Raw genomic sequence first — 57,671 nt, forward strand, 5'->3', positions numbered from 1 at the left:
TCTTCATCTGAATGGTTTTTGAATGGTGGCATTGGGATGATGAAACACTAGCAGAAATATTGCCACCATTCCAAAAAGATTGCGGTGAGTTTTTGGCTTACTTTGAGCAAGTCTAACCCCAATATATTTTAAGTCTGAAACTAAAAAAGCAGCCTAAGTGGCTGCTTTTTCGTTTAATAACTTTATAGCGGTTTAGCTGGCAAGCCGTTTAGTTCGCTAACTGATTAATTAGAAAGCTTAGCCTCGACTTGCCCAAGTGCGCGTTGGTACATAAACCAAGCACATGTACCGGCAAGCACATTACCCACCATGGCACCCCAGAACAGGCCTTCAATACCAGCAAGCTGCGAACCAATCCACAAGCAAGGCAAGAAGAAGGCGAACAGGCGCAGTGCTGATATCGTTAAGGCAGTATAAGACTTACCAAGCGCATTCGAGATAGAAACCATCAGCATACAGATACCCAACGGCCCTAAACTGATAGGAACGATAAGTAAGTGGTAGTTCAAAATGGTCGAGACTTCGTCTTCGCTGGTCATGAGATTTGCCAACCCGCCAGAGAACATCCAAGTTACCAGTGCGATCACCAATTGGAATCCTAATACAAACATCACGGCAATCTTCACAAGACTACGTATGTTCCCTAGGTTCTTTTCTCCCAACATTCGGCCAATCATAGGTGGCATCGACATAGTCAGAGCAAGCACTGCAACAATCGAAAAGAACTCAAAACGTGAACCTAGCGCCCAAGCTGCAACGGCTGCTGTGCCGTAGCCTGCAAGCAGTTTGGTGGCGAGCATCGAAGAGACTGGTGGCAGTAGCTGACTGATCATCGCAGGCCCCATGATGTTTCCTATAGAACGAATACTCTTGCCGATATCAAGATCGTGCCAGTCGAATGTCATCCAATGCTTCTTAGTTACCTTAGGAGCAACGATAAAGATACCCGCACCGAACGCCAAGATGGTCGCAATCGCGGCTCCGTTGATGCCCATGTCGAGCGTGAATATGAAAATCGGGTCCAATATCAAGTTGATGATGCTGGTCGCGATCATCATCGAACCGGGCAGCATGGTATTACCATTGGCACGACACACACTGTAGAAAAAGTAGAGCAGTGCGCCTGTCCAAGAGCTTACCAGCCAATAGATCCAGTAATAATCAATGATCGGCAGTACCGTCGGTGGTGCATCGAGGAGTTGTAAAATAGGACCACGCAACAGATAGATGATGACCGAGAACAGCGCGACACTCACACTGCCCATCGCAACGACTAATCCGCCGAGCTGTTTGGCATAGCGTATCTCGTTAGCCCCAATAGCTCTCGCGATCACAGCCGTTGTCGCGATGCCTAGTCCGACTTGAATCCCGATAATGATCATCTGAATTGGTAGCGTGAAGCCTTGAACCGCGAGCGGCAGTACGCCTAACTGGCCAATAAAAGCACTGTCTACAAGTTGGAAGCTCATCAGGGAGAGCACCCCAAACAGCATTGGCCATGTCATTGTATAGAGTTGTCGGCCAAGAGAAGGCGAGGGAGTTGCGGTCGTAGAATTCATAACACTCTTATCAGTCTTGAAGGTAGGTTTGTCGTAGTGACAATCCATTCAATGAAGAATTGCGTAAAGGATAACGTAACGTTAGCTCGATACCAATAAATGTCATTAAATCTATCGATATTACCTTTGCACAGTTTCATCGGTATGTGAGCATTGTGCAATGCAACTTTATGCGTTCGCTTATTGAAATTTAAGGTGTCGTATCTTGTTTCTGAGTTTTATATTAGCGGATTGGGTCTAAAGGTTTTCCATTCGACTATTTCTAATGTTTCGCTTTATCCCGATAACTTGGTGGCGTGACTCCAACCCAACCTTTGAATGCACGATTGAAATTACTCAAGTCGCTGTAACCCACTTGCCAACTGATGTCTTGAACAGAAAGGTTGGTCTCTTCAAGTAGCTGTTTTGCTTTAGCTTCCCGAACTTGTTCTTTGGCTTGTTTAAAGAGAATGTTTTTGCTCTTCAGGTTTCTCTGCAGCGTTCGTTTTGTCATGCCGAGCATGGTCGCAAACCACTCAATATTGAACCAAGGTAGAGTCGCATAGGTGTCTATTAATATCTCGACAGCGTGATGCCAATCTTGGGTACTATTTCGTTCTGAAATGGCACGATAATCATCGGGCAGCGGAATCGAGAACGCACCGTATTGCTCTTCAAACTGAATATCAGAATCAAAGAAATGCTTAGGTAATTTACGTGCGCTGTTGTTCTTAGAGACCAACTTGGCGTGTGATGGTTGCCAGCGACTGTCAATGAACTTACGGCATAGGCTAATCACGGTCAGGGCGCGAAACCATTCTGCTTGTTCAAAACCTGAGGTCGATGGGTCATAGCAACTTCGATGACACAGCCACCACAATCCATCGCTTTTTTCCGTCCATATGGTGACGTGATTACTTAAGGTCGATATTTCAGTAATCAAGCAGCGTACCGCTTGCTCGAGAGAAGTGCATTGTTCAATTTTTCGGTCTAGCTCAGGTGACAATTGCTCTAGAGAGGCCTTACGTCCAACCTCAATCCCTATCGAATAGCCAAACTTACGCTCAAGGCCATGAATGAAGCGAATCACGTCTTGTGTAGGAAGCCATTGATTGGATTGTGTCAGTTCAATGGGTAGACCGCACGCAACGGCGACGGTGCGCCAATCCAGTCTATGTTTGTCACAATACTGAATATATGGAGCAATGTTACTGGTCGAAGTGAGCAGTATGCTGGTGGTGTTCGATGATGCTTTCATTGTTTTGTGCCTACCATTAAATGTCATCAAGTGACCTAATTAAGTGTAGCGCATCTCCCTATACTTTTCCTAACCCAAACAGGAGAACAATTATGAAACTTAAACACATTGCCGTTCTAGTATCGTTAGCGACCCCATCATCATTTGCTCTTGCAGCAAACCCAGTTGAAGAAGCTCTGAAAGTTGAAGGTGCTCAAGTTACCTTGACCGTGAAAGAGGCGAGCACAGCATTTACCCCAAGTTTTACTGACTCAGCTCGTGAGTTATTCAATAACTTTCATTGGCAGATGGGCGGCGACCACAGCGTTTACTACAACATGCACATGAGTGAGTTTCTACCAACGGCACTGGCGGCTCCAAACGAAGAGTACAAGCCTTTAGTCAAAAATATCGACCCACGACTCGCTGCACTGAAAGTTGATACTGAAAGCAAAGGTCAGTTGACAATGGATGAGTACTTGGCGGATGAACAGTTCCGTACCCAAGGCTTTATGTTGATTCACAAAGGGGAGATCGTTTACGAAGCTTACCCAGGTATGAAGCCGACAGATACGCACGTTTGGGCATCTACAGCAAAAACGACGGTTGGCACAGTGATCGCAATGTTAGTGGAAGAGGGCAAAGTCGACCCTGAAAAAGAGATCGCTGAGTATGTTTCTGAATTGAAAGGAACGAACTGGGATGGCATCACAGTACACCAAGTTCTGAACATGTCGACCGCGCTAGACAATGAAGAGACATTAGAGTCTATCTTGAACCCAGACTCTGATGTGGTGCGTTTCTTTGCGGCATCGTTTAACTCACCTCGTGCAAAAACGGGTGAAATGGAAACTTGGATGGAAGTGGCTCAAGGTGCACAGAAACTGGAAGGTGAAAAAGCCGGTGACCATTTCCGTTACGCATCTATCAACACCATGGTGCTGACTAAGTTAGTTGAAAACGTTGAGAACAAAACTTGGACTCAAGTATTCGAAGATCGTGTTTGGTCAAAAGTGCACGCACGTCAACCAATGCAATTCAACTTGACGCCAGATGGCATGGCGATCGCGGTTGGTTTGGTTTCATCAACGGTAGAAGATATGGCTCGCTGGGGAACACTATTTACACCTAGCTGGAAAGCGGTGGCTGATGAGCCAGTGGTGTCACAAGCTGTGATTGATCGTATCCGCAACGGCGGTGATCCAAAAGCATTCGTAGGTACTAGCAAAGAGAGCAGTTCACTGCACGCATACAACGAAAAAGCAGACTACAACGCATACCAATTTGATTTCATTTTCAATGACGGTGCAATGTCGAAAAGTGGCAACCTAGGCCAATTTATTTACATCGATCCTGCACGTGACTTTGTGGGTGTGATGTTCTCAACCAACCCATACCACTCAGGTTTTGGTGAGAATAAAGGCCCTGCACTAATGCGTTCGGCAGCAAAACTACTTGCTGACAAGTAATCTATTTATTACCTAACAGGATGTTCCAGGCTTCAAGGAGGAAGCAAACGACTTTCGAGAGATATAATGAAAAAGTTTGCTCTATTAATCCCGTTGAGTTTAGGTCTAGCCCTTCCTGCACATGCCGATTCAGATTCCGAACGTGTTATCGATCCTGCTGATGTCACTAAAGTGTATACTCAAGCTGCATTGATGCTGAATGGTAGTTCAGATATCCAATTTCAAGGGCAAGTTTCTGGCGGTTTAGAAAACGGTCAGCAGTTTGCCCTACTGGCCGAAGGGACGTTTGTCGATGAAAGCAACACAGCGCTTCGCGATCCAGACAAATTCGGTACAGAGTACAGCAACTCTAGAATTCAGTACTTCCACGTCTTTGAAACAGGGACGAAAGCTACGCCTAAAGTGGGTCTTTCATTAGATTATATTAATACGCGCAACAGTATTAAAAATGACTTATTGTCGGTTGGCGGTGTTGTTGCGATTAATCCAGCTTATACCGGTGGATTCCTGGTATTTCCAAGAGCAGGACTGATGACTGGTAGTATGGAGATCCCTGGCGTCACTTCATCTAAAGATGATTTAACGGGATACTCGCTTGGTTTGATTACCGCGAAGCATCTCGGTGACTCTGGCGCTTATGTGTCTTTGGTTCCTGAGTGGCAAGATCTTTCTGGTGATGATATCGACATGCAAAACTTCTCATTTAAAACATCGTTAAATGTGCCGATGAACACTGCAAGAACTTGGTGGTTGAATACGCGCTATGACATTACCAAAGCGGATGTTGATGTGAAAGGTGTGCCAATGCCGAATGGTTGGCAAACCGAGGCTTGGGTTGGTGTGAGATACTACTTCTAGCGCTCTAGCCAGCTAATTTGCAAAGAACCTAGAAAAGCCAGTCAACGTGACTGGCTTTTGTCGTTAAGGTACCGCGTGAAGCGTTACTTATTTACTTATTTACTTATTTATTAACAACGTTACCTAGCTTCAACCACGTATCGATAACCGTATCCGGGTTTAGTGAAACAGAGCTGATGCCTTGCTCCATTAACCACTCTGCTAGGTCGTCATGGTCAGATGGGCCTTGGCCACAAATACCCACGTATTTACCCGCTTTGGTTGCCGCATCGATCGCCATTTTCAGCATTGCTTTCACGGCTGGGTTACGCTCATCGAAGAGGTGTGCCACATCGCCTGAATCTCGGTCGAGGCCAAGTGTCAGTTGCGTCATGTCGTTTGAGCCGATAGAGAAGCCATCGAAGTACTTCAAGAACTCATCAGCCAAGATTGCGTTCGATGGTAGCTCACACATCATGATCACTTTCAGACCTTGGTCGCCACGGCGAAGGTCGAATTTAGCCAGAATGTCGATAACCGATGCCGCTTCGCTTGGCGTGCGAACGAATGGGATCATGATTTCAACGTTCTTAAGGCCCATTTCGTTGCGAACGCGTTTGATCGCTTGAGTTTCTAGCTCGAAACAGTCTTCGAATACTGGTGAGATGTAACGAGATGCACCACGGAAGCCCAGCATTGGGTTCTCTTCATGCGGTTCAAACGTTTTACCGCCGACTAGGTTGCTGTACTCGTTCGACTTAAAGTCAGACATACGTACGATCACACGCTTAGGCCAGAATGCAGAAGCGATAGTCGCGATGCCTTCTGTTAATTTGCTTACGTAGAAATCGATAGGATCTTTGTAGCCACGAATACGTTCGTTGATTTCCGCTTTTAGCTCATCCGTTTGTGCATCGAAGTTAAGCAGCGCTTTAGGGTGAATACCGATCATCTTGTTGATGATGAATTCTAGACGAGCAAGGCCAACACCTTCGTTCGGGATTTGTGCAAAGTCGAAGGCACGATCTGGGTTACCCACGTTCATCATTACTTTGGTTGGTAGCATTGGTAGCTCATCAACCTCAGAACGTTTGATTTCAAAATCGAGTTCGCCGTTGTAAACGTAGCCTGTTTCGCCTTCTGAACATGACACTGTCACGGTATCGCCATCGTTTAGGCTGCTTGTTGCGCTACCACAACCAACAATCGCTGGGATACCAAGCTCGCGAGCAATGATCGCAGCGTGACAAGTACGGCCACCACGGTTAGTCACAATCGCAGACGCTTTCTTCATCACAGGTTCCCAGTCTGGGTCTGTCATGTCAGTTACCAGCACGTCGCCTTCTTGAACCAGTGACATTTGGTCTAGAGAATCAACCAAGCGAACAGGGCCAGAGCCGATACGCTGACCGATAGCGCGGCCTTCAACCAAGACATCCGCCTTATTGTTTAGCTCGTAACGCTCGATAACGTTTTGGTCGCTTTGAGAACATACGGTTTCTGGGCGAGCCTGAACGATGTAAAGCTTGCCGTCGATGCCATCTTTCGCCCACTCAATGTCCATTGGACGTTGGTAGTGCTTCTCGATGATCATCGCTTGTTTTGCTAGCTCTTTGATCTCTTCATCGTTGAGTGAGAACTCGTTACGCTCTTGAGTGTCGGTGTCGATGATATCGACTTGCTTACCGATCTCTTGATTGGTCGAGTAGATCATCTTGATCAACTTAGAACCAAACGTCTTTTTAACGATTGGGTAGTGACCCGCTTCTAACATTGGCTTGTGAACGTAGAACTCGTCTGGGTTCACAGCACCTTGTACAACCATTTCACCCAAGCCCCAAGAAGAGGTGATGAATACCACTTGGTCGAAGCCAGACTCAGTATCAAGCGTGAACATCACACCTGAAGAGGCTTTGTCTGAGCGAACCATGCGCTGGATACCCGCAGACAATGAAATGCCACGGTGGTCAAAGCCTTGGTGTACACGGTAAGAGATAGCGCGGTCGTTAAAGAGTGACGCGTAAACGTGCTTGGTTGCTTCGAGTACAGCATCGATGCCTTTCACGTTAAGGAAGGTCTCTTGCTGGCCTGCGAAAGAAGCATCTGGAAGATCTTCTGCGGTTGCCGATGAACGAACCGCTACAGACAATTCTTCGTTGTCTTCAATTAGCTCACGGTAGTTCTCACGGATGTCTTGCTCTAGTGATTCTGGGAAGGGTGCATCTAGAACCCATTGTCGAATCGTTGCACCTGTCTTACGCAGTGCGTCAACGTCTTCAACATCAAGTTCATCAAGTAGTTGGTGAATGCGCTCATCAAGACCTTTGTAATCAAGAAAGTCGTTAAACGCATAAGAGGTGGTAGCAAAACCATTAGGTACAGAAACACCAGCATTGGACAGGTTAGAAACCATCTCGCCCAGTGAGGCGTTCTTACCGCCGACTTTGTCGACATCTTCCATGGATAGGCCATTGAACCATAGGGTATTATTTTGCATTTATTTCTCCAGAAACATAGCAAGCATTGTAGGGATTTAAAGGCAAACGATTACGTATCAGTTTAAAAAAATGTAAATTATTTTTTAAAGCTGTGGGGGACGTAATAGTCAGCAGGGTTTCGTTATATATATTATGGTTCCCATCCTACTCAAAATAATTTTAAACATTAAATAAAAAATGCAAATTGATATCCAAAGTCGTGATGTATTCTATGTTTCTGATGGAACGGCCATAACATGTGAGACTTTAGGGCATGTTGTTCTAGGTCAATTCCCTTTTAAAGCCAATGAAAAAACCTTTCCGTTTGTGGAAAGTGAGGACAAACTTTCTGATTTATTAAAAGAGATTGAAATTTCGTATCGTGATACCGGATTAGAACCGCTAGTGTTCTTTTCGATTGTGATACCTGATATCAAAACCAAATTGCTAGAAGCGCCCGCGCACTGTTATGACGTGTTAGAGAGCATCGTGCAGAAAGTACAGGATGACATTCAGATGGCGCCTGTTCCTAAGTTGCAGCGCTCACGCAGTGTAAACAAGGACTCGGTGAAGTATTTCGACCGTATTGCTGCGATTGAGTACACGCTCGCGCATGATGATGGCATCACGCTAAAAGGGCTGGAAGAAGCCGACATCATCTTGTTGGGTGTTTCTCGAAGTGGCAAAACACCAACAAGTTTGTATATGGCGATGCAGTTTGGCTTACGCGTAGCAAACTACCCATTTATCCACGATGACTTGGCACGCTTAAAGCTGTTGCCAGAGTTTGAGATCTACCGACATAAGCTGTTTGGTTTGACCATTGATGCAGAAAGGCTCACTGAAATTCGTGAGAACCGCTTAGCAGGCAGCGAATACGCCAGTGACTCACAATGTGTGTATGAATTGCAAACGGTAGAGGCGATGTTCCGTCGAGAAGCGATACCTTACATCAACACCTCTTCACTATCGGTTGAAGAAATTTCGACACGAATCTTGGAGCGAACAGGTTTGAGAAGGCGTCTGCTGTAAGACAAAGCCTTAGAGAAATAGAATGGCCAGATAAAAGAAAATCGAAGCTCGCAGTTTACACCTGAGAGCTTCGATTTTTTGTTTGTGCTCGTTGTAGTCGCTTGCGAGTCAGAGCTTGTTTTCTTAATCAGAGCTTGCTTTCTTAATCGAGATAGCTTTCTAGCGAAGTAAAGACAGCTTTAGCGTTTCACTTTTCTTTTCTAACCAGCGTTCAAGTGCTGGTGGCCATGTGATGCTTGGTTCTACGCAAAAGCCACGAAGCATCGAGAAATACACCGCTTGATCGACTAGAGGCAGTGATGACTCACCATTCTCTAGATCCAGTAAGAGTTCGGCATCTTTCAGTAATGGGTTAATCAGTTGAACGAACTGAGGCGTCTTTTCTAACAGTTCTTCAAAGTTAAAACCTTCGGTCTCTTTACTGGCACGCCAAGCTTCTTTGGCTCCAGCAGAGCGATATTCAGCCAAGTCGAGGTTCCACCAACGTGGGCGTCCAATCTGTTGAGTAAGAGGGAATGCGCGAGTTTGGAACACAGTCACTTGCTCAGATGGCACACGCTGCTCATCGCTTGATTTCAAGTCCATGAAGTACGCGATGATATCTAGGCTCTCTGCCATGATAGAGCCATCGTCTTTTTGTAAGACGGGTACCATCTTTTTACCGATCAGATCGATAAGGGTTTGGGCATCATCATAATCGACAGAAACAAGCTCAATGTTCAAGCCTAGCGATTGAGCAATGTAGGAGACTCTTGCACAGAAAGGGCAGTGATCGTAAATGTAAAGCTTCATAGCTTCCCTCATTCGGGTCTTTCTTAGTATAAGATGATGCTAATGTACCAGAAACTTTCGCAGACAATAAGCCTTTGTTAACAAGAACTATTCACTGCGATTAAGTGCACGGGAATATCAAGAGAACGATGAGAATAAGCACCTAGTGTAGAAACTCGTTGCCTAATTCTATTGTCAGTTGAGTGCGGTTTTATTGTAACGAGTAAGCTAATGAGAAAGCTGGTGGGTAAATGACGGGCATAAAAAAGGCTCTGGCTGCTTACTCTAATGCAGAAGAGTGAAGTCAGCCAAAGCCTCAATTTTGTTACCTTTAGTAGAGTGACTACTAAAAGGGCAGAGTGGTTAAACTATGCTTTTTTAAGATCTTGCGCTGGGTAAGTAAGCGTCATTGCGCCTTCTACCGTTGTAACGTGAACGTAGCCGCCACCAGCACTTAGGCCAGTTACTACCATTTCACCTAGTTCAACACCTTTTGTTGCTACAACGCGATCATCAACTGAAAACACTTTACACACCTTCAATAAATTAAATAAATACGATAGATATCGAACGCGGATTTAAACAGATGGGACCTCAATCAACTAATCCGGTTATTTGTCGTAAAGATTAAATTCAGTTATGTATAAATAATTATGTATTAAAAATCAGTTTGTTAACTTACGCTGTGACGTTATTTATCCGCTGGATACACTACACCAACTTGTTGGCGCATCTCTGTAATTAACTTCGCAACCGTTAAAGCGCGCAGTTGGGCCTGCGCTTGTGTTGCGTTGTCGCCAGCAATGCAGCTAGCAAAGGCCTGCGCTTCGTAACTCATGGAGTTTTCGCTTTGTGCTTGAGTAAGGTTTTCTACCGTGCCATCGCGGTAGCGGATCTTAACGTCAGTACATTCAGCGATGTGATCGATGATGATCGCCCCTAATTCACCTTGGATCTCGCTTGGCGCATAAGAGTCGCTGACTTTGGAGTGCGCAAGGGTCACATCAAACTCAGGGTATTGGAAGATCGCACAGCCATGAGCATCGACACCTGAATCAAGTAGCTTTGCAGAAGCCTGTGCGTTTTCAGGTTTGCCAAATAGCGCGACTGTCGCGGCAACACAGTAAAAGCCAATATCGACCAATGAGCCGTTAGAAAAAGCTGGGTTGAAGGTATTTGGGTTCTCGCCGTTTAGGTATTTTTGGTAGCGCGATGAATACTGGCAGTAGTTGATGTGTGCTTTATGTACCTTGCCAATCTTTTCTAACCCAAGTTGAACTTGCTTAAAGTTCGGTAGGAATTGAGATTTATACGCCTCAAACAGCACCACACCGTTTTTCTCAGCGACTTCGAACATGCGTGTTGCTTCATCAATATTTGATGCAACCGGCTTTTCACAGATAACATGCTTGCCGTGTTCCATCATGAAGATAGATTGCTCGCAATGCAGTGAGTTAGGGGAAGCGATGTACACGGCTTCTACAGTGTTGTCATTGGCCAATGCGTCGAGTGAGTCATACGTGGTTTCAACGTCAAATTCTTGGGCGAACTGTGCCGCGCTGTCTAGATTTCGAGAGTAAACCGCAGCAAGTTGCATCGATTGAGATTCGTGCGCAGCTTGAACAAACTTTTGTGTAATCCAATTGGTTCCAATTACAGCAAACTTAATCATATAGGTATCCAGTCGTTAGTCGTCGTTAGTATATTGATTCTGCAGAGATAGTAGCACTCAACGGCTGGCAATGTGCCTGAGATTTACGGAACAATTTCCCTAAACATAGTGCCTAATATTAATGTTCAGCCTTCACAGAGCGTCTGAGTTGACCAGTGTAACGGTGCACAACTAAGCCATTTTTGCTAAGGTGTTATTGAATTCAAACAAGGTGATGATATGCAAATCCGGACGGCCAAGGTAACTGATATTAACGCGATCTTAGCGCTCTCTGAGCAGATAAACCGTCAACATCATCTTGGTGCGCCTATGGTATTTGCACCAGCGTCACAAGGCTTGGCCGACAGTGAAGAGTATTGGTTAGGTTTGATGCTTGACCCACTTGGCGCTTTCTTGGTTGCAGTAGACGACAAGCAAGTCGTTGGCTTTTTAGCGGGTAAGGTAACGCAGAACAAAGGCGTCAGTTTTATTCAGCCGCACAAGGTGGCAAGGGTCAATACGATTGTGGTGAACGATCAGGTTCAGAGCAAAGGTGCTGGTCGAGCGTTAATGAAGTCTTTTAATCAATGGGCGCAGGCGAGAGGAGCGATAGAACTTAGGTTGGAGGTAATGGAGTTTAACCAACAAGCTCAGGGTTTCTATGAGTCGTTAGGAATGGAAACTCAGTCACGAACCATGTCCATGCGTTTTGAGGAGATCTAAAGGTGCGTCTGTTTCTGCCTTTATCACTGTGTTTACTGTTTGTGGCTTCGAACGCGAATGCTGAGCAAGTCGTGGTCGAGAAAATAGTCTCTGACGCGACCGCTATCGAAACCATCGTATTCGAGTCTGCACCGGCTCATTCTCAACGTGTCTCAACGTCTTCATCTAACTCAAACTCTTCCACGAGCTCAAACTCCGAGCATGTGATTATTGTGGATGATGTTCTTAACAGTAGCCCTGATGAAAAGGTAGCTCAGCTTTCTCAAGGGTCATCAAAACGTCCACCTCAAAGTTCCTCTCGACAGTTTTACAACGTACCGGATAGCGCATCTGAGATAGATTCGCTGTCGCAAGTGGTTACGTTAGTTAAAGTCGATAAATCGAAACGTAGGATGTATCTGCTAAAAGGTGAAGAGGTGATTCAGGAGTTTCGTATTGCGCTAGGCAAACAACCGAAAGGGCATAAACGCTTTGAAGGGGACAACCGAACGCCGGAAGGGGAATACCAGCTCGATTATGTGATGGAAGAGTCGGACTTTTATCGCTCAGTACATATTAACTATCCGCAACCTTCGGATATGCAATGGGCAGAGCAAAATGATGTAGATCCTGGAGGAAACATCAAAATCCATGGCATCAAAAACGGCGAGCGTCGTTCGCCGAGCTTTATTCAAAGCTTTGATTGGACGGATGGCTGTATCGCGTTAACCAATCAAGATATGGATGAGTTTCTCCAACTTGTAAAAATGGGTACCCCTATCCATATTGAATGGTAGTCATAGGTACCCACTTTTCTTAATCATTTTCCGTAGTCAATTAGCGCAATCAATTCGCGAAACCAATTCGTAAAAGCAACTTCCAAACTTAACCGCTAAAGCCAGTTACAGTATGACTCGACCTGCACTGAATATTGCAATCACAATCAGCAATGCAATGGTGACTGGCTTGAACTTCGCTCCACCAAATCTCTCGAACAGTTTAGAACCCACATAACCGCCAAGCATGCTGCTTGGTAGAAGCGCGAGAGTCAGCCAAACTACATCGCGGTCGACTAACCCAGCGATAGATGCCGAAACAAATGCAGTGGAATCCGCCAAGACAAAGAAGGCTATCAGTCCGGCTCTAGCAATGTGCGGAGCGACTGGGCTTGCTAATGCATGAGTGCCAATTGGAGGCCCTGACATCGAAGCCGCGCCGTTCATTACACCCGCAAGGCTTCCTAGAATATAGGGAGTAAATCTAGGTTCGCTTTTGTACTGGAAACCTTTGTAGATCATAAGTGCAGACGCAAAAATGAAGGCACTGATGATCAAGATGATCGTGTCTTGGCTAACGGATTTAAGCAGAAGTAAGCCGACTGGTGTGAAGGCAAAACAAGGGATAAATACCTTTAAAACCCAGCGCCAGTTAACATGCTTTCGAACTTTAGGCAGTAATTGAACATTGCCTAGGAGATCGATCAACATGAAGACGGGAACCAGTTCGATAACAGGCTCGAATAACGCACTTAATGGCAATGCCACTAAGGTGAAACCGAAACCTGAGAAGCCACGAACAATAGCGGCGAAAATGAAGATTGCACCCAAAATTGGGAAGGTTGGACTAAAAATGAGATCCATAAATTAAGTAACCAATGAAGCTGTCTAAATAGAGCGAGCTAATGAAACCAAGTGAGTAGCGGAATGTACTCCTACTCACTTGTGTTTGCTACCTAATTTTAAGGTTTCCCGAGAGTTAATTTTAAAGTCTCTCGGGGTTGTTTTTGCGGTATTTGTTTGGTCAATTTATAGAGGTAAATTGATTCGGAAAATCAGTGAATACGGCATCTACTTTTGAGATGAATTTGAAGTGAGACGGATCGTTTACTGTGTAGCACCAAGTTTGAATGTTTGCTTCACTCAGTGTATCAAGATCGCTCTGATTCACATGCTCGTAGTTCATGTGACAGCTGAACACTTTAACCTCGTCAATCAACATCAAGTCGGCTTGAGTCAGTTGCTCGGTGATCAGACCTACGCGGTATCTCGGCAGGTGACGAGCCATTTCAGAAACGACTTGATGGCTGAAACTTGAAAGCAGCACTCTGTCGGTGTCTAGATTTGAACGAATCAACTCGGTATGCAGCAAATCAACGACATGAGGCGCTTGATGTCGACTGTCGACTTTGATCTCTAAGTTCACGCTGAGATCATGCTGTTCAGCAAGCGCGAGCAACTCTTCCAACGTCAATATTCTTTCACCAGCGAACTGCTCAGACTTCCAACTGCCAAAATCGAGCTGACGCAGTTCTGCAAGGGTGTGTTCGTCGACACGACCCTTGCCATCGCTGCAGCGCTCAAGGGTGTGGTCGTGACAAACCACAAGTTGATCATCCTGAGTTGGCTGAATATCTACTTCAATCCATTTCAAGCCGAGTTTAGCGGCTTGTTCAATGCTTGCTTTGGTATTTTCTGGGTGAGTACCTGCTACACCCCGATGACCTACGATGATAGACGACATAATTAATCCTTCTTAAAGACGCACCGTAAAAACGCATTAAATATCAGTGTACTCGATTAAGCTAGAGCCGTCGTTAAGCTTGTCGCATCTTCGTGTGACTCCTGTGAGGTGAAGTTATTTGGGTGAATGCGTTTGCCAAGATTGTCAAAAATATGCAGGTTGGATTTATCGATGCTTAGCCCGAGAGGGACGGCTTGGCACAGCGTCGTTTCGGGTGTCACTGCAATAAAGGGTTGTTCGTTCACAAGGCCATGAACCAATTGATTTGGCCCTAAAGGCTCAACCACACTGATGCGTAATTCAAGTGGCAGCGCGTTCATGACTAAATCGGCACAAACCTCAGAGTGTTCTGGGCGAATACCAAGTGTGATGGCTGTATTTTTTACGTGGGCGTATTCGGGCAAGTACATTTGTTGGTCGCCAATCTCAAGGTAGCCGTCGTCGAGTGTTGCTGGTAAGAAATTCATCGCTGGGCTGCCAATAAAGCTTGCCACAAAGGTGCTGGCAGGCTGGTGGTAGACTTCTCTTGGTGTGCCGACTTGTTCTATTTGGCCTTTGTTGAGAACCACGATTCTATCTGCCAGTGTCATGGCTTCGACTTGGTCATGAGTCACGTAAACACTGGTTACGCCTAGCTCGCGTTGTAGCTTTTTGATTTCTAACCTCATGTGAGCGCGCAATGAGGCATCTAGGTTAGACAAAGGCTCGTCAAACAGGAACAGTTGAGGGTCGCGTACAATCGCTCGTCCCATAGCAACACGCTGGCGCTGACCACCCGAAAGCTTGGCTGGCTTGCGGTCTAGGTACTCTTCGATTTTCAGTGTCTTGGCGACTTTCTCAATCTTCTCTTCAATCACGTGTTGGCTGACACCTCGGTTCTTTAAACCATAAGCGAGGTTTTTGTATACCGTCATGTGAGGGTAGAGTGCGTAATTTTGAAAGACCATTGCGATATCTCGTTGAGCTGGCTTTTCGTTATCAACACGGCGGCCACCCAAGTGAATCTCACCGCCAGAGATGCTTTCCAACCCCGCAATTGAACGTAGGATAGAAGACTTGCCGCAGCCCGATGGGCCAACCAATACAAGAAATTCACCCTTTTCGATCTCAAGCGAGACATCTTTCACTGCACGATGACCGTTCTCATAAGTCTTTACCAAGTTTTTGATGCCTAACATGGTAGGTGCTTTGTGCGTATGGTTGTGAGTAGCTTGGGTGTGCCCTAACGTTTGTTTTAACTTTGGCATCGGGGTGTCCTCTGTATTTTTGTGGATAGCTTGGTGAGAAGGCAGGTGAGACATCTTGTACTCAGCGAGTGATTGAATGCGGTTATCGTTCATTTGATTTGTGTCGTTATTATTTTTCACTTTCTACTAGCCCTTTTACAAACCAACGCTGAAATACAACCACCACTAAAACGGGTGGCAACATAGCTAAAATCACCATGGCAAAAACATAGTCGTAGCGCGGTAAACTGGTTTCATTGATGTTGTTGAGTACTTGTTTGATGCCCATCACGATGGTGTTGTAGCCTTCGTCCGTGGTCATCATGATTGGCCACAGATATTGGTTCCAACCCACCACAAACATTATGATAAAGATTGCGGCGATCATGGTTTTAGACAGTGGCAATAAGATGTCGACAAAGAATCGAAATGGACCTGCGTTATCTAGCTGAGCGGCTTCTAACAATTCATCGGGGATGGTTTTGAAGAACTGCCTAAAAAAGAACGTCGCGGTGGCTGAGGCGATCAAAGGCAGAATTAAACCTATGTAGCTATTAAGAAGCCCAAGCCCAGCGACAACCTCATAGGAAGGGATAATGCGCACTTCTAATGGCAGCAAAAGCGTCACGAAGATCAACCAGAACCAGGCTGTAGCATAAGGCAGTCTGAAGTAGACCAAAGCATACGCAGCCATCATCGAAATGATGATCTTACCGATCGCAAAACCTAGCCCCATGGTCATCGAGTTGGCGATCATTTTGCTGGCGGTGACTTCGCCACTGAAGCCCATGCTTTTGTTCCAAGCTTCGCTATAAATGGCCGTAAAGTTATCGCCTGGTATCCATTGCAGGCCTTCGCTGACAATGGTGTTTGGGTTATGCGTCGAGCTGGCGAAGATTAGCCAGATAGGGACCAACATAAACAGCATCCCAGCAATTAAAATTAGGTGGTCAGAGACCTTATTACTTTTCATAAATAACTCCTGTCGCGTTAAAACCTAGCTGTGGTGGGCTAGTAATGAACACGCTTTTCTACAACGCGAAACTGGATAAATGTAAGAGTGAGCACCAGTAGTAAAAGCACTACTGATTGGGCAGAGCTGCCGCCTAAATCTGCGCCAACAAACCCGTCCCGATAGACCTTGTACACCAACGACGTTGTGCCGCCACCCGGGCCACCATTGGTCATGGTGTCGATCACGCCAAAGGTTTCAAAGAACGAGTAGGTGAGGTTGATGACCAGAAGAAAGAAGCCTGTAGGTGCGAGTAGCGGGAAAGTAATGGTCCAGAAACGTTTTGAGTCGCTGACGCAATCCAGCATCGCCGCTTCTTTTACGGCGTAAGAGATCGATTGAAGCCCAGCCAGAAAGTAGATGAAATTCACCGAAACCTGTTTCCACACTGAAACCAGAATCAGAGCAAACGTGGCATCTAAAGGGTCGGTTTGGAAGCTAAAGTCCCAGCCTATAACCGCAAATATCTCGGTAAACACGCCAATATGTGGGTTAAACAAGAAAGCACCGATTACGCCTGCAATCGCAGGAGCAACCGCGTAAACCCAAGTAAGAGTGACCTTGTAAGCGCCTTGTCCGTGAATGATGTTGTCGGCTTTAACCGCGAGCAGCAGCGCTAAGGCAAGCGATAAGAAAGAGACCACGATTGCGAACATTAAGGTGAAGCCAATAGAGTTTAGATACTCGCTCGATTCGAACAGCATTTGATAGTTCTCGAACCACACGAATATCGATGAGGTGCCCCAAGGGTCTTCTAGCATGAAAGACAGGTAAACCGCCTTTGCTGCTGGGTAGATAAAGAAAACCGCAATGATGAGTATCTGAGGCGCCAAAAATAGGTAAGGCAGCGGAGAGTGAAAGAATTGCTGACGTCGTTCCACAGGGTAATCCCCAAAAATTAGTGACTGTTATCACTGTTAGTTACGGTGAGCACTAGCGCTATAGCAAAGGAATGCATCCAGTTGAGTTGTAGTTTTTGGAGCAAGAAATGGCGCTAGTGAAGAATCTCCTCACTCCTTGCCATTGCGTTTTTAATAACGCAGTGACAAGTGGTGAGGAGCAATGAACGGCTTGGGCTTGTTAAGCCTTTAGCTCAGTAATCTGCTTTGGTTAAAAAGCTAAATTAGTTCATAGTACGAGCGAAGCGTTTCAGCAGTTTGCTGCTCTCATCTTCGACTTTATCTAGGCTATTCTCGACGCTAGATCGGTCAGCGAAGATATTGTCGAATTCACGATGCATCACTTCACGAATTTGAGGGTAGTAACCTAAGCGGTAGCCCTTAGTCCACTCGCCCGATTTTAGGCTTAGCTGCTTAACGCCCACTTCTGCATCTGGTTGTTCGTTGTAGTAGCCAGACTCTTTCGCTAGCTCATAGGCAGCCGTTGTTACAGGTACATAACCAGTGGTTTTGTGCCAGTAGACTTGAGTTTCAGGCTTAGTCAGGTAATCAAAGAACGCTGCTACACCTTTGTCTTGTTGTTGGTCATGGCCATTGAGTGCAAACAGAGCTGCGCCGCCAATGAAGGTTAAGCCTGCGTCTGGGTTAACCGATTTCCAGTATGGAAGGTATGTGGTGCCGAGTTCGAAAGGTACGCGGTTACGTAAGCCACCGAATGAGCCTGAAGAACCCATCCACATCGCCACTTCTTGGCGCTCGAAAGGGGTTTGGTTTGCATCCCAGTCGCTGCCGTAATACTTGTAGTAACCGAGATCTGACCACTCTTTCATCTTGCTAACGTGCATCATCATGTCTTTGGTGTTGAACATGATCTTAGTGGACAAGCCATCGTAGCCGTTGTTTTGATCTGCGACCGGTAGATTGTGGCGAGACTTAAAGTTCTCGAACATGATCCACGGTGTCAGAGATTGAGAAAACGCGATGTGTCCTTCTGCCTTCAGCTTCTTAGCGACCACTTCTAGTTCTTCATAAGTTTTAGGCGCGTCTGCACCCACTTCCGCGAGAAGATCTTTGTTGTAGTAAAGAACCGGTGTCGAACTGTTGAAAGGCATACCAACCATCTTGCCTTGGTTGTCGGCATAGAAGTTACGAACGCCCGCTAGGTAGTCGTTTGAATTAAAGTTGTAGCCCGACTCAACCAGAATATCCTGTACCGGTTTCGCGACGCCTTTCGCGTTCATGATGGTTGCTGCGCCTGCATCGAAGACTTGCAGAATATTGGGTGCTTCACCTGCTCGGTATGCCGCGATACCGGCTGTTAAGGTCTCTGTATATGACCCCTTGTAGATTGGCGTGATCTGGTAATCATCTTGTGATGCATTAAAGTCGGTCGCAATTTTGTTTACTGTTTCTCCAAGCTGGCCGCCCATTGCGTGCCACCAAGTGACTTGAGTCGTTGCGAACGCTGGCATTGCCGCTGTCGCAGAAAGAACGCCTGCCAAAATTAGCTTATTCATCTTCGTTTCCTTTTGGATGAAATCGATGTCGAGGTATTGGATTAGAGTGTTAACGAGACGGTAGGGGTGTCGTTTGAAGCTATCTTGAACAGGGCGTATTTCACTTAAGTGGCTAAACCGTTTCACTGATATGAAAGATTCATTTCGATTTCATTTAAGAGAAAAGTTATTGATGGTTTTGATATTTACTACGTACGGTTTTTGAGAGGTTTGTTGACCGATATTTGATCGGCATTTGTTCAATAAAAAAGCCTCTCGAAGGAGAGGCTTTGAATAAGCTAGAGCTTGTAACAATCGGCTTTGTTTTAGTGTGCGATATCGAGTTGGTTGTCTTTCACGCCGTTAATGCGGAACCAACCTGCAATACTGAATCGCTCTGTGTTGGTCGGCAGTACCTCGTGTGGGAACTGTTCAGACAAGAACACAAATAAGCGGCCTGACTTTGGTGGAATGGTCGCGATGTGGTTGTCTTTTAGATCGTAAACCACAAGCTCACCTGCGTCGTCTTCTGTCCACTCGTCGTTCATGTAGAACACGGTAGTCAGACGGCGGTTCTCATTGCCCTTGAAACAGTCTAAGTGCTTCTGGTAGAAGTCGCCTTTCTCGTATTTAGCAAAGTGCGCTTCGTATTCGAACAGGCCCAAAAAGAACGCTTGGTTTGCCGCTAAACGAATTTGTTCCATCTTGTCTAGAAACAGAGATGCTGGCTGACCCATATCGCGGCGCACCCATTGAATCTTGTCGCTACGGATGGTCGACTCTCGCGTTACTTCATCGTTACGGCCAATCCTAGCCTTTTTCCAGTTCTCTGGAATGCAATCCCTCAATGCCACCACTTCTTCTTGAGTTAAGAAGTCATCCCAAACGAAATAACCTTGGGTAGAAAGAGCATCGATTAATTGGTTCATGTATAGCACTCAGACAATAAATTAGAGGCGCATATATAGTCCTAATAACTTAGGTCAACAAATCACATGTTTTGTCGTTACGACAAATGGTGTTAGCAGTTAGAATCGCAAGGCCTATAGAGCAAGGTTTACGGCAATGCAGGCATTCGATAATGCTGAAAAATATCGGATGAAATGGATGGCTATCTTTGGAATCTGTTCCCGTTGCATTGAGTTGAATTGGATTTGAGTAACATTGAATTTGAGTGATTTAGTGGATTCCAATAGAAATCTTGATTCGAGTTCTCGATCCGTTTTTAGATTGTTGTTTTTAACAAAATGATCACAATTTAAGTCGAATTTGCTATTGTGTAGGTCTGACCAGTTGTTTTATCACAAGGAGCGGTTTTGCAACTCCATACCATCAAAGGCTATATCCAAGACATGTATCTCGTAGAGTATCCCGATAGGTTGCTGTTACTTGATGGTGCGTGCCGTGCGGATATACCCCATCTTAGGGCTTTCATTGAAGATGAGCTTGGCCGTGAATTTAGCGACCTACATACTGTGGTTGTGACGCACATGCATCCGGACCACGCAGGGGCAGCACATACGCTCAGAAAGCTCACTAATTGTCATTTGGTGGCAGCAAACCGAGACAAGGATTGGTATCACGGCATTGATGGCATTTTGATGCACCTGACCGACTTAGCGCTTGCTAGGTGGATGGCGAACCGTTTGGGAAAACCGAAAGCGAACTTGTGGTATTCAAGGAAATTAAAACCTGATTTTAAACTGTCTGATGGGGATAGCATTCCGGGATTTGATGATTGGTTGGTTCTAGAAACCCCGGGCCATACCGACAGAGATCTTTCTGTTTATTGCCCATCACACAGCGTGGCTTATGTGGCCGACTTGATGGTCGAGGTTAAGAAAAAACTGATTCCGCCGTTTCCTATCTTTCACCCTAATAAGTATCGAGCGTCTGTATCGCGCATTTATGACATGCAGCTCGATACCTTGCTGGTGGCACATGGCGGGCAAGTCGATTTCAGTCAGAAAGCTTTTGAACATCTGTTGATGAGTGCGCCAAGAAGACCTGTGACACATTGGCGGGTAACCAAAATCAAAACCAAGAAATTACTGTTATCGATTTGGCTATTTGGTTTTCAATCTCATAGTAAATCGAAGAAATAGATCAGAAGTCTGAATGCAAAGTCGTGTATTCAGAGCTGAAAGTAGAAATTGAAAAATAGATAGCAATAAGGCCAGTCATGAGACTGGCCTTATTTAGTTATAACCTGTGGAGCGGTTACGATGACTCTGATTAGTGAGTCAGCAGGAATTCACCCGCTGGATCAACAATCACTTTGTCACTCATGCCTTGACGACCAAGCAGCATCATATAAGTCATATCTTGACGGTTGCTTAGCGTGATATCGATAGGCCATTCCTGACCGCCGATTTTTAGCATGGTTTCAATCACACAACGGTGTTCAACTTCGCCGTTCGATGATTTGATTCTTTTACTTGTTTTCAGCTTCGCTTTGCAGCGTACTGTCTCTTCTAGGTGGTAAACGTCTGGGTGAAGATCGAATTCAACGAAGTTCTCACCGTCTGTTTTTACACATAGTAGATTGTCTACGTGTAGAGAAGAGGTTTTAGCCCCTGTATCAACACGTGTATGTAGTCCAGTTATCCCTAACTCTGGTAAGCAAAGTGCTTCTGTATTCCCTATGATCATTTTATTGTTCATGTCATTTCCAATCATGAGTTAACGGCGTTAAATCAGCCTTTGCCACGAGTACGGTTAGCGTTTGGTTTTGCATTTTTTTCGATGAATTCGAAAATCATGTCTGCTACATCTTTACCTGTCGCTTTCTCAATACCTTCTAGGCCAGGAGAAGAGTTAACTTCCATTACAACAGGGCCATTCTTAGATTGTAGAATATCAACACCACATAGGTTTAAACCCATGATTTTCGCAGCATTGATTGCTGTAGCGCGCTCTTCTTTGGTTAGTTTAACCAGTTGAGCTGTACCGCCACGGTGCAGGTTAGAGCGGAATTCACCCTCACCAGCTTGACGCTTCATCGCTGCAATTACTTTGTTGCCAACAACAAAACAACGGATGTCTGCGCCATTTGCTTCTTCAATGAACTCTTGAACCAAGATGTTCGCTTTTAGGCCCATGAATGCTTCGATAACGCTTTCTGCTGCTTTGTTTGTTTCAGCTAGAACCACACCGATACCTTGAGTACCTTCAAGAAGCTTGATAACCAGTGGCGCGCCACCTACGTTTTTGATCAAGTCTTGAATCTTATCTGGGCGGCTAGCGAAACCTGTTTTTGGTAAGCCAATACCTTTGCGAGACAACAGTTGTAGTGAGCGCAGTTTGTCGCGAGAACGACTGATTGCAACTGACTCATTGATACAAAAAGTGCCCATCATTTCGAATTGGCGAACAACCGCAGTTCCGTAAAAGGTAATGGAAGCGCCAATACGTGGAATAACAGCATCGTATTGAGGTAGCTCTTCACCCATGTAGCGAATCTTCGGATTGTTACTCGCGATATCTATATCGCAGTGCAGCGTGTCGATAACATCGACCTGGTGACCACGTGCTTCTCCAGCCGCTTTTAAGCGAGAAGTAGAGTATAGATTTTCGTTGCGAGAAAGAATTGCGATACGCATGGCGTTTCCTTAGTTAATACCTGATTGGTAACTGCAAATAAATTAGTTGTTAGCTGAGCTTTCAGTTTTTCTGAGGCTCCTTGCTTGCTTCGGGGCGAACCTTAAGGCTTTTCGTTTAACTAAGAAAACGAATTAAATTTGTCGAGTCGACAACAGAAATTTATCGAATGCGTGAGTGATTGGTACAACTGGGTTGAGAGGGGATTTGGAATGGAAAAGCGAGTTGAGACCTAACTCATATTGGGGGTAGGAGCATATTAGGTTGTACTCAACTCGCGTTAACTCGGTGCTTAAAAGTGTACTAATAACGCCAGTTACATAGCTCTATAAGTGTTCGTAGTGCTTCTCTTTCGAGCTTGCTACAGGTGCTTTTTAGCTTATTAAGATAGTATTTTCTCATGATGATTACTTCTCTTGTATTAGGCTTTGGTGGGAACTCAAAGTTCCTTGCTGACCCATTAATTATGGTCATTTAACAGGAAGTAATAAACAGACGGTTTTTTGGTAAGTTGTTCCTGTTTTTGTCTTTTATCGTCACTTAGAGACAAATGTGTTTTATAATCGGCTTTATGAGGAAGGGTTGTTTCTAAAAGGTTCATTATTTGTCTGATCTAAACATGATGCGTTACTACACTCGGCTGGATTCGTTTGAGCCTAACATCTCACATTCGGTGACTTTGACTGAGGTGGCAGACAAGCTGTTTACCAGTTTGCGCCATGCACGAACCTTACTCGGCAAGATGCATCAAGCTGAATGGGTGGTGTGGGAGCCAAAAGTCGGCAGGAATCAACGTTCTAACCTGACATTGCGCTTTAGCAATCAACAACTGACTCAACATGTTGCCAGCAAGCTGATAGAGCAGGGTAAGTACGAAAAAGCGCTCTCTATTTTGGATAATGACCGCGCAGTGTTTGGCTCTCTTCTCCAAGAAACATCCGGTGCGACGATGCGTGAAGGGTTACTGCACGTCCAATTAACCTACAAACGTAAGTTCGAAGATCTGTTTCCGCACCATATTCACCGTAGTAGTGAACGATTTTTGATCAGGCAAGTGTTCAGTTGTTTAGTGACTTGTAATGGCAAAGGGGAGTTGAAGCCTGAGCTGGCGCATCACTGGCAATATGATGCTGAAAAGCTCGTTTGGACTTTTTATCTGCGCCCGGGACTTACTTTCCATGACGGACAGCCTGTGGATGCTAAGCAATTAGTTTCGATGTTTTCTGCGTTGCAAACTTTACCTTTCTATCAGACAGAGCTCGCCCATGTCGCTTCAGTTTACAGTGAGCAGCCATTGAGGATCAGCTTTCAACTCACCAAAGCAGATACCGGCTTTGCTGGTTTACTTGCTGGCGTTAAATATTCGATTCAACCCGCAGCGCAAGTCACCCGTGAACCGTCTCCATTAAGTTCTGTATCCCACGCTGTTATTGGAACCGGCCCATTTAAAGTGGTTGAGACCAACAATGAACGAATCAAGCTCGCCGCATTTGAGCACTATTATGGTTGTCGCTCGTTAACCGATGAGGTGACCATCTGGCAGTTTGAGGAATCAATGACGGGCACTGCTCGATTCGATGACAGCCAAATGCACGTATCGCCATATGAAGATTCTTCTTGCTTCCATCAGTTAGGGAAAAGCGATGCGGACCTTGTTTCAGCAGACACAGACGGCCTTCGTAGCCGAGTCGAAGATGGGTGTTTGTTTATCCTATTCAATCAGAACTCAGCGGCTAGCCCACTAAATAATGAACAGCGCAAATACCTTTCAGAACTGACCAACCCACAAGCGATTTTGTCTCAGCTGGAACACAACAAGGGTTTGTTTAGTGTCTCTTTAGCTCAAAATATACTGCCAAGTTGGCAGAAATTGTATCGAACGCCTTCGAAAGAGACACAACTGCCGAAAAAGATGAGCATAGCGGTTTACGACTATTATGCGTTGTATCGATGTGCGATTTGCGTATCCGACATACTCAAACGATATGGCGTGGAAGTTGAGGTGAACACCTACAGTTTTCGAGAGTTGGCGCAGCTCTCTCAGAGTGGCGAGTTAAAGGAGGATCTGGTGTTGTGTAACCTCAACCTCGATGATAATGCTCCGTCTTCGCTGTTCTCGTGGATGATGAACGATCCTGTTTTGCACTCTGCTTTGGGAGAGATGAACAGCGATTGGCTCAAGCAGCGCTTGGATAGTCATAAAGCATCCGTTGAACTGCCTAATTACTTGGCAGAGTTAGAACCTATCGCGTCCACTCTGATCTCAGATTATTGGTTAGTGCCTATGTTCCATCACTTACAGACCGTTCGTTTCCAAGGGATTCTGAAAAACGTTGCCATCACCAACTGGGGATGGCCAGATTTCAAGAATGTATGGTCTGCTGATTAACCTTTCTTACTAGTTAAATAACTAAGTTAACTCGTTGCCAAAGTTGATTTTTCCAAAATCGACTTTGGCACGCTCACGTCTATATAAATCAAAAATTACACTCATCGGTTTACTTTTTGGTTTTGGTATGTAAACTAGTCGGTGTAGTTTATGTGTTGGGTCTATCCCAACCGATGAAGAGAGACCAATGAAAAAATATCTATTACCGATTTTAGGAGTACTTGCCGTGGTCGCTATCGTAAGCACAGGTTCACAATCAAACGACAATCTAGATAAGCTTCCAAAGAAGTTTGCTAACAGTGAGTTGGAATACAAATCGGGTATGTCTGATATTTTTTCAATCTTGAAAGCATACGTGACTGTGGAAAGAAACGAGCCAGTGCCGCGCGCTGCATTGCCTTTGATTCCAATGACATCTGAGCAATTGATCGAAGAACAAGACGACGTTGCGTACCGCTTAGGTCACTCCAGTGTGATGATGAAACTGGATGGGAAGCTAGTGATGGCTGACCCTGTGTTCAGTGATCGTGCATCACCGGTGCAATGGATGGGACCAAAGCGCTTTCATCCGACACCAATCACATTGCAAGACCTACCCGATATTGATGTGGTGGTGATCAGCCACGATCACTACGACCATTTAGACAAAGGTGCCGTTAAGGTGCTCGCCGACAAAGTGGGGACGTTCTTAGTGCCATTAAGAGTGGGCGCACTGTTGGAAAAGTGGGGCGTGGATAAAGAGAAGATCATCGAATTAAATTGGTGGGAATCGGCAACGGCCTCAGACATTGAGTTCACGTTAACGCCGACACAGCATTTCTCTGGACGTGGCTTGCTTGATCGTGACCAAACACTGTGGGGTAGTTGGGTTATTAACGCTTCAGACAAGAAAGTCTTCTTTAGCGGTGATTCTGGTTACTTCAGCGGCTTTAAAGAGATTGGTGAGCGCTATGGGCCGTTTGATTTAACCATGGTTGAAACGGGCGCGTATAATTCTCTTTGGGCGGATATTCATATGTTCCCAGAACAGAGTGTTCAGGCGCACATTGATCTGCAAGGTAAGGTGATGATGCCAATCCACAACAGTACCTTCGACCTTTCTATGCATGATTGGCAAGACCCAATGGAACAAGCACTGGCGATAAGCAAAGAGCGAGATGTACAAATGGTAAGCCCGGTGATGGGTGAACGTTTGGTGATCTCAGAGCCGGTACCTGTTCAGGCATGGTGGAAACTAGCATCGAATTAGAGCTGTCATCCAAATAGACATAGCTAAACCACTAAGCTGTACAACCCAACTTATACAAAAAACGCCACCGATCTTATGATTCGGTGGCGTTTTTTCGTTTTATTTTGAAGATCAGCTTTCTAAGTTCAGCGCCATTTTCTTCGCAATTTTTCTGAATTGTTCTAACTCATCTTCGGCCATGCCTTTGGTCATTCTCTTCAGCATATCTCGATCGATATCCGAGACCTTACTCATGATCTCTTGACCCTTATCAGTCAGAACCAATAACTGGCTGCGCTTGTCTTCCGGGTTCGGAGACTTCTTCACAAGTTCCTGGTTGATCAAAGCATTAATAAGCCGAGTGACCTGTGCTTTATCACGATCTAGGAAGTGTGCGATATCGATAGCGGTACATGGAGATTTCTTAGTGATGATCTTCATGACACGAATGTTCATAGGTGCGATCTCTGAGTCTAAGCTCTCAATCTGTTCGCTCATTTGACGTTTCAAAGAGTGCACTAAACGAAAGATAGACTCTAGCGATGTGTTATCAGACATAAACGATCCTTAGAAATGTAGTTGACATTATCAACTACTGTATTTATAGTTGACATTATCAACTTAATTGTTCGTAAATTCAAGACAGGAAATAGATATGACGATTCAAGCAACTCTAACGCCAACTCTTCCTGAGCAAAAAGGCACACCGGTTTTATACAAAATTTTGGTCATGATGAGCTTAATGCTGACGATTGGCGGCAGTTTAACGGCTGTGATGACTTACATGAATGTCGGATTCGGCGAGGCATTTATTGGCAACTGGCTTTCTTCGTTAGCCCTTGTTGTCGTGATCATGATGCCAATGGGCGCGGTGATGATGGCTTTAGTCACTAAAGCCGTTGCTAGAGTGTTCACAACTTATAGCGAGAAAGTTCGCAACCTGATCGTAGGACTGATCATGGCATTCATTATGGAGTCCATGATGGCATTTGTAACAGCGGCAAATAATATTGGATTTTCGGATACATCGGCGTTTACCAGTGGATGGTTTAATGGATTTATTGCCGCACTTCCCATTGGCCTTGCGATCATGGTCGTGATGTCGATGACGGTTAAACCTAAGCTCGAACGATTCATGAAGAGCTAACCAAAACACTTTTTAAGCATTTTAGGAGGTCCAAATGAAAGCATTCACAGGCAAACACAATAACTACCGTATCACTATCGAAGAAGTGAACATCAAAGAAGATCGTGAACTTCAAACCATGCAGTTTGAAATTGAAGACAGAGAAGATATGTTCGCGATTGTTGAGAAGATCAAACATGACAGCGGCTTAGACGAGCAATCAGCAGCGCGACTAGGAGTGAGCATTCGCTTGTTAGGCCCATTGATGATGCAAGATAGAAAACACCCTCTGTTTGTTGATTTCATGCCTCACTTCAGAAACTTCATGCAGAATTTGAAGAAGACGTTGAAAGGGCAGTAAAGCCTGAACATCAGTAACACATCGAAAAGCCAGTAACGAACTTACTGGCTTTTGTTGTCTTTAAATCAAAATTATTTCAGTTGTTTGCGTCTAGAATATGCGAAAATTTATAGCTGAATTTTCGGTGTAGCACCGTTGTTGAATTGTCTATTCAAGCTTTAAAAAATCCGATATTATACTGGTCATAAAACTAAAGGTGGTATTATATGACAAATGTATTTAAGCAAGCAGCTGAAGAACTGTTGAGTCGTCGCGTTGCTGGCACCAAAGCACCAAGATTGGACGAACAGTACCGTCCGAATAACTTGGAAGATGCGCTAAAGATCCAATCTTCAATGATCGATTTGAAAAGCGATAAAGTCGGCGGTTGGAAGTGCTTACTTCCTCTGGCTGAAGACAAGTTTGTTGTTGCGCCAATCTTCTCGGGCAGCGTTCAACAAGGCGAAGTTTGTGAACTGTTTGCAGACAACGATGTAGTGCGTGTTGAGCCTGAAATTGCATTTACTCTTGCTAAGAGTCTGCCTGCAAACCAAGAAGGCTACAGCGAAGAGCAAATCAACGAAGCGATTGGTTCTTGTCACATGGCACTTGAGTTAATGCAATCTCGTTTTGCGGATGACAGCGGCGCTGAGTTCTATGAAAAGCTGGCCGATGGCCTAGTAAACCAAGGTCTGTTCATTGGCCCTGAGATTGATCGCGAAAAAGCGTTCACTTCTGCAGAGATCAGCATTGAAGTGACTCAAGGCGAGCAAGTTCAAGCATTCGACGGTAAGCACCCGAATACACTGCCACCAAGCCCAATTTACTGGTTGATTAACTACATGACGCGTCGTGGTGTTGATTTCCAAGCGGGTGAAGCCATTATCACGGGCTCTTACTGCGGTATCGTGGAAATGGAATTCGATAAGCCAACGACCTTCCACTACGAAGGCATTGGCGAATACCAAGTGACGTTCAAGCAGAAACGCTAACCTCAAGCGACGCACTATCTGTTATCGAAAGGCTGTTTACTGATGAGTAAATAGCCTTTTTTATTACGTGATGCTCAATAGGGTTCTTATTACTTTGCATTAAATTAGGCGTTTAGACGTCTAGACGTTGACAAGTTCTAAGTGTGACATTAGTCTGCTCACCTTCCTGTTCTATTGTGTTGTCGTTCCATGTCCAATTCAAAAAATTCTAACGCGGTAATTGCCCCTTCTGCAGTGGCGCTTATCCCTCTGATCGTTTTCCTTGCGCTGTTTATTGGCGTGGGTACATACCTGTCGCTACAAGGCGTCGATTTTGCTTTCTATCAACTTCCAGCTCCGATTGCGGCTCTGCCTGCTGTGATGTTAGCGTTGCTATTGAGCAAAGATAAATTGAACCGTGCGATTGAGCAGTTCTTAGGTGGCGTGGGTCACAAAGACATTATCGCAATGTGTATGATCTACCTATTGGCGGGTGCTTTTGCTGCTGTGGCTAAAGCTTCTGGTGGCGTGGACGCGACGGTAAACCTTGGTCTATCGGCTATCCCAACGAGCATGATCCTACCGGGCATCTTCCTTATTTCGGCGTTCATTGCGACAGCAATGGGCACCTCTATGGGTACTATCGCTGCGGTTGCTCCTGTTGCACTAGGCATTGCTGACTCAGCTGGTATGAGTATTCCTCTAACCGCTGGCGTAGTGCTAAGTGGCGCTATGTTTGGTGACAACCTTTCTATCATCTCAGATACCACGATTGCCGCGACTCGCTCGCAAGGCTGTGAGATGAGAGACAAGTTTAAAGAGAACATCCGTATAGCACTTCCTGCTGCACTTATCGCGATTGTTATCTTTGCTTTCAACAGCACAGCAACTCAAGTTTCTGAAACAGGCCCAATTGAATGGCTGAAAGTCCTTCCGTACATCACTATCCTAATCCTTGCGGTATCGGGCATGAATGTGTTCGTTGTGTTGACGATTGGTATCTTGCTAGCGGGTGGAGTGAGCCTAGGTTCTATTGAGAACTACGGTATGACGGATTACGCTCAAGATATCTACGCAGGCTTTGGCAACATGCAAGAGATCTTCTTACTGTCGATGCTGATTGGTGGTTTGAGTGAGCTGATGCGTCGCCAAGGTGGATTAGCATTTCTGACTAACTTAGTGAGCGGTTTGATTCGTGCATTTGGTTCTTCTCACTCTAAGCAAGCGAATGGCCGCGCAAGTGAGCTAGGCATTGCAGGCTTGGTATCAATGGTGAACCTATGTACGGCAAACAACACCGTAGCAATCATTGTTTCTGGTAGTGTGGCTCGCCAATTAGCTGAAGAGAACGATGTATCTCCACGCCGCTCTGCAAGCTTGTTGGATATATTCTCTTGTGTGATTCAAGGCGTGTTGCCTTACGGTGCGCAGGTATTGCTGTTAGGTTCGGTATTTAACCTATCGCCTTTGGATATTGTAGCTAACTCTTACTACTGTTTTGCTCTTGCAATCGTGGCTGTGGTTGCTGTGTTTATTAAACACCCAGCACGTCAAGTGGCTCAAGCTTAGTAACAATTGACCAAACTGAGTGCTCACTGGCTCTGATAAGAAGGCTCCTTAATAGGAGCTTTTTTGTGCGTGAAACTCATGGCTTGAAAATTCAATGTACGTCTTCAAATACAAGAAAACCGCCTATGTAGACGGTTTCTAATTTCGTTATAGCGGTTTTCAAGTTTATTGTAGTGTGAATGACAATTAGGCTTGAGAGCTTTAATTCAGCTTATTAGTCACGAACTCTTTGTTTCTGACCATTAGCCACATCAGGCCGCCTAGCGTACCGATGGATAATTGGATAAAGCCTAGGTTTTCAATCAGTGACTCTGGGCGGATTGAAACTAATACCATGCCAAGCGAGCCACAAATCATGCTGAAGAACTGTATCAGTGCGACGGCAGAGCCCGTGTTATGATCTTGTTGATTCAACATCAAGTTGGTCCCCGGTACTCGCATGATGATCGCCATTAATGTCGCTGGTGCAGCGATGAACATGAAGAACCAAGGGGACAGGTCGCCAATGGTTAGGGTGAAGATTCCCGCAAGCGCTAATAAAGCAAAACATCCTGAGATGACCTTTTGAACCGGCATTCGGTAGGACAACTTCATGTAAATTGTTGGACCAAATGAGGCGCACAGTGCATTGAATGCGAACGCGTAACTAAACTGTTGTTCGGTCAATCCAAAGTGATCGATGTAGATATAAGAACCCGCCGCAAGAAAGCCCATCAACGCCATCGGTATGATAGAGAAAATGACCAGCAGCTTGACGAACGAGCGGTTTTTCATGACCACGCCCATTCTTCCCCATGATCGGAATATAGAACCTTGGTATTTGTTTTCGAGTGTTTCTCGGTAGCAGCAAGCTAATACTGACGCAAATGCACCAAAAATGGCGAGCGTGACAAACATCATTCGCCAAGAAGCAATTTTCAGTAGAAAGGCACCAAATACAGGCGCAACCATTGGCGCGATGATCACCAGTGACATGATAGTCGCCATGATCTTTTCACGTTCTCGGCCGTCATAAAGATCTTTGACAATGGCGGTAGCGATAACGGTGATAGCACTGCCAGCAAAGGCTTGGAATACACGAGCACTAATCAACTGTTCGATGCTATTGGTCATCGCGCACAATATGCTCGCGACCATATAGCTCGCTAATCCAATTAATAGGATCGGCTTACGACCAAATTTTTCGCTGAGCGGCCCCCAGAACAAAAGACCGATGGCGTAAGTAACGAAGTAGCTGCTCAGGGTTAGGTTGACCATTGATCGGTCAGTATTAAACACCTCGACCATCTGCGGAAGCGCAGGTAAGTAAAGGTCGATGGTCAATGGAGGGAAAGCACTTATTATGACGAGAAAAAATAGCATACCGGTCTTTCCCAGTACTGGTTGTGGTCTCTTCAAGGTGGCTCCCGTTGTCCAAAATAGGTTTTTAATTGGTGTGATAGTATCTTTAGGTTTTGTATGATTAGTTATCTCAAAGCTCTAAAATCAGCAAGGATTTGTGACCTCTAAATGTTTAATATCGAGTTGAAAGGTTCAAGCCAGCAAGTACCTATGCTGGCTTGAGGGTATACTTAGAACTTAAATTTAGCAATCTGAGTGGAGAGGACAGTAGTTTGCGTCAAGATATCATTGGATACGTTTGCCAAATCGTCATTCACGTTAACTAGTTCTTTTGCACTACTATCAAGAGACTGCATGTCATTTGCGACTTTTGAACTAACGTTTGACTGCTCTTCGCAGGCGGATGCAACAGAATCTACCATGCCATTGATGGACGTTACGGAAGAGATAATGCTCGATAGTGCTTGCTGTATTTCATCTGCGCTGGTTTTTGTTTGCTCCACTAAAGCTTTCGAGCTCTGTGTTGCAACAAATGACTCGTTTGCTTCTTTTTGTAGGCGTTCAATAATAGATTCAATTTCATTGGTTGAATCATGGGTTTTAGACGCTAATGAGCGCACTTCATCCGCAACAACCGCAAAACCACGGCCAGACTCACCGGCCCGTGCCGCTTCAATAGCTGCATTCAATGCCAATAAATTAGTTTGTTCCGCAATCGCTTTGATGACTACAATCACTCGACCTATATCATCACTGCTTACTTTTAGTGAATTCGCACATTCCGCTGCACTTTCCAGACTTACGACCAAGTCATCAATATTACGTTCATTGATATCGATTGTGTGACCACTTTGCTGACAAAGCTCGAGTGCATCATTTGATTGATACAGCGTATTTTCCGTATGAACAGCAATTTCTTTGGTTGCTAAATCAAATTGCTCAATGCTGTGCAAACTTTCTTGAGTTAACAAAGATTGTCGTTGGCTTTGTTGGTTCATTTCATCACGTAGTTGCGATATACCGTGGCCACTCTTATCCAACAGTTTGGTCGTGTTCGATGTTTCGAGAATGATAGATTGAATAGTAGCAACGAATTGGTTGAATGCTTTCGCAAGTGATGTGACTTCATCATTGCCTACTTCCGCAACACGTGAAGTGAGGTCTCCTCCACCAGAAGCAATTTCATTCATTGAATCAGCCATGTTTTTGATGGGCCTGACGACTTTTCTATCGAGGACTATGGAAATCAGAATCAGGCTAGCAATAAATATGCAAAGCAAAATACTAATCGCAAGTTGCATAGAGTTCATTAAATTAGCATTCGTCACATCATGGTTAAAACCAACATTAACTTTACCGATAGGCAATGAATCCCATGAAATAGCCATCGATGAGGATTCATCAATGTCACGTGGATTAACACTACCTAATATGTTGTTATTTTGATCGAGCACTTGAATGTTTGCGATTACGTCATTATTTGAATACGCTTCAATGATATTAAGTATCAGTGTCTTATCGTATGCATAAACAGGTTCTTGCAATATCACACTTAATTCAGAGGTTATACGCTGGATTTCTTGTGAAGATTTATCAGTAACGTTTGATTGGTTAATCATAAATTGGATTGGCAAAGCGATAGCAGCAACAATAAGCATCACTGCAGCGATCAGTAAAACCATTTTTTTTGTTATTTGGTTCATAAAAATGTACTCAGTTGGCAAGCGGATCAAAGAAATATTTTTCTGGGATAGAGCGGGTGTCTTCGGTCAGATATGGATTTTCAAGATCGATAATAGTTCGCTCTGAAAGGTTGGCCCGTGAGAGCGCCATTCTTACTTCGGAGTCTTCGAAAAAGAGTTTCTCATAGGTGCCATCAGCGAAAATTTCTTCAACCACTTCTGTGATGTGTTGCTGAAGTTTTGTGTTTTCTTTTTGGACAAAGAGCATATATGGCATGCGATAGCGGAGCATGACATGACTATCAACAGCTAAAGGTAGTTCTGGGTATGATTGCATTTCTGCAAATGGTTCCATGACACCACGAGCAAACAAGTGGCACCGATTACCAGCAAGCATCATCTCAAAAATATTTGGATATTTAAGCGATTTAGCGGTTTTTATACCATTGGCATCAAGAATGAATGTGTCTGGCCATGTTTTCCCTGAACAAACTTTAAAGCGCGTGAAATCCGCTTTAGATCTTACGTTTGCGAGTAATTGTTTATCTTTTTCATGAATTAATCCGATTCGCATACCAAGCATTCCTCGATATATAGGGAACAATATTGGAGCAAAGCGTTTTTCCATGTCGAGACTGGTCGCTGACCAATAAAGGTCAATCTCTCCCGACTCTAAATCCGCCATAACTCTTGATTGAGCAGGTTCCCCTGTTGCTTGATAGACAAACTCGATTTCATCGAATCGGCTCGAGCGATTAACAATTTCTTGAACCAAAGTAAGGTGCAGTTTTTTGTCATTCGGTTTACCTGGCAATCTTAAAGGTTCAGCGTAAGTTATTTGGCAAGTACTAAAAATAAGTATCAAAAAAGTAAAAATGGAGCGAAACATTCTTGGTTCTATAGGCGTGTGATTAAGTGGCGGTAATATCGGTTACCGTGTGCTATTTTGATACGAAATTAACGCCACATTGTGACTTTTCTCTCGTTTTGTATGGGTAATTTAATGCAAGGTCGGATCTGAAATATAAGCATGTAAATATAGGTTTCCAGCCCAATCAGGGTAGCTTGTAATCGCCAGCGACACATTGTAATGATTATCGACTTGGCTTGTTATCTTTTCTTTGGGCGTTTTTCGACTAAACCGTTACGCTCTAAACCACGTCGAACGCTGCTGCATAGTTTACCAAAGCGGCGCAGTTCTTCGAAGTTAGGGCCTTGGCCAATGGAAATACTGTGCTCCCAATACATTAACTCGCTGTCGACCATCTCAAGTAGTTTCTTAGAGCAACCCGAGCAATTTCCTTTTGGACCACAGATAAACGTCTCTGACTCGTAAAGTGGGAGTTCGTTTTTAACTTCTTCAATTAAGTTAAGCATTGCCGAGTTTAAGTCTGGCTTTTTGGATGTAATTGGCTTCAAGCTTGGTGCTTGAGTTGCAATTAATGGGGAAGTCAGTTTGTTAGGTTGTAAATTCAAAGCAGCTGATGACATATCAAAGGCCTCAAGGAGAGAAGAAGGTGGGCATGCTACTCTTCACAACAAAGTGAATCTTGATGTAGTGCAATAAGCGTGGATATATACCCAAAAGAGGTAGGAGCCACAAGCGGTTGTGACTCCTTGTCAAAGCTCGGTACTAATGAGAGATTTTAGAATTCAGCGTCGAACTGGAATTCCATCCACTCTTTGGTGACTGGGTGGTGCAGCGCAAGTCTTTCTGCGTGTAAGTGCAATCGGTCGGCTTTATTGCCATACAAGCCGTCACCGACGATAGGCATGTTAAGGCCTTCTTGGTGTGAACAGTGAACACGCAACTGGTGTGTACGCCCTGTTTTAGGATGCAGGTAAACCTTAGTGGTTTGCCCGTTTCGCTCAATCACTTCCCATTTGGTTTCTGCTGGCTTGCCGTGTTCGAAGCAGACAATTTGACGAGGGCGGTCATACAAATCACCACGTAATGGTAGTCGAACATAGCCTTCATTTTTTGTTAGAACGCCTTCAACCATTGCCACGTAACGCTTTTCGACTTCACGAGTAATGAACTGCTTCTGTAAGCTCTTGTTCGCACGTCGTGTGAGAGCGAAGATTAGAATGCCAGAGGTCGCCATGTCTAAGCGATGAATCACAAATGGGCCTTCAACATCGGGATGCATTTCTTGAACACGTGTGTAGGCGGAATCTTTGATGGTTTTACCCGGCACGGATAGAAAACCTGCTGGCTTGTGTACTACCACGATGTGCTCATCTTGGAACAGAATATCCAGCTCTTTGCCTTCTGCTGGGTTCTCTAGCAATGGGTTTGGATCGACTTCTAGGCCTTTCATCATATGGCCTAAAATCGGCACACATTTACTCTGACAAGAAGCGTAGTATTTCTTGTGCTTGCGGATTTCCGACTTTGGAGAGCGGCCCCACCAAAATTCAGCCAATGCCAGTGGCGTGTAACCATGTAAGTACGCGTATTGCAGCAATTTAGGCGCAGCGCATTCACCAGAGCCAGCTGGTGGTATCTTGTTTGGCGTGTTTTCAAAGATTTGGTTAAGGTCTTCAACGTTTCCTTCCGCATTTTGGAAAGCGTATTGTGAAAACAACTTGTGTTGAAGCTGATGAGAAATGTGTGCTCTTTGCTCTTTTAGCTCAGCCAGTTGAGTGTTGAACACATCAACTTTAGCTTGCAACACTTGCAGGGTCTGTTCCCAGTTAAGTTTTAGGTACTTCTGCTGGTTCTTGTCGGCAACACTGGCTTTGTTTAGCTCATTATTTAGCTGTTCGAAAGCTTGCTCATCAAGGTTTTCTTTACCTTGTTCACGTTGTTCTTTACGCGTTTTTCGGCCTTCAATAATCAATAGACGTTGAGCTTCAATCTCTTGCTCGGCTTGCGCTTTTTGCTGTGCCAGTTGCTCGCACAATTCAAGGTATTCAGTATTTGCTTGCAGCGCTTTAAACTCAGCGTTGACAGCCATCATGTCGGCTGTGTCTTGATGGAAAAAGCTGTCGCTGCTGAGCATGTCGAACACGGGCGGTACAAAGTGAGGCAGTAGGTTTTGGTCGGCGATTTTCCCTGAAAAAGCAGAGAAGTACCCCAATTCACCTTCAGGGCTTTTCACCAATAACACACCAAACATTTTGCCGCGACCAGCGTCAGTATCAAGTCCGAAGTCATGCTGCCAGTCGGTTTGAGTTTCTAGATATTGTTGAAGCTGATGAGAAGCGATTTCACACAATGGGTGCGGTTCGTAGTAGAACGGGAATGTGAAACGCTCAGGCAACGAATATGACTCGATCGGCTGTTGAAAACGAGTGAAGCAATGCTCAGGTGTGTGGCTGTTTTCTGAGTCGTGCGTTGGTTTTGATGAGTGCATAGTCGTATTAATACTTATATCGTGGTGATAAATGGTTGTGAGTCTACTGTGTATGTTCAGAGACGTTAAACACAGTACAAGGCGGCGATTCTACTCTTTATCGAAAAGCGCCTCAAATAAGAAATAGTTCTATTACTGGATAGCCAAGCGACGAGCCTATGAGTTATGGCTTGAACGCCATTAATTGATGAGTAACTTCTCGTTTTTAATCATAGAAGACAATTTAACAAACCAAGGGTGGTAGCCTTGCCGCCCTCTTATTAAAACTAAGATAACGTTATGATTCCACTCAATACTTCGATTGTTTCCGGTGTCGCTATTTCAGAGAGCGACGGACAAATGAAAATGCTATTAATGAAGCGTGTTAAAGGTGAGTTTTGGTGTCACGTCGCAGGCTCGATTGAAGCGGGTGAAACAGGCTGGCAGGCTATCATGCGCGAGTTTGAAGAAGAGACCCAAATTAAAGTGGAAGCTTTGTATAACGCGCAGTTTCTGGAGCAGTTTTATGAGGCGCACGTGAATGTGATTCAGCTAATCCCTGTGTTTGCGGTGCTATGCCCACCCAACCAAGCGATTGAACTGAATGACGAACACACCGAGTACCGCTGGTGTAATTTAGAAGAAGCAAAAGCGTTAGCGCCGTTCCCCAACCAACATGCCGTCTACGATCATATTTGGTCGTATTTTGTCGATAAGCCAGTCAATCCGCTTTATCGAGTGAAATTGAACTAATACTGGCTGTTTAAGATCTAGGACTTACCAAGGTAAGGGGCTAAAAAGGTGCTCACTTGCGCTTGGCATAACCCCACATCTACCTTCACACCGTGCGATTCAAGGATCGCAACACCACGACCATTATTGCGAGGGTCTGGGTCTAGCATCGCCACGACTACGTGTTTTACACCTGCTTTAACCAATGTATTGGCGCAAGCGGGAGTTCTGCCAACAAAAGAGCATGGCTCTAAAGTTACGTAAGCGGTAACCCCCTCCATTGTTCCGTCCGTTTTGTCGTTATAACTATTCAGTGCTTCAACCTCGGCGTGGTTTCCGCCGACTTTTTGCGTGTACCCAACAGACACCACCTTATCGTTCTTCACCAAAACACAGCCTACTGGCGGGTTTGGTTGGCAATCGGGTAGGGCTTGGCGCGAAGCTTCAAGTGCTTGCAGCATATATTGTGGGTTCATGATCGTTACTCAGTATGACGAGGGCGCAGCAGTTGGTGAAGTGCGCGTTTGGTTTGAGAAGTGGGGCATGTTCGATCTGATTGGACTTTTAGTCAATGGTTTTAGCGTTTGAATTCGACTGCTAGTTAACTGTGACTCATCGTTAACTTGGGCCACTGGGTTAGCCAACCTTTGGATTGCACTCTTTGATCAAAGATATCTCGGCTACGCTTTGGATTGGGTGTGATTTGCAAATCAAACAAACTCTCTAAGCCAAAGGCAGAAATACACTCGATGTTTCCATGGAGGCTTTGTTTCACGGCGACGGCGGTTTCTTTCTCTGGCCAATAACTCATCGCATCCAATGAGCCTTGGTAAGGTTCATCCCCATTTCTAGTGTGCATGTAGGCTTGATTGCGAACTTGCCAATTCAGTTCGGGTAACCGTTGTTTAAGCTGAGCCTCGTATCTAAGATCCGATTCGTAAGAGGTATCAATGGGATCAAAGTAGATCACATCAATATCATTGAATGGAGTCGGGGAGGCATAACCATGCTGGTGATCCCAAACGAGGTTTCTCACAAAGCCCGCAGCGACATAACACTGCGGCAAATCCAACTGAGCGACACAGTCTAAAACCTTCATTCGTAAGGGATCTTGTTTGATCAACGTGACGATGCGTTTGGCTAGCGGATGTATCATTATGATGTCGGAACATCAGTGACTTGGTAATGACGTGTCACGTTCTGGGAGATTTCACCCCATTCAGAGGCTTTTACTCGCTGTTGGTGCATTTCGAATGCTTCTCGGCTAGTGAATTCTTCATACACTTCAAAGCGATTAGGTTGAAGCGTGCTTTGACTGACTCGAAACACAATACAACCAGGTTCTTCTAGTGTCAGTTCTTTGTGCACAACCAAGGCATGTGTCACTGCTTCTAGGTCGTTGTCTGGCACTAGAATATGCCCTTGCAGAATTACTTTACTCATAATTACGTCCATTTAATTACGTCTATTTAATTTGGTCCATTACGGATTTTTTCTATCAAAAGCTTTATCCGTTACAAACATAATCCCATTTTGATGTTGTGACGTATAGGCTAATGTGGCGATTATTTGCTCACATTGAATGCATTTATAGTTACACCGTAACATTGGGGCGATGTAATCAATAAATGACAAGACACTGGAACTAAATCCGCGTTGGTCCGGTCTATTAAATTAGTATCATTGAACTGTATTGATACTGAAATGAATTTGTCATCTGAGAGAACTAACCTTAATTTTGAACAGCGGCTCATAGGATTGAATTGAGCCATAGTTGATATCTAGGTCATACTTTGATGTAAATGGTACTCAAAACTCTATATATTTTGTGATTTGTATCATTGATCTGGGCATCAAACACCGTTAGATTCGAATGGTTGGCAATAAAAATAGCTCATGAAGAGCAGTTAAAGAAAAGGAAATATCCCTTATGAAAAAAATGAGAAGAGCACAGCTTCATCGCGTTCGTATCCAATACTGGAAAGACACGTCAAAAGAAGCATCAAAGAAATAAGCTTTAAATCGTAAAGCTTTAAAAGCTGAAAAGCTTAATAAAATGCAAAATGCAACAAACTGATTTCATTAGCACTCTCAACGACCTTCATCTGGTCGGCGACTAACGAAATCATCCCCAAAGAGCTGGCAGGCATTAACAACAATGCAATTCAATGTCAGCTCATTAATACCCCCTCTAAGTTTACCTTCGTTTGTTAAACCTGTTACCCCAAACTAAAGCTTGTTCCTTGTTCCTTGTTCCTTGTTCCTTGTTCCTTGCTCCTTGCTCCTTGTTCCTTGTTCCTTGTTCCTTGTTATCGCATCCCTGTACTCGTTAACGTCTTGATAATAAAAAAGCTCCCGATTTCTCAGAAGCTTTGATTTAGATTTTGATATCTGATGTGACTGCCCGATAAAGGCTCGTGCTTAGGATAGACTCTAACGTTGGAACAGCGTCTTTAAGCTCACATCGTCCGTTCTATTTAGCTTTAGGCTCAGTAGATAGCCACCAACACCGATTAGTGCGTAAATACCTAAAGATAAAATCGGCGCTTCTGCAATCGCACTTAATGGGTTGCTTGCTATGAGTACATTCATTGGTAATGACGCGATGAGAGATAGGAAGTCATTGATGCCATAGAACCCAAACACTGCGACAGAGAGGAACTTAATCGCATAGCTTGAGATGAAAATGACAAGCAATGGAGAGTTTACCAGCTGCGAAATCGCTAGAGTGACGGTTGCCAGTGGCAATAAAACCAGTGCAACTAACATCATTCGTCCAAAAAACACGACCCAGTTGCTCAGCACATAAAACAGAGATTGTTGTTCAACCAATAGCGCCAGTTGTTGTTCACTTGAGACGTTCAATATCCAGAATAGAAAATCTGCGAACAGTACTAACAATGCACAGATAGCCGGAATCACCACTAAACCGAAGCCGAGTTTCACACCGTGAGTCATTGCGTTAGATACCGGCATACTTCTCCAAAACATCGAACTGCCTTCTTGGCGCTCTTTACGCAGCGTTTTAGGGATGTAAAGCGTTGATAGGATCAGTGAAATAAAGCCCGCGCCAAAGTAGATCACTGAGTTGAGGTCTTGTGCGAACTCTCTGTGGATGTCGCTCACGTCACCGTTCACTTGCATTTCGAAGAAAAACTCATGCTGCGCTGCGCCATTGAAGAACAGACTAACGAACAGTAAGAAACCACATAACGCGACAAACAGAGGCAATCGAGTGTTAATTTTGTGCTCGATGAGTTCTTTTTCTAGCATGTAAAAACTTGGATGCATTATGCCTTCTCCGTCTGTGTTGCAAGGAATAGATCTGCGAGACCAACGTTATAGATGTTACCCAGTGATTCAACCTGCGCTTTGTATTGACCTTCCAATAACCACTTAGTGGTGCCCAGGCCTGATTGCGAGGTCAGTGGGTTGAGTTTCTGTATCTCGCTTGAATGGTTATTTGCGACTTTGATAATGAAATAGTCATTTTCGATGTCTTCCATGCTCTTTTGCAGCACACAATGGCCTTGTTTTAAAATCAGAACATCCGTTAATAAATGTTCAATCTCTGAAACCTCATGGCTTGCAATGATCATGGCGCGTTCGCCGTCGTGGAACCACTCAAGTAGATGGCGATAAAAAGTATCGCGGTACAGTAAATCTAGGCCAAGTGTAGGCTCATCTAAGATCAACACTTGGGTGTCAGTCGCGATGATGATCGCAAGGTGAAGTTGTACCTTCATTCCCTTAGAAAGCTGCTTGATAGTCGAAGAGAGCTTGATGTTGGTGCTGCTTAGCGTCTGTTCTGCTTTTTGCTTGTTGAAGCTAGGGTGTACACCTTGGGTGTATCGAAGTAGTTGTTTAACCGTCATCCACTCTGGTAACACGTTAACATCTGAGATGTACGACAAGTGCTGCATGAGCTCTGCGTGCTGGTGGATAGGGTGGTAGCCGTTTACTTCAATCTCACCTTGATAGTTGTGTCCACCAAGCAGTGATTTGATCAGAGTCGATTTACCTGCGCCATTGTGGCCCAGCAGTCCAAGCACTTGCCCCGGTTTTAACTCAAAGCTGATGTTCTCGACACCCACTTGATTTGAATAGGTTTTGGTTACGTTTTTCACGGAAAGTAACGTACTCATGACTTGTCCTTTATATGTTGTGCTAGCTGTTTCACGAGTTCTTCGACACTCATATCAATGATGCTTAGCGTCTCAGCGATGGCTGGGATCTGTGTGTTGATGAATGATTGGTGTGCGGACTCTTTCAATTTTTGAAGTGCCCCTTCGGCCACATACATGCCTTGGCCGCGTTTTTTCTCTACCAAGCCTTCATCCACCAGTAACTGGTAGCTTTTCATGACAGTAAGGTGGTTGATCTTGAGATCGGCGGCAACCGCACGCACAGAGGGCAATGCTTGTAGCTCTAGCCAAACACCCTGAAGAATTTGGTCACTGATCTTGGCGGCAAGCTGCCTAAAGATCGGCTGGTCGTCTTTCCATTCGGTCATAATTAAAACTGCATGGTGATATACATGTGTATAACACTAACCTATTTATTCGAGTTGGCAAGGATTTTATGAAAGTGCATCGGGTATTTTTATGTTTAGATAAAGCACGTTTGGTGGGGAGGGCACTTGAAGCCTACATCCTTGTGGGCTCTCAAGCAGTTGTATAAGCGATGATTATTTGAATAGGGAATGGTTGCTGATCAAGATTTCTATTAGGCTGGGCCTATTGCTCCTTTGAGTCATTAGGACGGCTATACAGGTAACCTTGATGTAAGTTGTAGCCTAACTGACACAAGATATATTGCTGCCTACGCGTCTCGACACCTTCATAAATCATTGTGATATTTGATAGGCGTCCAATCTCCGAGATATTGAGCAATACACCCTGATGATGCTCTCCTGACTCGATATCCTTAACAAAGCAACGATCCAGTTTTAGATAGGCCGGAGAGATAACATTGATGATTTCGATGTTGTTATTGCCCGTACCAAAGTCATCCAGAGCGATAGTGATACCAAGCTTTTTGATATCCTTAATGTTATCGATAACCTCACACCCATAGCCAATGTTCGAATATTCAGTAATCTCTACGACAAACTCATTCGCTTCCATCGCGGCTAAATGCTCTCTGAGCCTTGCGAAGTTCGACCCTACCAAAGCACTCGGACACACGTTGACACCATAGATCTCATGGCTGTTGTTTAACTTCGCTTTTCTGACTGCCTCGATGAGTAAAATAGTATGAAAGGTGAGTAAATTGGTGCGTCTCATGGTGTTGATGAAGCTTAAAACGCCAACGTTACGCACACGAGATAACAACTCGTAGTAGAGAACGCAGTTGTCTTCGGTGTTGATGATCGGCTCTTCTTCAAAGGAGATGTGTTTCCAACGAAACAGGTAGATCACGAAACCCAGAATATAGGAGCGATAAAGCAGGGTGGCGAGTATCAGAGAAAGCGCAATCCATAGTGCAACAATGTCGTCACTGTAGAAGGTGATGGTTGCACCCGTTGGTAGGGAGGTTTGATAGATAGATTTACTCTCTTCGCCAAGGTTTAAGATGTGGTAACCATTCTTCTGGATGGAAATCGAATCGACTAATAGAGGCAATAGTGAGTTCTTGTATCGAGCTTCGATAGATCGTTTAGATATTCGAGCAACCATCTCAATGTCGTGCTCGGTATCCATGAAGCGTGAATAGGCAAAGTCAGCACTATCGTAGAAGTCGTCTAATTGATTGAGCTCTATCATCTTAGAACGTGTTTTAGAGATATAGCAGGAGTCATAAGGTGTGGTCATGACGACAGAATCAAGGTTGAGCGAGTGCCTTAGCGAGTGCACAGCCCCGTGGCTATCGCAACCGTAGTCCATGACTTCTGCGGCAATGTGTTTGGTGTTCTCACTGTATTCATTCGCAATCTTCGTCGTATAAAGGATTTGGGAAAAGTAGACAACGAATAGGAAAAAGGAAGAGATGGTGAACACGGCTATCAGAGCCTTAATCAGCTCTCGATGATAGGTGTTGAACATCAGTTTCAACATCTCGAACTGGCTGGGCTTGAACTGGTTGATGTCGTACTTAGGTGCGATACGGTTGGTTGAGCTTTTATCGAGATCGATAAAGTAACCTACCTTATAAAGGTTAGAGATAAGTTCGCTATTATTATCTACCTTCGCTTTCTTACATAAGCTTCGATATTTCTTTCTTATAGAAGCAATAATATTTTTTAACGCGTATAAGCTAAACTCTTCGTCAAAGTGTAATTTAAAAGATTCTTCAACATCTCGTGCAGATTGAGGGTTTGATATTGACGAGTGTTCAATAAGGTATTTGAAAACAAAACTCTCTTTACTATTAAGAGTTTCCTCTGATATCTTATTACTGTCTCTTTTTATGTATATTTTTTCTTCATTGTAGATTAGTTGCAAGCTCTCATTATTGTTATTTATATTGAAAGAACAGTGCATAGCTTAACTCCTAAGCGATAGTTATTATATTTGTGTGATGGATATGTGATGGCTGGGATTTTCATTCAACACAAGAGTTCGATCTAAATAATATAACCAAAATGTCACCATTTTATCTCAAGATGTTGATACTAATCGCAGAATTTGGGCTTTAATGAAAGGTTATGGAGATGTTCACCCAAAAGTTGAATTTATAAATGAAAGCCAATGATTTACAAGGGGTAAGGGGGATTTATCCATTTGTTTTGGTATTTATCCATTTCACAGCTTCTACGCGGTAGGTTTAGCGACTGGATTTAGAGGTTTCTAATGTAGCTTATGATGGTATTCATTCGGTTTATCGATGCGTGAGATTTATCAGAATTTTTCATGATAAAATTAAATTATGTCATTTTATGTGATATTAATATAATTTATGTGGCGTATTGTTTTGGTGATTTAATTAAAGTAATCAATGATAGAATTAATTATATTTGTTGAATGATTGACTTTAATTTATTCTGTTACGAAATTTAAATAATTAAATTTTAAGGTGGGATATTTAAAATAGGGAAAGGATGATTTTTATCATGATGTGTTGATTAAAGAATTTTAATTGAATTATTATTGACATATGTATCAAATATGTGTCTATGTAAATATTAATCGGCTAGTGATGAAAATAAGATATGAATGAGGTTGGTGTTATACCATGAGCACTGCCTAAAAGTATAAGCAGCAACAAGTTAGATCAATTAGTGTTATTTTTGAGCAAATGTTAGCGTAACCACATGATATTCAAAGATCTGTTGCGGTGGCTTTGTGTTAACTATGGAAGCGTGCAATCGTTGAGTATTTAACATGCACCATCAAGCACCACGATCTGTGGTTCTTTTTCTGGCTGATAAAGCACCTGACAAAAGTCTCCTTCTGGCGAATAGGTGTAGTTTTCGGTGTCGAAAGAGATGGCGGCTACTCTTTCTGCATTGCTGCCAGAGTCTACTTCTTTGTTGATGACATGAAGCTCTGTTGCGTCGATATTGAGCAGTCTTCTTAGTGAGTCAACATAGGCGATTGGGTAACCATGACAAACGTAGTAGGTCTCAATCTCCGTCTTTTCAACATAGTTGCACTCATCCTCAACGCCAGCAATCGCTGACTTCGCGTAGATCATATCGATACCCGTGCGAAGGTTACCAGCCACATCATGTATTTTACTCGCCCGAGCACTTCCTTGAACGTCTAAGAACTTGACCATAGCTGTCGCCGAAACGATCGCTAAAATTAATACAGAGATGATGAGTTCTAAAAGAGTGAAGCCGTTTTGTCTGTTCATGGTTACCGATTATTTGCTCTGCTAAAGGGACGGAATGAGGGTAATCTAAATACCAAAGTCATTACAGTTAGTGGGTATAATGGTTTGGTGTTTTATTGTGTGAATTTCTAAGTAATTTTCTTTATAAACAATAGCTTAATTATTTCCTCTTACTGTTAAACGCTATGTAAGCATACGTAAGCGTACACACCCACAGCAGCCGATTGTTTAGGAAGCATTCAAACGACTTAATTTATTGATAAATAAGTCTTTAATTGTAGGATTGTCGACCATTCAAAAACTGACTTTCGACTTCATTTGAGGGAATTGGTTTACTAAATAAAAATCCCTGAAGATACTGGTATCCACAATCGATTAAGAACGCTTTTTGCGTTTCGGTTTCGACACCTTCAGCAACCACTTTTAGCCCCAATTTTTCACAGATAGCATGGGTGGCTTGGACAATCGCTTTGCTCCCTTTGTGTGAACCGTGGACGAAGCTTTTATCGAGTTTCACGGTGCTAATCGGTAAGTCATGCAACATCGACAGTGACGAGTAGCCTGTGCCAAAGTCATCAAGGTGAAGCTCTACGCCCAATTTAGAAATATCGCTTAACGCTTGCCTGACTTCACCATGCTTGAAGATCATGGAAGATTCGGTGATCTCAAGGGCGATGCTTTGAGGTTGGATATTGTAGAAGTTCAACATTGCTAATAGCTGCTCGGCAAAGGTCGCGTGCATCTGAATACTCGAAATATTGATACTCATCATCAACTCACTATCAAACTCACGTTGCCATATCGATAGCTGTTTGAGTGCAGAGTTCAGAACCCATTTCCCGAGCGGTACAATCTGCCCCGTCTCCTCCGCTAAGCTAATAAACTCATCAGGGCCTATGTTACCTAGCTCTTTGTCTGACCATCGAAGCAAGGCTTCAAACCCTTTCACCTTGTCGCTGTTGGTGTTCATGATCGGTTGATAGTGAAGGTTGAGATCGTCGTTTTCTATGGCGCGTGCCAGTCGATGGCGGATCTCTACTTTGCGATGCAGGGTTTGTGCTAAGTCTGGGGTAAACGTTTGGAAGCGGTTTCGACCATTCGCTTTTGCAAGATGCATCGCCATACCCGCTTGCTTTAGCAATGTTTCTTGGTCAACCGCGTTATCAGGGAAATGCGCGGTACCTATGCTGCAACCGACAGATAAACTGCCGATGCCTCTGATATGGAAACTTCGGTTTAAGGCATCAATGATGCGAGAGCAAAGTAGTGGGATATTTTGATTTCGGCAGGTGTGGGCAATCACAATGAATTCGTCGCCACCAAATCGCCCTATCATGCATTTCTCATCAACCAACTGTTTAAGGCGTTCACCAACCTGTTTGAGTCGTTGGTCTCCGACAGTGTGCCCATAAGTGTCATTAACTAATTTGAAGCCATCAAGGTCGACAAACATCAATTCAAACGGTGAGCGATAGGCAATGCTGGTTTCTAGAAGGTTGCTGATCCCACGGCGATTATAAAGCTCCGTTAAACAGTCGTGTTCTGCGTTGTATCTGGCTTTTATCAGCTTCTCTTTTTGCTTTGTTGTACAGGTTAGGTTTAGCAGCAGTTCGCTTTTATCAAAGAGCCACTTTCCTTGCACATCAAAATGGTGTGCTCTGAAGGAGGAAACCTTGATAAACCAAGGCGCACCGGTTGTTGGTTCTCTATTCTGTAAACGTGTATGTACAAAAGTGATTACTATGTTTTGCGTACGGTAAATGTAGGGCTCTGATTCCAATATTGATGATCTATGACCAGTATATATACTGCCTTCGCTTTTGATAAATACTGGTGATAGGAATGTCGAAAACCAAAGTGCTCATTGTTGAAGATGACCAAGAGATAGCTCGTCTAACGACGCTTTACCTCGAAGCTGAAGGTTACAATGTTAGCGTTGTTCATGAAGGGAACTTGGCACTTGAAGCGATCCGTAGTATTGAACCTGATTTAGTGCTGTTGGACTTGATGCTTCCAGGGATGAGCGGCGCGCAAATTTGCCGTCAAGCCCGTGAGTTTTACAATGGAATGATTTTAGTGCTAACGGCTTCCGCCGATGAAATGAGCGAGGTCAGCTTGTTTAAATTTGGTGCGGACGATTACGTTGCCAAACCGATTCGTGGCCATGCCTTGTTAGCGCGAATTGAAGCGTTATTGCGTCGAGCGACTCCCGTAAAAACTGCGCAAGAAACTACGGCTGAAAAACAGTGCGATATTGTAATCAACAGCTCTGCTCAAAGTGCCACGCTCTACGGCCAAAACCTCAAGCTTACTTCTGCTGAATTTGAAATCTTAAACCTTCTCGTTAATAACATCTGTCAGGTCGTGACTCGAGACCAGTGCTGTCAGTTATTTAGAGGGATAGATTACGCGTTCAACGACCGCTCGATTGATATGCGCGTGTCTGGGTTACGCCGAAAGCTGCGCATTCACGCAAAAGACAAACAGTTGATTCGTACGGTTCGCAACAAGGGGTACATGCTGGTTGCGTAAGTTCATTGCTACGAAGCTTCGCTCGGTTTCGATGTTTGCTCGCTTATACCTTGGGATTGTGACTGGGATGTCGGCAACGATATTTTTGTTCTTGAACCTTGGTGAGGGGTACATGCGACGCACCGAGATCGAAACCTTCCTCAATGATGGCATCTACTTTGCGGAGCAGTATGTTCGTCAACACAATCAAGAAAACTCACTCTATAAAGAGCTCGATAGAACAGGCTACCAACAATTTTATATCTTCAATTTACGCCTGTTGGAGAATTGGTCGGGCGAGGCGCCTTGCCAACAATGTGAGTTATACACAACCTTAAACGGTGTGCCGATATATCTAAGTGATGACAACCTCTATTCGACCGTGTTTCAGCTACCAAACTCTAAATTCAGTTTTGGGTTCAGTGAGGTAGGGGACTTTTTCTCTCCTGACATTGAATGGTACGAAGACTCAGAACGACACTTTTTGTTAGGGCTGTTGTTGGCTGTGATTGTGGCGATTGGAGCAAGTGTTTACTTACCTGTGAGGCGTTTTCAAGAAAGAATAGAGTTGCTCGTCGAGAAGCAGAAACAGTTTGGTAAGGGCAAGCTTAGTACTCGATCTGACATGGACGACATCCATCCTGTTTCTGATTTGGCCAGCAGTTTTAACTTCATGGCTGAAGAGATCGAAAGCAAAGTAAAACAAAGTCATATTTTCGCTCAAGCTATCCCACACGAAGTACGAACTCCGCTAAGTCGTATTCAACTGGCGACCGATATCCTAAGAAGGGGAGCCCCCGATAATCATCAGGTTCTTTTCGATGACATTGATACCTACATTGAGGATATCAACGAGCTCACGTCAGAAATCATCATGCTGTCGAAGTTGAATGTCATGGATAACTCTTTCTTTGAGCTCGTTAAAGTGACCTCCGATCTTCGTGAGTATTGCCTAGACCGAATTCGTTACTCGAAACTAGACAATGCCACCTTTGAATCTAAGGTACAGCTAGAGTGCAAGATTAAGTGTGATTGCTCAATGGCACGCTTGGTGTTCGATAACGTTCTCAAGAATGCGGGTAATTACACACAAGACAAAGTGTGGATGACGCTGGATGAGAACTCAGAAAACTGGCTGGTGGTGATTGAAGACAATGGTTCTGGAATACCAGAGAATAGGCGTGATGAGGTATTCCTTCCGTTCTCTCGACTAGACTCAAGCAGAACGTCGACCAACGGTGGATTGGGGTTGGGCCTCGCGATTGCTCTATCGGCGGCTAAAAAACTTTCTTGGGATATCAAAATCGACGACAGCAACTATGGTGGCGCCAAGTTCAGTATCGTGATTCCTAAGATCGCATAAGCTGCAGCTTCAAGAGCTCTTCAGGCTCGTCAAATAACAAAGCCACCGACTAATACCGTGGCTTTGTTATATTCCGATTTACAAGCGAGTGACTTCTTAGTTACTACTGCCTAGAGCCTAGAGCTTAGAGCTTAGAGCTTAGAGCTTAGAGCTTAGAGCTTAGAGCGATGAAGTCCATAAATAGCGTGGTCTACGATGCGGCCATTCAAGTTCTCGTTACGAGTTATAATACCTTCTAACGTGAAATGTAAGCGCTCACAAACCTTGCGGCTGCTTTGGTTACCGGTTGCGGCTGATATCTCTACCTTTTCCATATCTAACTCATTGAAAGCAACATCAATCAGCTTCTGGACAACGCGCGTCACAATCCCCTTTCCTTGGTATGTCTCAGATAACCAATAACCTATGGTCACCTTTTGCTTATCATGATCAATGGTATTGAAACTGCAGTTACCGACGACCTTGTCTTGATACACGATTGCACAAGTCATGCTTTTCCCTTCGGCATAATCGTGTAGCGAGCGTTGGATGAAGATCCTAAAGTCTTGCTCGGTTTTACAATGTGGCGGCCACACGAGCCATTGACTTAGGTACTCATTCTGGCTTTGTGAGATTTCCGCGTAGTGAGAAGCGAAGCTCTCTTCAACCAATGCGATGGAGAGTTCGTTGTCGATAACCGTTTTAAACATGTCTTTCCTTTTCTTATGGCTGCTTATTTAAGCGAATCTTAGTCGGCAGGCTATAATGTCGCATGATTTTTAATATGCAACCATTTGTAGCACGGATTTTTCGTAATACGTTGGTTCTATCACGAAACTCATTAAACCTTACAATAGTTGTGTATATAATCATTAGCTATGCATTAGTATTAGCGGCCTAAATATATAAAAAATATAAAAATGCTAGGCTTAAATAATGAATCAACATTGCCAGGACGTGACCGTGGACCTAAGGAAGGCTCTATTCGGTATTGCTAAGGCGCTTGATAACGTCGGTTTCGAAAGTAAAAATCATGGACAGAGAGTGGGCTATATCGCGTATCGATGTGCTCTGAGTGTGGGGTGGGAAGAAGAGCAAGCGCAGCTCGCGTTTTCGTTAGGCTTGATTCACGACTGTGGTGTCTCGCAAATTGATGAACAGCTCAGTTTAACGTCTGGGTTTGTACCTGACTCAAGCTATCACCATTGTCAAAAGGGCTACCAAATCTTAAAAGAGTGCCCAGTTCTTTCTATATTTGCTAAGCCGGTTCTTTATCACCATACTCCGTGGTCTGAGCTAAGGGCTATTCATATCAGCGAGTTAGAAAGAGAACTAGCTGCCATCGTGATGCTTGCCGACAGAGTCGATTATCTATACGGCATAACCTCTTCTGATCGTTATGGAAACCTAACACCAGATGGCAAAGCGAGCATCATTGAATGTTTGACTGAACAAGCGGATGAGATGTTCGAAACCAACCTTGTGCAACACATGTGCGAGTTGGTTGATTTGGATGACTTCTGGTTTTCTATGGAGATTCCATACCTCGAGAACATGAGGGATAACTTTGAACCTGTGCCATTTTTCTCCCAGCAAATGTCGCTGGATGAGACGGTGGCCTTTGCCGAGTTTATCGCCAATGTTGTTGATACCAAAAGTTCGTTTACCTTTAAGCACTCTTTAAAGGTTGGGCAGCTTTCAGAATACCTCGCCAAACAGCTGGGTTATTCCTACACCACTCAGCGCAAACTCTATCTGGCTGGGTTAGTCCATGATATCGGTAAACTGCAAACCCCTAATGACATTCTGCATAAGCCGGATTTACTCACTGAAGAAGAGTATTGCTGTATTAAACGCCATGCAACGGACACTCGATTCGCATTGCAGGAGTTGTTCAGTTCACCTCAGGTTTGTCAGTGGGCATCTGATCATCATGAAAGGTTAGATGGTTCGGGTTACCCAATGGGAAAAACGGCGGAAGAGTTGGATCAACCCAGTCGAATTGTTGCTGTGGTGGATGTGTTTCAAGCGCTAACTCAGTCTCGACCTTATCGTGGAGGCATGACGTTAGAAGAGACTCTCGCTATTTTGAGGGACCACGTTGATAACTTTAAGTTGGATCGAGAAGTGTTTGAGTGCCTTAATAAACACGCGCAATATTGCTTTGAATTATCGACAGACAAACGAATGTACGCGTTTTAACGCCACTGAATGCTTTCTAGGTGTGATGCCTTAACTCATATTCGATGAGAAATGACCAAGCACCAGAAACAGAAAAGCGATAGCCGAGGCTATCGCTTTTTTCATGGGGGCTTATCAGGATCTTTATATCGAGATTAGTATCGTTTTAAGATCTCGATGATCGCTTGCTCAGTTTCCGCTGCGATGATGGCATCGATGTCATCATCATTTTGGAACAACTCTGATAGCGCCATAATCGTATGGATGTGGCTATCTGAGTCCATCGCTGCCAGAGTAATCGAAAGGTAAACGTCACCGTTGTCTTCTGACTCTAAATCAACACCCTTCTTGAATACCGTTACTTGCAGTGATGCTTCGTTCACACCATCTTCAGGGCGAGCATGAGGCATCGCAATCTTTGGTGCTAGAACATAGTACGCGCCAATATCCTTGTGTTTTTGCTTGATAGCTTCAACATAGCTTGCTTCGATTTTGTTGCTCGCTAGCAGTGTTGAACAGGTCACATCTATCGCAGCATCAACCGTTAGGTTCTCTTCAGAGTTGATGATAACGCCTTGGTTACCAATTAAATCGAATAAGCTCATGAAACAATCCACCCTAGGATAAGACCAACAACGCCGAAGTCGAAGTCAGCAAACGTTGTCGCTTCAAGACCAAGGCCACCCAGTACTGGAAGCAGTAGCATTGGTAGGAAAGAGATACACAGACCTTGCGTGAATGAACCGAGAATTGCACCGCGTAGACCGCCTGTCGCATTACCGTAAACGCCTGCTGCACCACCTACGAAGAAGTGTGGAACGACGCCAGCTACAATGATTGTCCAGCCAAGCGCGCCTTGAACTGCCATTGCTAGTAGGCCAGCAGCGAAAGAACAAAGGAAACCGATAAGTACCGCGTTTGGTGCTACAGGGAATACCATAGGGCAGTCTAGAGCAGGTTTTGCGCCCGGTACTAGCTTGTCAGAGATACCTTTGAATGCAGGAACGATTTCAGCAATCAGCATCTTCACACCTTGCAGTACGATGTAAACACCACCGGCAAACACAAGAGATTGCATGAAGGTGAATACTACCCAGTTTTGACCGCCTGATACTGTTTCAACAAAGTCACCGCCAGCAACAATTGAGGCAAACATAAAGAAGATAGCCATTGTTGTTGCTACAGCAACTGGCGTATCACGCAGGAACATTAGGCTTTTAGGTACGTTGATGTCTTCTGTTGATTTTGAAGTGTCACCAAACTTGCTACCAATGTAACCCGATACTAAGTATGAGAACGTTGAGAAGTGACCCATCGCCAACTGATCAGTACCCATCACTTTCTCTGTGTATTTTTGAGCAAGTGCAGGCATGATAACCATCAGTGAACCCACAATGATCGAGCCGATTGCAACGAGAGCAGTGCCTTCGATGTTAGCTGTAGACAGGATTACCGCTACCAGCATAGACATGAACATTGTGTGGTGACCCGTTAAGAAAATATATTTTAAAGGTGTTAAACGAGCCAATAAAATATTCACAACGAATGCGAAGAACATAATTAGAGCCATTTCATAACCGAATGCTTCTTGTGCTAATGCAACAATTGCTTCGTTATTTGGAATAACACCACTTACGCCGAATGCTTCAGTAAATACAACAGAGAAGTTATTTAGTGCGCCAACAAGAGCGCCAGCACCAAAACCTAAAATTAGGAAACCCATTACGGTTTTAATTGTGCCTTTTAGAATGGTAGAAACATCTGCTTTTTGTGCAACCAGGCCGATAAAAGCAATTAAACCTACCATGATCGCCGGCTCTTTTAATAAGCCGAGCATGAACTCGAAAAAGTTTTGCATAATTTTGACCTTACATGAAAGTTTTTAGTTGTTCTTCAATAGATGCTTTGTCAAAAATATTTTTAAGGCTGATGATATTCTCTTTACCAGCGTCTTTTAGTTGGTTTGCAACGTCTGTTGCTGCAACCCAAATATCCGCATTGCTTGATGCTGCAGATGAAAGATCTTCGTGATCAACTTCTGCTTCGAAACCGATTTTTTTAGCGACTTCTTTTACTGCCATTTCCATCATTAGAGAAGTACCAAGGCCGTTACCGCAAACTACAAGAATCTTTTTCATAATATTTGTCTCAATTGGATTTTAGGGGTTGAGAAACTTCGTTCTCTTATTGTGTGAGAGCATAGTAATGGAAGTATTCAGATTTCAATAAGATCTACATCACAAAACTAAAATGAGATTGTGATGGAGATCTCGTTAATTTGTAGTAAAGATCCAGAGTGAGACTTTGATCAAATTTAACTTTTCACTCGAATATGCAACGTATTTTATTGAGAAAGGCAGGCTTAACTAGTTTTTATATTAGAATATAAATCTATAGAGGCTTTATTGTTGAAAACAGAGAGTTAATCGTATCGACCGTAGTCAGTAAGCATTTTCTTAAGCATGCTATTAACGTCTTTGGTCTTTTTATTTCTTTTAGTCAGTTCGCTAAGAGAGGTTGGTTTTGGGGAGGCAATATTTTCACTGTCGACTTCTTCTGTTTTATCTTTCATTTTCTGTACGGCAGGCAATAACATTCTAATTTCTTCGTTATTGGCATTGGTTAGTACCACAATATTTTCAGATTCAACTTGAGTAATGGTTAGTATCCCGTGTTTAACCGATTCAACCTTTTCACCAATCATAATTGATTCAGGCGCGACAGAACGATCGGTGAGTTGACCTGTACGTAATTTCGCCGCACTGATAGCGCGGATATTTCCAGTATTTTCAAACGCGACAATAACAGTATAGGTATTATAATATTCAACTACTGTCACATAGCCGTGTCTATTTGTTTTGAATCTAGCTCCATTGTTCATGTCGTGCGGAGCTTCCATTTTCTTCACGTGTTTCCTCTCTTAGTCTCGATGGCTGTTATATCTAATCAGCTCTATTGGTATTTTATAGATAATTATTTGGTGAGGTCATACAAAGTATATACGCATCTAAACTTAAGATGAATCTTGAAGTCTCGGGAAATGAGGCAGAGCACAGAAAAGTAGTAAGAATCACACAGAATTAACCGAGTGATTACGCTCACACACTTAAAGACTTAACATTACAAATTCAACTCCCTACAGATTGTTTACAGTTTTGAAGCTCGAAAACGACGACAAACAATACATTTTGCTTAATCCTTGATCGCGCGATCGTTTGCGTTAAAAAATGTGATGAAAGTCTCACTTAACTGTTTATACTTCTCTTCCGGTTTTAAGCCGGTGCTTAGCCAATACAAGCCGTCACATGGATATGTGAATGACCCCACGGACCGGACCAGCTACGTTCCACTGCTTGTATAAGGTGATTTTTTACATGAACAACTCGTTGTTACATTCGCTAACCCTGTTAGCTCCTTCATCGCGTAGCGTTTTGCTTGCGGTTCTTTGTCCTGTTCCTTTGATGTCATTTGCTTGGCTCATGTTCACTCTTTAAGGATTACTAGGACACATTATGAATATTCTATTTGGTTTTGTCGGTGTTCTTGCACTGATTGCTTGCGCGTACCTGTTATCTGAAAGTCGTTCTTCAATTAACTGGAAAACGGTCTCTCGTGCACTATTACTTCAAATCGGTTTTGCAGCCTTAGTATTGTATTTCCCTTGGGGACAACTGGCGTTAACAAGCCTAAGCAATGGCGTTTCGAGTTTGCTTGGTTTTGCAGACGTTGGTATCGCTTTCCTATTTGGTGATCTGGCTACTGAAGGTTTCATTTTCGCGATTCGCGTACTTCCAATCATTATCTTCTTCAGTGCTTTGATCTCTGCGCTCTATTATTTAGGCGTTATGCAGAAAGTGATTCAAATCTTGGGCGGAGCGGTGCAAAAACTGCTGGGTACAAGTAAAGCTGAATCTCTGGTTGCTACAGGTAATATCTTCCTTTCTCAGGGTGAGTCTCCTCTTCTTATTCGTCCCTTTTTAAAGTCTATGACTCGTTCGGAACTGTTTGCTGTAATGGCAGGTGGTATGGCGTCGGTAGCGGGTAGTGTACTTGGTGGTTATGCTGGCCTTGGTGTTGAGCTTAAATACCTTATCGCTGCAAGCTTTATGGCGGCTCCGGGCAGTCTGTTAATGGCGAAGATCATTGTTCCTGAGCGCAGCACACCAAGTGATTACGACCATATCGAACTAGATAAAGCTGATCAAAGCAACGTGATTGATGCATTGGCAAGCGGCGCGATGAACGGTATGAAGGTTGCGGTAGCGGTTGGTACTATGTTGGTTGCATTCGTGAGTGTGATTGCGATGGTCAACACTGGCCTAGAAAGCCTAGGTGAAACGTTCGGTTTTGCGGGTATTACGCTACAAGCTATCTTTGGTTACCTGTTCTCGCCTCTTGCATGGCTGATCGGTATCCCAAGTGACGAAGTATTGATGGCGGGTTCTTACATCGGTCAGAAGATCGTTATGAACGAGTTTGTTGCTTTCATCGACTTCGTTGAGAACAAAGCTCTGTTATCTGAACACAGCCAAGTGATCGTGACTTTTGCTCTATGTGGCTTTGCTAACATTGGTTCTATCGCGATTCAGTTAGGTTCAATCGGTGTTATGGCACCAGAGCGCCGTGCTGAAGTTGCAAACTTAGGTTTGAAAGCTGTAGCTGCTGGTACGCTAGCAAACCTAATGAGTGCATGCTTAGCGGGTATTTTCATCCTGCTTTAAGCTAGATTCAGTTAAAGCGCCTAAATTGAGTAAAAGCGGACACCTTGCTTACGGAGTTAACGTGAGAAGGGTGTCCGCTTTTTTGTGCCTGTTAATCAGGCGAAATCAGGTTTTGGCCGTCGACTGTAATTTGTCTATCGTGAGTAAAAGTTCACTCGGAAGAGTAATAGAGCCAGCTCCTTTTATCCGATATACTTGAATATCATCAGGTTGCGATTAATAACATTCGGCTTCGATTAAGCACATTCGATTTCGATTGAGAATATTCGGTTCCGACTAAGCATATCCGCTTTCGACTAGGAACAATGGCAACCAAGCTAAATTAATCAAGGGTCTCTCCATGAACATTCGCGTTCTCATCGGTCTTATTGTTACCTTCATTGGCTTGTTTGCGATGGTTTACCTAATTGCTTGCGGCGCTCAGTTTCCTATCTACCAGTGGCCAAAAGAGGCTTATCTCGGTTTGGTGTTCAGCGTGGTGTGGGGGGCTGGTGTCGCAGCGTCTGTAGCGTATTTCTTCTCGGCATTGGTGTTTGTTACTGTCGCCGTGGTTTGCTATGCGATCGGTTATAAAATCGGTGGGCTCTTTTCTTCAAGTTCTAAAGCTTAATCTTATCAAGGTGTGCTGATGTTCATTGAAGTAGGGCTGATTTGAATGCACTGGCTCGATCGTTGGAAGGTGTATCGCTATCATCGGAAACAAACTAACCGCTCGAATGGCGACAAGGCTAAAGCTTTAGGTTGGACTAGCGAAGAGAGTCAATTGTGTCGCTTTGAAGTAATCGCTCGTGCGGCGGACTTCGAAAAGAAGAGTGTTTTAGATTTGGGTTGCGGCTATGGCGAGCTGTTTGAACTGCTCGACAGCATCTATCGTATTCAATCTTATACCGGCGTTGACCAACACGCAGGCTTTCTTAAGAAGGCGAAGCAAAACTACACAGAAGATCGTTGTCAGTTTTTGGCGGGTGATATGAGCAAAATGAACCTTGAGGCGCACGACATTGTCATCGCTAGTGGTTCACTGAACTACATCTCTCGTGATTCTGATTATCTGACAAACATGATTACTCGCATGTATGAACTGGCGAATCAGACGGTGATTTTTAATCTTCTCAACTCAAGCCAGTATCCTTCGCGTAATACCTTGATGAGTTATCACCCTCAAGGTGTCTATCGTTTCTGTAAAACGCTCTGCGATGATGTCTCTTTAACGGAGGGCTACGCAGAAGGGGATTTTACGATAGTGATGAACAAAGCCGTGTCAGGAGCTTGATGTCGTCTTTGTTTTTATCTTTACGCAGGTTTTGATATTAACAACTTTTGATACGAGTACTGACGTAGTAAACAGCAAAAAGCCGCAGCCATGAAAGGTATGAGGCTTTTTGGGTTCTATGATGAACTTAGGCTAGGTATGTTGCTAGTTCTTCGGTGGTTGGTTTTTAATGAGTCCGTAAGGGATGTTAGTAAACACCTTAGGGTTGCCTTCATAAGTCGGCGCTTCATTCACTTGCTGCCAATCGAGTAGCATGATTGCTAACACGTTGCGGTGTTCACCGTACTCAAGATCAAAATCACCAGTGATAGAAGGGATCATGCCTTGTTTCTCATCGATTGAAGCTTGAATCGCGAGTCGAGTTTTCTCTAGAACTGGGTCATCTTCTAAACCTGCCAACAAGAAGGTTAATCCAACCTCAGCAATGACATCTTCTTTCGCACGCAGCAGAATCGTATCGATGTTTTCTCTAAAGTAATCGTAGATCCATTGATGGTCTTGTTCGCTTACTTGATGTTGGTAATATTCTGAGTCGCCGAAGATGACGTGTGTCATACCATAGATCTTATTGCCGAATTGCTGGCTTGAGAGTTTTTTGTCTTTATCGTCTGGATACGCTTTTTTGAAGGTATCGACAAACTCATCAACGATATCCTGCTCACCCAGTTGGCGCAACCAGTAAAC

Annotated in this window: 55 protein-coding genes and 1 pseudogene (1 of these 56 running past the window's edge); 20 read left to right on the plus strand and 36 right to left on the minus strand. The window is 44.1% G+C overall.

The annotated features are described in order from the left end of the window. Positions 1-17 precede the first annotated feature (17 nt). Positions 18-116: pseudogene (locus AB4307_RS18400) on the plus strand (phosphonate metabolism protein); the annotation flags it as partial. Positions 117-224: 108 nt separating this feature from the next. Here the strand turns inward: AB4307_RS18400 and AB4307_RS18405 are convergent. Together AB4307_RS18405 and AB4307_RS18410 are read right to left on the minus strand one after the other, a co-directional pair. Then, complete coding sequence (locus tag AB4307_RS18405) at positions 225-1,559, minus strand: MATE family efflux transporter (protein WP_017069196.1); 1,335 nt, start codon at positions 1,557-1,559, stop codon at positions 225-227. A gap of 262 nt (positions 1,560-1,821) precedes the next feature. Beyond that, entirely contained in the window at positions 1,822-2,796 is a 975-nt protein-coding gene (locus AB4307_RS18410) for a helix-turn-helix domain-containing protein (RefSeq protein ID WP_102321070.1), read from the minus strand. 92 nt (positions 2,797-2,888) lie between these two features. Between AB4307_RS18410 and AB4307_RS18415 the strand changes: the two genes are divergently transcribed. Beyond that, positions 2,889-4,244, plus strand: a complete 1,356-nt coding sequence (locus tag AB4307_RS18415; protein ID WP_017060556.1) for a serine hydrolase domain-containing protein — start codon at positions 2,889-2,891, stop codon at positions 4,242-4,244. A gap of 66 nt (positions 4,245-4,310) precedes the next feature. Next, the gene (locus AB4307_RS18420; protein WP_017060557.1) at positions 4,311-5,102 is read left to right on the plus strand and encodes a hypothetical protein; all 792 of its coding nucleotides are present in this window, start codon (positions 4,311-4,313) and stop codon (positions 5,100-5,102) included. A gap of 103 nt (positions 5,103-5,205) precedes the next feature. Here AB4307_RS18420 and ppsA read toward each other — a convergent pair whose 3' ends face one another. After that, positions 5,206-7,578 (minus strand): phosphoenolpyruvate synthase, encoded by a 2,373-nt coding sequence (gene ppsA / locus AB4307_RS18425; protein ID WP_372132860.1) that lies wholly within the window; start codon positions 7,576-7,578, stop codon positions 5,206-5,208. Between the two features lie 178 nt (positions 7,579-7,756). On the opposite strand from ppsA, the gene ppsR reads away from it, so the two are divergent. Next, positions 7,757-8,590: a phosphoenolpyruvate synthetase regulatory kinase/phosphorylase PpsR gene (ppsR, locus tag AB4307_RS18430; protein WP_372130100.1), complete on the plus strand. Its 834-nt coding sequence runs from the start codon at positions 7,757-7,759 to the stop codon at positions 8,588-8,590. A 159-nt stretch (positions 8,591-8,749) separates the two neighbouring features. On the opposite strand, the gene grxB is transcribed toward ppsR, so the two are convergent. From grxB to AB4307_RS18445, 3 genes are all read right to left on the minus strand, one after another. Then, positions 8,750-9,382, minus strand: coding sequence for a glutaredoxin 2 (gene grxB, locus AB4307_RS18435; protein WP_102394180.1), 633 nt, complete (start codon positions 9,380-9,382; stop codon positions 8,750-8,752). A gap of 347 nt (positions 9,383-9,729) precedes the next feature. Continuing rightward, positions 9,730-9,888, minus strand: coding sequence for a hypothetical protein (locus AB4307_RS18440; RefSeq protein WP_004733064.1), 159 nt, complete (start codon positions 9,886-9,888; stop codon positions 9,730-9,732). 164 nt (positions 9,889-10,052) lie between these two features. Beyond that, entirely contained in the window at positions 10,053-11,033 is a 981-nt protein-coding gene (locus AB4307_RS18445; RefSeq protein ID WP_017060561.1) for a Gfo/Idh/MocA family protein, read from the minus strand. Between the two features lie 219 nt (positions 11,034-11,252). Between AB4307_RS18445 and AB4307_RS18450 the strand changes: the two genes are divergently transcribed. Both AB4307_RS18450 and AB4307_RS18455 read left to right on the plus strand, forming a co-directional pair. Next, positions 11,253-11,735, plus strand: a complete 483-nt coding sequence (locus tag AB4307_RS18450; RefSeq protein ID WP_017064907.1) for a GNAT family N-acetyltransferase — start codon at positions 11,253-11,255, stop codon at positions 11,733-11,735. Between the two features lie 2 nt (positions 11,736-11,737). Next, positions 11,738-12,511, plus strand: coding sequence for a L,D-transpeptidase family protein (locus tag AB4307_RS18455; RefSeq protein WP_372130099.1), 774 nt, complete (start codon positions 11,738-11,740; stop codon positions 12,509-12,511). Between the two features lie 105 nt (positions 12,512-12,616). Here the strand turns inward: AB4307_RS18455 and AB4307_RS18460 are convergent, their stop codons facing one another. From AB4307_RS18460 to AB4307_RS18490, 7 genes are all read right to left on the minus strand, one after another. Continuing rightward, the gene (locus AB4307_RS18460) at positions 12,617-13,354 is read right to left on the minus strand and encodes a sulfite exporter TauE/SafE family protein (RefSeq protein WP_372132863.1); all 738 of its coding nucleotides are present in this window, start codon (positions 13,352-13,354) and stop codon (positions 12,617-12,619) included. 160 nt (positions 13,355-13,514) lie between these two features. Continuing rightward, entirely contained in the window at positions 13,515-14,234 is a 720-nt protein-coding gene (locus tag AB4307_RS18465) for a glycerophosphodiester phosphodiesterase family protein (protein WP_102398602.1), read from the minus strand. 56 nt (positions 14,235-14,290) lie between these two features. Beyond that, the gene (locus AB4307_RS18470; protein WP_372132866.1) at positions 14,291-15,601 is read right to left on the minus strand and encodes a sn-glycerol-3-phosphate import ATP-binding protein UgpC; all 1,311 of its coding nucleotides are present in this window, start codon (positions 15,599-15,601) and stop codon (positions 14,291-14,293) included. Beyond that, complete coding sequence (gene ugpE / locus AB4307_RS18475; RefSeq protein WP_372132868.1) at positions 15,591-16,433, minus strand: sn-glycerol-3-phosphate ABC transporter permease UgpE; 843 nt, start codon at positions 16,431-16,433, stop codon at positions 15,591-15,593. Before ugpE ends, AB4307_RS18470 begins: the two co-directional genes overlap by 11 nt. Before the next feature lie 38 nt (positions 16,434-16,471). Further along, complete coding sequence (locus tag AB4307_RS18480) at positions 16,472-17,353, minus strand: ABC transporter permease subunit (protein ID WP_017071586.1); 882 nt, start codon at positions 17,351-17,353, stop codon at positions 16,472-16,474. A gap of 242 nt (positions 17,354-17,595) precedes the next feature. Beyond that, a complete protein-coding gene (locus AB4307_RS18485) occupies positions 17,596-18,888 on the minus strand; it encodes an extracellular solute-binding protein (protein WP_048612845.1) in 1,293 nt (430 codons plus the stop codon). Positions 18,889-19,193: 305 nt separating this feature from the next. Beyond that, positions 19,194-19,796, minus strand: a complete 603-nt coding sequence (locus AB4307_RS18490; protein WP_050621773.1) for a 2OG-Fe(II) oxygenase — start codon at positions 19,794-19,796, stop codon at positions 19,194-19,196. A gap of 387 nt (positions 19,797-20,183) precedes the next feature. Here AB4307_RS18490 and AB4307_RS18495 point away from each other — a divergent pair, with 387 nt between their 5' ends. Next, the gene (locus AB4307_RS18495) at positions 20,184-20,972 is read left to right on the plus strand and encodes an MBL fold metallo-hydrolase (protein ID WP_372132871.1); all 789 of its coding nucleotides are present in this window, start codon (positions 20,184-20,186) and stop codon (positions 20,970-20,972) included. A 130-nt stretch (positions 20,973-21,102) separates the two neighbouring features. Here the strand turns inward: AB4307_RS18495 and AB4307_RS18500 are convergent, their stop codons facing one another. Both AB4307_RS18500 and rimK read right to left on the minus strand, forming a co-directional pair. After that, positions 21,103-21,531 carry an ATP-dependent zinc protease family protein gene (locus tag AB4307_RS18500; protein ID WP_019824668.1) on the minus strand — a complete coding sequence of 143 codons (429 nt, stop codon included), beginning with the start codon at positions 21,529-21,531 and terminating at the stop codon, positions 21,103-21,105. Between the two features lie 32 nt (positions 21,532-21,563). Next, on the minus strand, positions 21,564-22,469 hold the full coding sequence (rimK, locus tag AB4307_RS18505; protein WP_019824669.1) for a 30S ribosomal protein S6--L-glutamate ligase: 906 nt from the start codon (positions 22,467-22,469) through the stop codon (positions 21,564-21,566). Between the two features lie 602 nt (positions 22,470-23,071). On the opposite strand from rimK, the gene AB4307_RS18510 reads away from it, so the two are divergent. After that, on the plus strand, positions 23,072-24,856 hold the full coding sequence (locus AB4307_RS18510; protein ID WP_248641787.1) for an SgrR family transcriptional regulator: 1,785 nt from the start codon (positions 23,072-23,074) through the stop codon (positions 24,854-24,856). A 187-nt stretch (positions 24,857-25,043) separates the two neighbouring features. Continuing rightward, positions 25,044-26,105 (plus strand): MBL fold metallo-hydrolase, encoded by a 1,062-nt coding sequence (locus AB4307_RS18515; protein WP_372132874.1) that lies wholly within the window; start codon positions 25,044-25,046, stop codon positions 26,103-26,105. A gap of 111 nt (positions 26,106-26,216) precedes the next feature. On the opposite strand, the gene AB4307_RS18520 is transcribed toward AB4307_RS18515, so the two are convergent. Continuing rightward, a complete protein-coding gene (locus AB4307_RS18520; RefSeq protein ID WP_372132876.1) occupies positions 26,217-26,642 on the minus strand; it encodes a MarR family winged helix-turn-helix transcriptional regulator in 426 nt (141 codons plus the stop codon). Positions 26,643-26,739: 97 nt separating this feature from the next. On the opposite strand from AB4307_RS18520, the gene AB4307_RS18525 reads away from it, so the two are divergent. From AB4307_RS18525 to AB4307_RS18540, 4 genes are all read left to right on the plus strand, one after another. Then, complete coding sequence (locus AB4307_RS18525) at positions 26,740-27,231, plus strand: DUF2798 domain-containing protein (protein ID WP_372132878.1); 492 nt, start codon at positions 26,740-26,742, stop codon at positions 27,229-27,231. Positions 27,232-27,265: 34 nt separating this feature from the next. After that, a complete protein-coding gene (locus tag AB4307_RS18530) occupies positions 27,266-27,571 on the plus strand; it encodes a DUF3861 domain-containing protein (RefSeq protein ID WP_017060575.1) in 306 nt (101 codons plus the stop codon). Between the two features lie 206 nt (positions 27,572-27,777). Beyond that, positions 27,778-28,542, plus strand: coding sequence for a hydratase (locus AB4307_RS18535; protein ID WP_017069213.1), 765 nt, complete (start codon positions 27,778-27,780; stop codon positions 28,540-28,542). 189 nt (positions 28,543-28,731) lie between these two features. Continuing rightward, positions 28,732-30,090: a Na+/H+ antiporter NhaC family protein gene (locus AB4307_RS18540; RefSeq protein WP_372132881.1), complete on the plus strand. Its 1,359-nt coding sequence runs from the start codon at positions 28,732-28,734 to the stop codon at positions 30,088-30,090. 201 nt (positions 30,091-30,291) lie between these two features. Here the strand turns inward: AB4307_RS18540 and AB4307_RS18545 are convergent, their stop codons facing one another. From AB4307_RS18545 to AB4307_RS18565, 5 genes are all read right to left on the minus strand, one after another. Then, on the minus strand, positions 30,292-31,488 hold the full coding sequence (locus tag AB4307_RS18545) for a multidrug effflux MFS transporter (protein ID WP_524540949.1): 1,197 nt from the start codon (positions 31,486-31,488) through the stop codon (positions 30,292-30,294). 173 nt (positions 31,489-31,661) lie between these two features. Continuing rightward, the gene (locus AB4307_RS18550; RefSeq protein ID WP_240698620.1) at positions 31,662-33,164 is read right to left on the minus strand and encodes a methyl-accepting chemotaxis protein; all 1,503 of its coding nucleotides are present in this window, start codon (positions 33,162-33,164) and stop codon (positions 31,662-31,664) included. Beyond that, positions 33,145-34,002, minus strand: coding sequence for a transporter substrate-binding domain-containing protein (locus AB4307_RS18555; protein ID WP_102394170.1), 858 nt, complete (start codon positions 34,000-34,002; stop codon positions 33,145-33,147). The genes AB4307_RS18550 and AB4307_RS18555 overlap by 20 nt, the downstream gene beginning before the upstream one ends. A gap of 221 nt (positions 34,003-34,223) precedes the next feature. Further along, the gene (locus AB4307_RS18560) at positions 34,224-34,604 is read right to left on the minus strand and encodes a hypothetical protein (protein ID WP_017060579.1); all 381 of its coding nucleotides are present in this window, start codon (positions 34,602-34,604) and stop codon (positions 34,224-34,226) included. A 155-nt stretch (positions 34,605-34,759) separates the two neighbouring features. After that, positions 34,760-36,472 carry an RluA family pseudouridine synthase gene (locus AB4307_RS18565; RefSeq protein ID WP_372132887.1) on the minus strand — a complete coding sequence of 571 codons (1,713 nt, stop codon included), beginning with the start codon at positions 36,470-36,472 and terminating at the stop codon, positions 34,760-34,762. 279 nt (positions 36,473-36,751) lie between these two features. Between AB4307_RS18565 and AB4307_RS18570 the strand changes: the two genes are divergently transcribed. Continuing rightward, a complete protein-coding gene (locus tag AB4307_RS18570; RefSeq protein ID WP_372132889.1) occupies positions 36,752-37,204 on the plus strand; it encodes an NUDIX hydrolase in 453 nt (150 codons plus the stop codon). A gap of 17 nt (positions 37,205-37,221) precedes the next feature. Here the strand turns inward: AB4307_RS18570 and AB4307_RS18575 are convergent, their stop codons facing one another. The 9 genes from AB4307_RS18575 to AB4307_RS18615 form a co-directional block, all read right to left on the minus strand. Further along, positions 37,222-37,659, minus strand: a complete 438-nt coding sequence (locus AB4307_RS18575) for a bifunctional diaminohydroxyphosphoribosylaminopyrimidine deaminase/5-amino-6-(5-phosphoribosylamino)uracil reductase RibD (RefSeq protein ID WP_372132892.1) — start codon at positions 37,657-37,659, stop codon at positions 37,222-37,224. Between the two features lie 125 nt (positions 37,660-37,784). Further along, the gene (locus AB4307_RS18580; RefSeq protein WP_108207690.1) at positions 37,785-38,339 is read right to left on the minus strand and encodes a nucleotidyltransferase family protein; all 555 of its coding nucleotides are present in this window, start codon (positions 38,337-38,339) and stop codon (positions 37,785-37,787) included. Further along, positions 38,339-38,626 carry a putative quinol monooxygenase gene (locus AB4307_RS18585; protein WP_017060584.1) on the minus strand — a complete coding sequence of 96 codons (288 nt, stop codon included), beginning with the start codon at positions 38,624-38,626 and terminating at the stop codon, positions 38,339-38,341. Before AB4307_RS18585 ends, AB4307_RS18580 begins: the two co-directional genes overlap by 1 nt. 990 nt (positions 38,627-39,616) lie before the next feature. Then, positions 39,617-40,474 carry a hypothetical protein gene (locus AB4307_RS18590; protein WP_372132895.1) on the minus strand — a complete coding sequence of 286 codons (858 nt, stop codon included), beginning with the start codon at positions 40,472-40,474 and terminating at the stop codon, positions 39,617-39,619. After that, complete coding sequence (locus tag AB4307_RS18595) at positions 40,474-41,328, minus strand: ABC transporter ATP-binding protein (RefSeq protein WP_372132897.1); 855 nt, start codon at positions 41,326-41,328, stop codon at positions 40,474-40,476. The genes AB4307_RS18590 and AB4307_RS18595 overlap by 1 nt, the downstream gene beginning before the upstream one ends. Then, positions 41,325-41,696, minus strand: a complete 372-nt coding sequence (locus AB4307_RS18600; RefSeq protein WP_017060587.1) for a GntR family transcriptional regulator — start codon at positions 41,694-41,696, stop codon at positions 41,325-41,327. The genes AB4307_RS18595 and AB4307_RS18600 overlap by 4 nt, the downstream gene beginning before the upstream one ends. Before the next feature lie 223 nt (positions 41,697-41,919). Further along, positions 41,920-43,665 (minus strand): EAL domain-containing protein, encoded by a 1,746-nt coding sequence (locus AB4307_RS18605; RefSeq protein ID WP_372132900.1) that lies wholly within the window; start codon positions 43,663-43,665, stop codon positions 41,920-41,922. A gap of 835 nt (positions 43,666-44,500) precedes the next feature. Beyond that, a complete protein-coding gene (locus AB4307_RS18610) occupies positions 44,501-44,980 on the minus strand; it encodes a type II secretion system protein (RefSeq protein WP_017060589.1) in 480 nt (159 codons plus the stop codon). A 250-nt stretch (positions 44,981-45,230) separates the two neighbouring features. Next, positions 45,231-46,739, minus strand: coding sequence for a putative bifunctional diguanylate cyclase/phosphodiesterase (locus AB4307_RS18615; RefSeq protein WP_524540950.1), 1,509 nt, complete (start codon positions 46,737-46,739; stop codon positions 45,231-45,233). A gap of 62 nt (positions 46,740-46,801) precedes the next feature. Between AB4307_RS18615 and AB4307_RS18620 the strand changes: the two genes are divergently transcribed. Together AB4307_RS18620 and AB4307_RS18625 are read left to right on the plus strand one after the other, a co-directional pair. Beyond that, positions 46,802-47,491: a response regulator transcription factor gene (locus tag AB4307_RS18620; protein WP_017060591.1), complete on the plus strand. Its 690-nt coding sequence runs from the start codon at positions 46,802-46,804 to the stop codon at positions 47,489-47,491. Further along, entirely contained in the window at positions 47,484-48,833 is a 1,350-nt protein-coding gene (locus tag AB4307_RS18625) for a sensor histidine kinase (protein WP_065584997.1), read from the plus strand. Before AB4307_RS18620 ends, AB4307_RS18625 begins: the two co-directional genes overlap by 8 nt. A gap of 152 nt (positions 48,834-48,985) precedes the next feature. Here AB4307_RS18625 and AB4307_RS18630 read toward each other — a convergent pair whose 3' ends face one another. Next, positions 48,986-49,522 (minus strand): GNAT family N-acetyltransferase, encoded by a 537-nt coding sequence (locus tag AB4307_RS18630; RefSeq protein WP_017069226.1) that lies wholly within the window; start codon positions 49,520-49,522, stop codon positions 48,986-48,988. A 226-nt stretch (positions 49,523-49,748) separates the two neighbouring features. Between AB4307_RS18630 and AB4307_RS18635 the strand changes: the two genes are divergently transcribed. Further along, positions 49,749-51,014 carry an HD-GYP domain-containing protein gene (locus tag AB4307_RS18635; protein ID WP_372132902.1) on the plus strand — a complete coding sequence of 422 codons (1,266 nt, stop codon included), beginning with the start codon at positions 49,749-49,751 and terminating at the stop codon, positions 51,012-51,014. Positions 51,015-51,148: 134 nt separating this feature from the next. Here AB4307_RS18635 and AB4307_RS18640 read toward each other — a convergent pair whose 3' ends face one another. From AB4307_RS18640 to AB4307_RS18655, 4 genes are all read right to left on the minus strand, one after another. Beyond that, positions 51,149-51,598: a PTS sugar transporter subunit IIA gene (locus AB4307_RS18640; RefSeq protein WP_017070990.1), complete on the minus strand. Its 450-nt coding sequence runs from the start codon at positions 51,596-51,598 to the stop codon at positions 51,149-51,151. Continuing rightward, complete coding sequence (gene ulaA, locus AB4307_RS18645) at positions 51,595-52,851, minus strand: PTS ascorbate transporter subunit IIC (RefSeq protein WP_017064873.1); 1,257 nt, start codon at positions 52,849-52,851, stop codon at positions 51,595-51,597. Before ulaA ends, AB4307_RS18640 begins: the two co-directional genes overlap by 4 nt. Positions 52,852-52,861: 10 nt before the next feature. Then, positions 52,862-53,131: a PTS sugar transporter subunit IIB gene (locus AB4307_RS18650; protein WP_017064872.1), complete on the minus strand. Its 270-nt coding sequence runs from the start codon at positions 53,129-53,131 to the stop codon at positions 52,862-52,864. A 284-nt stretch (positions 53,132-53,415) separates the two neighbouring features. After that, positions 53,416-53,892, minus strand: coding sequence for a hypothetical protein (locus AB4307_RS18655; protein WP_029235263.1), 477 nt, complete (start codon positions 53,890-53,892; stop codon positions 53,416-53,418). 613 nt (positions 53,893-54,505) lie between these two features. Between AB4307_RS18655 and AB4307_RS18660 the strand changes: the two genes are divergently transcribed. From AB4307_RS18660 to AB4307_RS18670, 3 genes are all read left to right on the plus strand, one after another. After that, positions 54,506-55,714, plus strand: coding sequence for a NupC/NupG family nucleoside CNT transporter (locus AB4307_RS18660; RefSeq protein ID WP_102320600.1), 1,209 nt, complete (start codon positions 54,506-54,508; stop codon positions 55,712-55,714). A gap of 340 nt (positions 55,715-56,054) precedes the next feature. Further along, positions 56,055-56,324, plus strand: a complete 270-nt coding sequence (locus tag AB4307_RS18665; protein WP_372132904.1) for a hypothetical protein — start codon at positions 56,055-56,057, stop codon at positions 56,322-56,324. Between the two features lie 45 nt (positions 56,325-56,369). Further along, complete coding sequence (locus AB4307_RS18670) at positions 56,370-56,987, plus strand: class I SAM-dependent methyltransferase (RefSeq protein WP_017064868.1); 618 nt, start codon at positions 56,370-56,372, stop codon at positions 56,985-56,987. Positions 56,988-57,131: 144 nt separating this feature from the next. On the opposite strand, the gene AB4307_RS18675 is transcribed toward AB4307_RS18670, so the two are convergent. Then, on the minus strand, positions 57,132-57,671 hold the 3' portion of the coding sequence (locus AB4307_RS18675; protein ID WP_372132907.1) for a DUF3541 domain-containing protein. It continues 603 nt past the right edge of the window; the window shows 540 of its 1,143 coding nt (coding positions 604-1,143); the start codon falls outside the window, past its right edge; its stop codon occupies positions 57,132-57,134.

The sequence above is a fragment of the Vibrio sp. 10N.261.52.C2 genome, assembly GCF_041471425.1.
Classification (GTDB): domain Bacteria; phylum Pseudomonadota; class Gammaproteobacteria; order Enterobacterales; family Vibrionaceae; genus Vibrio; species Vibrio crassostreae_C.

Excerpts from the sequence above, each read along its gene's own strand:
- ppsA (WP_372132860.1), bottom strand. The coding sequence starts at position 7,578 with ATGCAAAATAATACCCTATGGTTCAATGGCCTATCCATGGAAGATGTC.
- ugpE (WP_372132868.1), bottom strand. The coding sequence starts at position 16,433 with ATGAAAAGTAATAAGGTCTCTGACCACCTAATTTTAATTGCTGGGATG.
- AB4307_RS18560 (WP_017060579.1), bottom strand. The coding sequence starts at position 34,604 with ATGTCATCAGCTGCTTTGAATTTACAACCTAACAAACTGACTTCCCCA.
- AB4307_RS18520 (WP_372132876.1), bottom strand. The coding sequence starts at position 26,642 with ATGTCTGATAACACATCGCTAGAGTCTATCTTTCGTTTAGTGCACTCT.
- AB4307_RS18485 (WP_048612845.1), bottom strand. The coding sequence starts at position 18,888 with ATGAATAAGCTAATTTTGGCAGGCGTTCTTTCTGCGACAGCGGCAATG.
- rimK (WP_019824669.1), bottom strand. The coding sequence starts at position 22,469 with ATGCGTATCGCAATTCTTTCTCGCAACGAAAATCTATACTCTACTTCT.
- AB4307_RS18525 (WP_372132878.1), top strand. The coding sequence starts at position 26,740 with ATGACGATTCAAGCAACTCTAACGCCAACTCTTCCTGAGCAAAAAGGC.
- AB4307_RS18665 (WP_372132904.1), top strand. The coding sequence starts at position 56,055 with ATGAACATTCGCGTTCTCATCGGTCTTATTGTTACCTTCATTGGCTTG.
- AB4307_RS18415 (WP_017060556.1), top strand. The coding sequence starts at position 2,889 with ATGAAACTTAAACACATTGCCGTTCTAGTATCGTTAGCGACCCCATCA.
- AB4307_RS18540 (WP_372132881.1), top strand. The coding sequence starts at position 28,732 with ATGTCCAATTCAAAAAATTCTAACGCGGTAATTGCCCCTTCTGCAGTG.
- AB4307_RS18565 (WP_372132887.1), bottom strand. The coding sequence starts at position 36,472 with ATGCACTCATCAAAACCAACGCACGACTCAGAAAACAGCCACACACCT.
- AB4307_RS18655 (WP_029235263.1), bottom strand. The coding sequence starts at position 53,892 with ATGGAAGCTCCGCACGACATGAACAATGGAGCTAGATTCAAAACAAAT.
- AB4307_RS18410 (WP_102321070.1), bottom strand. The coding sequence starts at position 2,796 with ATGAAAGCATCATCGAACACCACCAGCATACTGCTCACTTCGACCAGT.
- AB4307_RS18590 (WP_372132895.1), bottom strand. The coding sequence starts at position 40,474 with ATGCATCCAAGTTTTTACATGCTAGAAAAAGAACTCATCGAGCACAAA.
- AB4307_RS18420 (WP_017060557.1), top strand. The coding sequence starts at position 4,311 with ATGAAAAAGTTTGCTCTATTAATCCCGTTGAGTTTAGGTCTAGCCCTT.
- AB4307_RS18670 (WP_017064868.1), top strand. The coding sequence starts at position 56,370 with ATGCACTGGCTCGATCGTTGGAAGGTGTATCGCTATCATCGGAAACAA.
- AB4307_RS18535 (WP_017069213.1), top strand. The coding sequence starts at position 27,778 with ATGACAAATGTATTTAAGCAAGCAGCTGAAGAACTGTTGAGTCGTCGC.
- ppsR (WP_372130100.1), top strand. The coding sequence starts at position 7,757 with ATGCAAATTGATATCCAAAGTCGTGATGTATTCTATGTTTCTGATGGA.
- AB4307_RS18600 (WP_017060587.1), bottom strand. The coding sequence starts at position 41,696 with ATGACCGAATGGAAAGACGACCAGCCGATCTTTAGGCAGCTTGCCGCC.
- AB4307_RS18490 (WP_050621773.1), bottom strand. The coding sequence starts at position 19,796 with ATGAACCAATTAATCGATGCTCTTTCTACCCAAGGTTATTTCGTTTGG.
- AB4307_RS18650 (WP_017064872.1), bottom strand. The coding sequence starts at position 53,131 with ATGAAAAAGATTCTTGTAGTTTGCGGTAACGGCCTTGGTACTTCTCTA.
- AB4307_RS18610 (WP_017060589.1), bottom strand. The coding sequence starts at position 44,980 with ATGAACAGACAAAACGGCTTCACTCTTTTAGAACTCATCATCTCTGTA.
- AB4307_RS18515 (WP_372132874.1), top strand. The coding sequence starts at position 25,044 with ATGAAAAAATATCTATTACCGATTTTAGGAGTACTTGCCGTGGTCGCT.
- AB4307_RS18575 (WP_372132892.1), bottom strand. The coding sequence starts at position 37,659 with ATGAACCCACAATATATGCTGCAAGCACTTGAAGCTTCGCGCCAAGCC.
- AB4307_RS18500 (WP_019824668.1), bottom strand. The coding sequence starts at position 21,531 with ATGAACAATAAAATGATCATAGGGAATACAGAAGCACTTTGCTTACCA.
- AB4307_RS18660 (WP_102320600.1), top strand. The coding sequence starts at position 54,506 with ATGAATATTCTATTTGGTTTTGTCGGTGTTCTTGCACTGATTGCTTGC.
- AB4307_RS18465 (WP_102398602.1), bottom strand. The coding sequence starts at position 14,234 with ATGTCGTCTATCATCGTAGGTCATCGGGGTGTAGCAGGTACTCACCCA.
- AB4307_RS18595 (WP_372132897.1), bottom strand. The coding sequence starts at position 41,328 with ATGAGTACGTTACTTTCCGTGAAAAACGTAACCAAAACCTATTCAAAT.
- ulaA (WP_017064873.1), bottom strand. The coding sequence starts at position 52,851 with ATGCAAAACTTTTTCGAGTTCATGCTCGGCTTATTAAAAGAGCCGGCG.
- AB4307_RS18630 (WP_017069226.1), bottom strand. The coding sequence starts at position 49,522 with ATGTTTAAAACGGTTATCGACAACGAACTCTCCATCGCATTGGTTGAA.
- AB4307_RS18445 (WP_017060561.1), bottom strand. The coding sequence starts at position 11,033 with ATGATTAAGTTTGCTGTAATTGGAACCAATTGGATTACACAAAAGTTT.
- AB4307_RS18585 (WP_017060584.1), bottom strand. The coding sequence starts at position 38,626 with ATGAGTAAAGTAATTCTGCAAGGGCATATTCTAGTGCCAGACAACGAC.
- AB4307_RS18530 (WP_017060575.1), top strand. The coding sequence starts at position 27,266 with ATGAAAGCATTCACAGGCAAACACAATAACTACCGTATCACTATCGAA.
- grxB (WP_102394180.1), bottom strand. The coding sequence starts at position 9,382 with ATGAAGCTTTACATTTACGATCACTGCCCTTTCTGTGCAAGAGTCTCC.
- AB4307_RS18405 (WP_017069196.1), bottom strand. The coding sequence starts at position 1,559 with ATGAATTCTACGACCGCAACTCCCTCGCCTTCTCTTGGCCGACAACTC.
- AB4307_RS18580 (WP_108207690.1), bottom strand. The coding sequence starts at position 38,339 with ATGATACATCCGCTAGCCAAACGCATCGTCACGTTGATCAAACAAGAT.
- AB4307_RS18570 (WP_372132889.1), top strand. The coding sequence starts at position 36,752 with ATGATTCCACTCAATACTTCGATTGTTTCCGGTGTCGCTATTTCAGAG.
- AB4307_RS18635 (WP_372132902.1), top strand. The coding sequence starts at position 49,749 with ATGAATCAACATTGCCAGGACGTGACCGTGGACCTAAGGAAGGCTCTA.
- AB4307_RS18620 (WP_017060591.1), top strand. The coding sequence starts at position 46,802 with ATGTCGAAAACCAAAGTGCTCATTGTTGAAGATGACCAAGAGATAGCT.
- AB4307_RS18460 (WP_372132863.1), bottom strand. The coding sequence starts at position 13,354 with ATGGATCTCATTTTTAGTCCAACCTTCCCAATTTTGGGTGCAATCTTC.
- AB4307_RS18640 (WP_017070990.1), bottom strand. The coding sequence starts at position 51,598 with ATGAGCTTATTCGATTTAATTGGTAACCAAGGCGTTATCATCAACTCT.
- AB4307_RS18450 (WP_017064907.1), top strand. The coding sequence starts at position 11,253 with ATGCAAATCCGGACGGCCAAGGTAACTGATATTAACGCGATCTTAGCG.
- AB4307_RS18605 (WP_372132900.1), bottom strand. The coding sequence starts at position 43,665 with ATGCACTGTTCTTTCAATATAAATAACAATAATGAGAGCTTGCAACTA.
- AB4307_RS18555 (WP_102394170.1), bottom strand. The coding sequence starts at position 34,002 with ATGTTTCGCTCCATTTTTACTTTTTTGATACTTATTTTTAGTACTTGC.